Source organism: Marinobacter sp. BSs20148, assembly GCF_000283275.1.
GTDB classification, from domain to species: domain Bacteria; phylum Pseudomonadota; class Gammaproteobacteria; order Pseudomonadales; family Oleiphilaceae; genus Marinobacter; species Marinobacter psychrophilus.
Map to the genome: position 1 here is coordinate 2472475 of NC_018268.1, position 56374 is coordinate 2528848.

Sequence of the window (56374 nt, forward strand, 5' to 3'; positions counted from 1 at the left end):
CTTGCCCTGCAAGGTGTGGGTCACTTCCGGATGGAACTGCAGGCCGTAAAGATGGCGCGACAGATCTTGCATGGCTGCAATCGGCGCGCTTTCAGTAGAGGCCAGAAGTTCAAAACCGTCAGGCATGGCAACCACTTTGTCGCCGTGGCTCATCCACACGTCCAGCAGAGATTCGCCGGTTGCGGTCAGGTGGTCAGTGATGCCTTGCAGCAGAGGGCCCTTGGCGCGCACTTTTATCTGGGCGTAACCAAACTCGCGTTTTTCCGAGCTGGCCACCCGGCCGCCCAGCTGCTCTGCCATGGTTTGCATGCCGTAGCAAATACCCAATATCGGAATACCACGATCAAACAGGCCATCAGGCGCCCGCGGGCCGCCCAGATCGGTGACCGACTCAGGACCACCGGCCAGCAGAATTCCCTTGGGGTTGAACGCGTCGAGCTCTTCAGCCGTGATGTCAAAAGCGCGTACTTCGCAATAAACACCAATATCTCGAACCCGGCGGGCAATCAGCTGGGTGTACTGGGAACCGAAATCTAGAATCAGGATGCGGTGATCGTGAATGTCGTGGGCCATGGAATCCTCGGGGAAATTAGCAATGCGGCCCCAACAATGGGGCCGCATAAAAACAACCTGTAATCAGCTAACGCGGTAGTTCGGTGCTTCCTTGGTGATTGTCACGTCGTGAACGTGACTCTCGCGCATACCGGCACCGGTGATGCGCACAAACCGAGGTTTGTTGCGCATATCGGTCATGGTGGCACTGCCGGTGTAACCCATTGAGGCACGCAGGCCGCCCATCAGCTGATGAATAATATTGCGCATCGGGCCTTTGCACGCCACGCGACCTTCAATCCCTTCGGGAACCAGCTTTTCTATGCCTTTGCTGGCGTCCTGGAAATACCGATCGCTGGAGCCCTGACCCATGGCGCCGATTGAACCCATACCCCGATAAGCCTTGTAACTACGGCCCTGGAACAGTTCAATTTCACCCGGGGCTTCGTCGGTGCCGGCCAGCAGGCTGCCGATCATCACACAGTGGGCGCCGGCCGCAATGGCCTTGGCAATATCACCGGAGAAGCGCAAACCGCCGTCGGCAATCAGCGGTACGTCACTGTTTTTCAGGGCCTCAGCCACGTTGGACACCGCTGAAATCTGCGGCACACCCACACCAGCCACAATGCGGGTGGTACAAATAGAACCCGGGCCGATACCCACTTTCACCGCATCTGCGCCGGCGTCAACCAGAGCAAGGGCGGCCTCAGCTGTGGCGATATTGCCACCAATCACCTGCAGTTCGGGGTAATGTTCCTTAATCCAGCGCACACGATCGAGCACACCGCGAGAATGACCGTGGGCCGTATCCACCACAATGACATCAACACCGGCTTCCGCCAGAGCGATCACGCGGGCTTCGGTGTCGCTGCCGGTGCCGACGGCCGCGCCAACCCGCAGGCGGCCCTGATCGTCTTTACTCGCCAGCGGGTAGTCTTTAGACTTCTGGATGTCTTTTGCTGTGACCAGACCGCGCAGCTGGAAGTTATCGTTTACCACTAGGACTTTCTCAATGCGGTGGCGGTGCAGGAGTTCTTTAACCGATTCCAGATCGGCGCCTTCTTTCACCGTAACCAGCTTTTCCTTCGGCGTCATGATGTCACGCACCAGCGTGTCCATGCTGCTTACAAAACGGATATCCCGGCCCGTTACAATACCCACCAGCTCGCTGCCGTCGACTACCGGCAGGCCGGAAATATTATTGGCCATGGTAATTTCAACCAGCTCGCGTACGGTGTTCTCTGGCTTGACCGTAATCGGGTCTTTTACCACGCCGCTTTCAAACTTTTTCACCTTACGCACCGCGGCGGCCTGCTGCTCGGCGCTCATATTTTTATGCATAATGCCAATGCCGCCTTCCTGGGCCATGGCAATCGCCAGCTCTGCGTCTGTTACTGTGTCCATGGCCGCCGACACCAGCGGAATATTAAGTGTGATGGTTCGTGTCAGGCGAGTGCGAAGATCGGCTTCGTGGGGCAGAACCTCGGAGTAACCGGGCACCAACAATACGTCATCAAATGTGAGAGCTTCTTCGTCAATTCGCAGCATTGGGATCGGCCTTTTGAACGTGCTAAATTTAAACCTTGGCAAGGGCATAGCAAGTGCCGCTGCAAAGTAGAATTCTTAATCGACATATTATAAAGATCTGTTGCAGCCCAGTAAACCGCAAAGTTTCCCACCAAAGGTTGCATGCATCTGAATTTTAAGCAGTTTACATCCAATTTATTCGGCTATTGCGTATAAAAATATGGGGAGTTTTCGGTGAATGATGCCTTTCAGGACACCCGGCCGCGGGCGCTCAGCGTTAGTGAGCTGAATCATCAGGCACGTCACCTGTTGGAAACCAGCTTTATGCAGGTTTGGGTTGAAGGCGAATTGTCGGGGTTTTCACGCCCTTCTTCCGGGCACTGGTACTTTTCTCTGAAAGATCGTAGCTGCCAGATTCGCTGTGCAATGTTCCGCAGCGCTAATCAGCGGGTTCGCGCGGCGCCAAAAGAAGGCGAACTGGTGCGAATTCGCGGCAAAGTGACCTTGTACGAGAACCGCGGCGACTTCCAGATTATTGTCGAGCATCTTGAGCCAGCCGGCGCAGGCGCCCTACAGCAGGCGTTTGAAGCGTTGAAGTTAAAGCTCTTCAACGAGGGCTTGTTTAGCACCGCGCGCAAAAAACCCATACCCGCCCTGCCCCGGCATATTGGCGTGGTTACCTCCCCAACCGGTGCTGCGATTCACGACATACTCACGGTGCTGGCTCGGCGTTGCCCGGGAATCCCAGTCACACTTTACCCAACCGCGGTGCAGGGCCAGGCCGCAACCGCAGACATAGTCGCTGCCATCGGCCGGGCTGTTGCCCACAATCGCGCGGACGTGCTAATTATTGGCCGCGGCGGCGGATCATTGGAAGATTTGTGGTGCTTTAACGAAGAGGCCGTAGCCCGCGCCATTGCCGCCTGCCCGATAGCCACCGTCAGCGCCGTGGGGCACGAGGTAGACACCACCATTGCCGATTACGTAGCCGATTTGCGGGCGCCGACACCGTCGGCAGCGGCGGAAAAAATATCGCCAGATCAAAGCATCTGGTTAGGCCAATTACAGGCCATCGGCGAGCGCCTGCAGGCTGCCATGGGGCGCCAACACACGGCGCTTGAAAACAGACTACTGCAGCTTTCCACGCGATTAAAAGATCCGCGCCGCAGCCTGCAGGAAAAAGCGCAGCGCCTGGATGGGCTGGATCTTCGCCTGAGCCGCGCAATGGCGCACCTGACCCAGCGTTTGCACATGCGTACCGACTATTTGCAGCAGCGCCTGGCCATGCAATCACCTAACAGGCAACTTGCCAGCGCCAGCGAACGTGTGTTGCGGGCAACAACAGGCTTGAATCTGGCCATTCAGCAAACACTTAAAAGCCGCCATGAGCAACTGGATTACACAGCGCAAACCCTGAACCTGGTCAGCCCGCTGGCCACTCTGGGACGGGGCTACGCCATTGTGAAAGACCACCAGGGCAAGATTGTGCGGCATGCCGAGCAGCTTGAAGCTGGCCAGGCTATCAGCGCCCGAGTGGCCAGCGGCACTGTTCACGCCCGGGTCACGAGTTGCGATGAATCTTAATGCAGTGCAACACATGTTTTATGAAGCGTAGCAACGCTTAAAAACACCTCGTTTTGTCGTGTGATTGCTTTAATTCAGGCTTGCGCCAGCAAATCTACTCCCATGGTCTACTGGTTGCGTAACGGAAACGGCCTAAAGTGGTTCACAAGTGCACGAAGAATAAATACTGACACTGTGAGGTGGGACGGATGGATTACAACGCAGAATTTACACGCTCAATCAGCAGACCCGGCGACTTCTGGCGTGAAAAAGCCGCCGACATCGAATGGATTAAATTTCCGCATACCATCTGGCAGGCCAAAGACAACGGCCACGGCGACTGGTTTACTGATGGCGAGCTGAACACCAGCGACATTGCCCTGGATGCCAACCTTCGCGCCGGCCGTGGTGAACAAACCGCTCTAATTTACGATTCACCGGTGACCAACACCCAACAAAGCTACACCTACAATCAACTGACCGATGAAGTCGCGCGTTTTGCCGGCGCATTAAAGGCCCGCGGGATTGAGAAAGGCGATCGCGTCGTTATCTACATGCCGATGATCCCCCAGGCGGTTATCGCAATGCTGGGCTGCGCCCGTATTGGCGCGGTTCATTCGGTGGTATTTGGCGGCTTTGCGGCTCACGAACTGGCCCTTCGCATTGACGATGCGACGCCCAAGGCGCTCATTACCGCGTCTTGCGGTATCGAAGTCAGCAAGGTGATTGCCTACAAGCCTCTGGTGGACAAGGCTTTGGCACAAGCGAAACACAAACCCGAGCTGTGTGTTGTGTATCAGCGCGCGGAAGCAACAGCCAACCTGCAAAGCCCCAGAGATGTGGACTGGAACGAACTTGTTCGCGACGCCGAGCCAGCAGCCCCGGTCGCCGTCAAATCGACCGATCCGCTGTACATTCTTTACACCTCCGGCACCACCGGTAAACCCAAAGGTGTGGTGCGGGACAACGGCGGCCACGCCGTGGCACTGAAATACAGCATGAAGCTGGTCTACGACGCCAGCCCCGGTGATGTGTTCTGGACCGCGTCGGATGTGGGCTGGGTAGTGGGTCACAGCTATATTATTTACGCGCCACTGTTTGCCGGCTGCACCACCGTACTGTATGAAGGTAAACCGGTTCGCACTCCAGACGCAGGCGGTTTCTGGCGCGTGATCCAGGATCACAAGGTCAATATTCTGTTTACCGCCCCGACCGCTTTTCGCGCGGTGCGCAAAGAAGATCCGGAAGCAGATTTTTTAAAGAAATATGACATCCGCTCGCTGAAGCGCATCTATCTGGCCGGTGAGCGCCTGGACCCGGCCACCTACGACTGGCTGCGTGAGCACACTCATTTGCCAGTCATTGACCACTGGTGGCAAACCGAGACCGGCTGGGCCATTTGCTGTAACCCCACCGGTATCGAAATGATGACCACTAAACCCGGTTCCGCCACCATGCCGTCCCCCGGCTACGATGTTCAGATAGTTGATATACGCGGCAATCAGATGCCAGCGGGTGAACAGGGCCAAATCGCGATAAAACTGCCACTACCACCGGGCTGTTTGCAAACCGTTTGGGGCAATGATGAGCGTTTTCGTGAAAGTTATCTCGACGCTATTCCCGGCTTTTACAGCACTGGTGACGGTGGCTTTGAAGATGAAGATGGTTATATTTTCGTTATGGGTCGCACCGACGACGTCATTAACGTAGCCGGCCACCGGTTATCTACCGGTGAAATGGAAGAAGTGGTGTCGTCTCACCCGGCGGTCGCTGAATGCTGCGTGGTCGGCGCCCATGACGATATGAAAGGCCAGATTCCGATCGGGCTGGTGCTGATAAAAGATGGCGCCACCATTGACCATGACGAGCTGGAAGACGAGCTGGTAGAAATGATGCGTGACAAAATCGGCGCCATTGCCTGCTTTAAGCGGGCCATGGTGGTTGACCGCTTACCAAAAACACGTTCTGGCAAGATTCTGCGCCGGGTTATACGCCAGATTGCAGACGGCGAGGCCTACAATGTACCGAGCACCATTGATGACCCGTCCATTCTGGAAGAAATCAGCGACCAGTTCCGGCCTCGGTAAATTTTCCAAAACAGCGCCCGAAAGGGCGTTGACGGCGCCTTAGCTGTGTCTATACTGGGGTGGCAGTATCTAAAGCCCCTACGGGGGGAAATCAGAAAAGCTCCGTTCATAGGAGCTCATGTGAAATACAGGAAAGATCGATGTCTGAGACCACAACTGGCCACGTGAAGTGGTTCAACGAAGCAAAAGGCTTTGGCTTTATCGCCCAGGAAGACGGCAGTGACGTGTTCGTTCACTTCAGTGCCATCAACGCAGACGGTTTTCGCACCCTGGCTGAAGGCCAGAAAGTGCAGTTTACTGTAACCGACGGCCCTAAAGGCCCGCAGGCAGAGAACGTAACGCCTGTGTAATAAGGGCTGTCGCTGATAAAGCGTGACCAGTCAGAAAAACGGGCCGATGATTCACCGGCCCGTTTTTTTATGGCTGATTTTAAGATCAGACGCTTAACACTTCATCGACCGCTTTTGCGCCAGCGTGAACACCGGGCACAACCTGAGCCACCGCATTCAATAATGCCTGTAAGGTCGCCGACGTGGTGTCTTCCGCCAAGGCTGCTGCGCTGCACGCCTGGCCGTTGGCCTGCAAACGAATACACGCCATGGCATTGGCCGAAGTGCCTGCGCCCAGAGCGAACTCGTCATACGCCTCTACCGCCAGGGTAATGGAAAAACGCTGGGCCAGCGCCGCTGCCACGGCTTCCACCGCCCCTGAGCCATAACCTTGCAGCGTTACCGGGCTGTTTTCGTTACCGATCACCAAATCAGCACGTACCCCTTGTTCGTTGCGATGAAGATCGTAAGTGCGTAACGCCCAGTCTGCCGGCACCGCAAGATAGCGAGCTTCAAACAGGCGGTGAATGCTCACCGAATCGATCTCGCCGCCGTTGTTTTCCGCTTCACGCTGCACCACTTTGCTGAACTCAATTTGCAACCAACGTGGCAAGCTGATGTTGTAATCCCGCTCTAGCACATAAGCCACACCGCCCTTGCCAGACTGGCTGTTGATGCGCACCACCTCGTCATAGCGACGGCCCAGGTCGAACGGATCAATCGGCAGATAGGCCACATTCCAGGCATCGCCTTCTTTACGCTGAGCCAGACATTTGCGGATAGCGTCCTGATGGCTGCCAGAAAACGCGGTGAATACCAGCTCACCCGCGTAGGGGTGGCGTGGATGAGTCGAAATCTCGGTGCAGGCTTCAACCACCTCGGTAATGTCAGCCATGCCGGACAAATCCAGGGTTGGGTCAATACCCTGTGAATACAGGTTCATCGCCATGGTCACCAGATCCATATTACCGGTGCGTTCGCCGTTCCCCATCAGCGTTCCTTCCACCCGATCAGCGCCCGCCATGACCGCCAGTTCGGCCGCGGCTACGCCACAGCCCCGGTCATTGTGAGTGTGCACGCTGATGCTCAGATGTTCGCGGCGCTGAATGGTGTCGCAAATCCACTCGATCTGATCGGCAAACACGTTGGGCGTAGCCATCTCTACCGTGGCAGGCAGGTTAATAATGACCGCTTGACCCTGGTCCGGGCGCCACACTTCAGTCACTGCATCGATGACTTCAGCGGCAAAATCCAGCTCGGTACCGGTAAAGCTCTCCGGCGAATACTGAAAGGTCCATTCGGTGTTCGGGTAACCGGCGGCCAGCTCCTTCACCAAACGCGCACCCTCTACTGCAATATCACGGATGCCATCACGGTCTAACCCGAACACCTGCTCGCGCTGCACGGTAGAAGTGGAGTTATAAACGTGGACAATGGCTTTTTTGGCGCCTTCCAGCGCTTCGTAAGTGCGCTTGATCAGCGCCGGCCGGGCCTGGGTCAGCACCTGAATCTTTACATCGTCAGGAATACGCCCTTCTTCGATAAGCTTGCGGCAGAAATCAAAGTCCGGCTGGCTGGCTGCGGGGAAACCGATCTCGATTTCCTTGAAGCCCAGCTTTACCAGCAAATCAAACATCCGCTGTTTCTGGCTGACCGACATAGGTTTTACCAGAGCTTGGTTGCCATCGCGTAAATCAACCGCGCACCAGGTGGGCGCCCGCTCAATCATACGATCGGGCCAGCGCCGGTTGGTTTTAGCGATGGGCTTGAAGGCGGCGTATTTACGATGATCAAAAGCCATAAAATGGTTTCCTTTTTGCGTGTGCAGATTGCCGGTTACAGAACACAAGATTACACAAAAAGTCGACGCAGGTGATTGCTAATAGAGGCTACAAACCGGACTATAGAGCCATTAAATATCGCTAAAACCGAGGTTTGTAGCAGAAAATGCTTAATAAATTAGAAACCCTGATCGCACTGGACAAAACCGACCGGAAAATTTTGGACCATCTGCAAAAAGACGGCTCACTCAGTAACCAACAACTGGCCGACAAAGTCGGGCTATCGCCGTCGCCCTGCCTGCGCCGGGTACGTGCGCTGGAGCAAAACGGCGTGATTGTGCGCACGGCAACCATTCTTAATCACAAAAAACTCGGGCTGGCGCTCACCGCCATCATTCTGATCGGCATGGACCGCCACACACCGGAACGTTTTGCGGCGTTTGAGGATGCCGTCAGCGCCTATCCGGAGGTACTGGAGTGCTATCTGATTACCGGCCACGACGCAGACTACATGCTGAAAGTGGTGGTGCCGGATATGGACCATTACCATCATTTTCTGCTGAACCAGATAACCCGCATTGCCGGGGTGAGCGGCGTGCATTCAAGCTTTGTACTACGCCGGGTCCTGGATAACACGGCCCTGCCCTTAGGCTATTTGTCCTGACCTTGCGGGCTGTGCGCTTTTACGCCCGGGCAAACCCAACTTTACCGGGCGGGTGTCTGTACCTGTCTGTTGCGGCTCCGTACAATAGAAGCCATTATTTTTGAGGCTGCGGCCTCTCCATGAATCACTCCTGACGGAACCCAAAATGCGAGCCAGCCGTTATCTGATTGCCACCCAAAAAGAAACACCCGCCGACGCCGAGATTATCAGCCACCAGCTGATGCTGCGTGCCGGTTTGATCCGCAAACTGGCCGCCGGCCTTTATACCTGGCTGCCCATGGGCCTGCGTACCCTGCGCAAAGTTGAGCGCATTGTGCGCGAAGAAATGGACCGCAGCGGCGCGCAAGAACTGCTGATGCCGGCGGTACAGCCAGCAGAACTGTGGCGGGAATCCGGCCGCTGGGACGAATACGGCGGCGAACTGCTGCGCATGAACGATCGCCACGGCCGCGAGTTTTGCTTTGGCCCTACCCACGAAGAAGTGATTACCGACCTGATCCGCAACGAGCTGAAAAGCTATAAACAGCTGCCTGCCAACTTCTTTCAGATTCAGACAAAATTCCGTGACGAGCGTCGCCCCCGTTTCGGCGTGATGCGTGCACGGGAGTTCATCATGAAAGACGCCTATTCATTTCACATCAGTGCTGAATCACTGGACGAAACTTACCAGCTGATGCACCGCACCTACTGCGCTATATTTGATCGCCTGGGCTTGGATTACCGCCCCGTGCAGGCAGACTCCGGCGCTATTGGCGGCAGTGGCTCCCAGGAATTTCACGTATTGGCCTCCTCTGGTGAAGACGCCATCGTGTTCAGCACCGGCAGCGACTACGCGGCGAATATAGAAAAAGCCGAAGCCATGGCACCCGCCGGCGAGCGCCCCGCACCCACCCAGGCGATGACCGAAGTGGCGACACCGGGCCAACGGACAATTGCCGACATTACCGAGTTTCTGAAAGAAGACGTCACCCAAACCGTGAAAACGCTGCTGGTGAAAGCCGAAGCTGAAGCCGGTGCCGAAGAAGGCAGTGACCCGGGATTGGTGGCGCTGATTCTGCGCGGCGACCATTCCCTGAATGAGATCAAGGCTGAAAATCTGGCCGGCGTGGCCGACCCGTTGACGATGGCCACGGATGAGGAAATTCAGCGCGCCACCGGCTGCGCACCTGGCTCGATTGGGCCGGTAAGTTTGTCGGTGCCGGTGATTGTCGACCGCAGCGCCGCGCACTTGGCAAACTTTGTCTGCGGCGCCAACAAGAATGACGTGCACCTGACCGGCGTAAACTGGCTACGCGACCTGCCACTGGGACGGGTGGAAGACTTGCGCAACGTGGTGGAAGGCGACGCCAGCCCCTGTGGTCAGGGCGCCCTGGAAATTCGCCGTGGTATTGAAGTAGGCCATATATTCAAACTGGGCAACAAATACAGCAAGGCACTGAACGCCACGGTGCTGGACGAAAATGGCAAAACCGCCACGATGTCTATGGGCTGCTACGGCATTGGCGTGTCGCGGATTGTGGCAGCGTCAATCGAGCAAAATCACGATGACCGCGGCATTATATGGCCCGACGCTATCGCGCCCTTCCGGGTTGCCGTGGTACTTCTGAACGGCCACAAATCACCTGCGGTGGCCGAAGCCGGTGAAAAACTCTACCAACAGCTGCAACAGGCTGGTTACGACGTGCTGCTAGACGACCGCAACGAGCGGCCCGGGGTGAAGTTCGCAGATATGGAGCTGACCGGCATTCCCCATCGCTTTGTGGTGTCTGACCGCGGGCTGGAAGCCGGTACTCTGGAATACAAGGGCCGTCGCGATGCCGATAAACAGGACGTTGCCCTGGCGGATGCGATTTCCTTTCTGAAGAGTGTTTCGCCGCTTTAAAAACAAAAACGCGTCATTAAAAAACCCTGGTCGCCGAAACGCACCAGGGTTTTTTTATTCGTGACCGATCGGTCTGACTAATTGATGGCCGGCTGTGTGAGAGGCTCCTGCTCTAGCTCAACGCCAAAGCGTGCCTGAACAGACTCGCGAATTTCCTGAGCCAGCGCAAGCAGCTGTGCACCGCTGCCGCCGCCGTGGTTGATTAACACCAGAGCCTGGTAATTGTGCACGCCCACCCATTGGTTGCGGTAGCCTTTCCAACCACACTGTTCAATCAACCAGCCCGCCGCCAACTTCATGCCCTGACCGTGTGGCAGTGGATAAGCCACCAGGTCTGAAAAACGACTTTGTAGCTGATCAAAGACCTTTTGGCTGACCACCGGGTTTTTAAAAAAGCTGCCAGCGTTTGGCAGGCGCTGCGGATCTGGCAGTTTGCGGCGGCGAACGGCCATGACCGCCTCGGCCACATCTTCAGCGTTTAATTTTGACACCGGCGTATCGCCAAAGTAAGCCGCCAGCTCGCCGTAACCCAACTGGAAAGGCCGGTTGCGGGACAGGCGCAGATGCACGTCCAGAATCAGATACCGGTCGGGCTGCTGTTTAAACAGGCTGTCACGGTAGGCGAAATTGCACGCTTCGGCACTTAAAGTAACTGACTTTCCGCTACTGCGATCCAGAGCGGTGACGCACACCAGCGTATCTGCCAATTCCACGCCGTAAGCGCCAATATTTTGTACCGGTGCGCCGCCGCAGGTACCCGGAATCAGCGCCAGATTTTCGATCCCGCGATGGCCGCTGCGGGCAGCGTACAAGACCGCGCCATGCCAGTTTTCCCCAGCACCCAGCACCAGCGTGGCCGCCTCAATGCTAATGTCACGCCAGTGCCGCCCTGCCAGAGCCATATGCACAACCAGGCCCTCAATGTCGGCGCGAAACACCAGGTTACTGCCACCGCCGACAATCAGCACCGGCAGATTTTTTTCAGCCGCCCAAGCCAGCGTGGCGCCAACCTGTTCACGATGGGTAATGCGGGCGAAATAGCGGGCACTGGCCGCAATGGCCAGAGAGTTATAGGGCGTTAAATCTACCCTTTCCCGTATTTCTGGCAGGGTTTTCATCCCAGCTTCCCACGAATATCATTCAGCAGACCTTCACCGGCTTGGTGGATCAGTTCGAGCACATGTTGAAAGCCATCGTCTCCACCGAAATACGGATCTGGCACTTCCTGGTCGTCAAAATCAGCAAAGTTCAAGAACAGCCGGGGCACGGTGCCGCCGTTCTGATGCCAGATTTCTTTCACGTCTGCCAGATTCTGGCGGTCCATCACTAATACATAGTCAAAACTGTCCAGGTCTTCGACCTCAAACTGACGCGCTCTCAGGCCACTGATATCAATCCCGATTCGACCGGCCGCGGTCACCGCGCGCTGATCTGGGCCTTTGCCAATATGCCAATCACCGGTGCCGCAAGAATCAATACGTACCTGCTGTTCAAGGCCGGCGGCCGCTACCTGTTTGCGAAACACGCCTTCGGCGGTGGGTGAGCGACAAATGTTACCCAGACACACAAATAAAACGCTAACAGAGGCTGCCATTAATTTATCTCCTGCTTGTTCAAAAAAGCCCTTACCCGTTGCAGATCCGCTTCGGTGTCTACCCCGGCTGGCGGACTGACGGCCGCCAAGTCAACATGAATGCGAGCGCCGTTATAAAGCGCACGCAGCTGTTCCAATGCTTCCACCTGTTCGGCGGGCGCCGGTGGCCAGCGCACAAAATCGGCCAGTACGCCGGCGCGATAACCATAAATGCCGATGTGGCGAAAATAACCAAAATTGTCCGGCAGATCCCGATTTGCAGTGCGGTTTGCCCCGACTGCCGTAGCGGCGCCCCAGCCATCGCGATACCAGGGTATAGGCGCGCGGCTGAAATAATGTGCCATCCCCTGCCGGTCGAAAACCACTTTCACTACGTTGGGATTAAACACCGACTCCGCATCGTGAATGCGCTCGCACAGAGTGGCAATGGCCGCTTCGGGGTGCAAGTCCAGATTGTCTGCCACCTGATTAATCAACACGCTGGGGATCAGTGGTTCATCCCCTTGTACATTGATTACCCGGTGGTCTTCGTCCAGATTCAAGGCCTGTGCCACTTCAGCCAGACGGTCGGTACCACTGACATGGCCGGCCAAGGTCATGACAACTTCGGCACCAAAGCGCTCACAAGCTTGCTGTACCCGCGCGTCGTCGGTGGCAATCACCACTCGCCCGGCGCGGCTTTCCTGTGCTCGCTGCCACACATGCTGAATCATCGGCTGGCCGCCAATGTCTGCCAAGGGTTTGCCCGGCAAGCGGCTTGACCCGAAGCGCGCCGGAATCACGACGGTAAAGGGCGTGGTAAAGGGCATGAATGGCTCCTCGCTCAGCTTTTGTGCAGGCGCTCATCGGTGCTTAGGGTGCGAGCTTCGGTGGCCAGCATCACCGGAATACCTTCGCGCAAGGGAAACGCCATGGCGTCCAGATAGCACAACAGCTCGGTTTTTTTATCGTTGAGCTTCAGCTCGCCTTTACATACCGGGCACGCCAGCAGTGCCAGCAGTTTTTTATCCATGATGGTGGTCTCGTTCTGTTGCAACGGAAGCAGCCGCCAGCGGGCCGCTTTTATTCGGGTGCAGCTGGCGCCAACCGGCCAACTGGGTCAGCAGCCGACGGCCAAATTCGGCGGGCAACTGGGCTTCAATCATCAGAGCGTAACCGTTGTCGGGTGCAAAATCCTGGCACTTCACCGCATCTTTCGCGGTCATCACCAGCCATTCACCAGCGTCGGTTTTCAGGTCACCCGGTTTAAAACGGTGATGGTCGGCAAAAGCCCGCGGCCTTACCTCTGCGCCCAGGGCGCTGAGAGTGGCAAAAAATCGCGCCGGATTCCCGATACCCGCCACTGCCAGCAGCTTTTGTCCCGCCAGCTTTGTCAGCGGCACCTGCGCACCGCTGGCCAGGTGCAGAAGATGCATCGGGCTAAGATTCATGGTGTAGATTGCCTTATGTTGCACGCCGGCAAATTGGCTGTGGCGGCGAACGTGCGCTCCGGTAGAGCCATTAAGAATAATATAATCGACCGATTTTAGCCGTTCTGCCGGCTCCCGCAGCGGCCCCACAGGTATGCTAGCGCCATTGCCCAAGCCGCGGCTGGCGTCGAATACGGCCAGTTCTATATCACGGGGCAGAGCGTAGTGCTGAAGACCGTCGTCGCACACCAGAACATCGCCCAATCTCTGATCAATGGCGTAGTGCGCTGCACGCAGCCGTTGCGGATCTACCACCACCGGGCAGCCAGTGGCCCGTGCCAGCATAACGGGTTCATCACCGGCGATACTGGCGTTGCTATCAGCATTCACAAAAAGTGGATATTGCCTGGACTTGCCACCGTAACCGCGGCTAAGAATGACCGGATGCCAGCCTGCGTTGCGCAATTGCGTTACCAGCCAGGCCGTAAGCGGCGATTTACCGGTGCCACCGGCTGTAATATTACCCACCACCACCACCGGAGCCGTTAACGCCGGGGCCCGATCTTTCAACGCTTTGCGCCTGCGCAATGACGCAATGCGCCGGTATAGCCAGGCCAGTGGCGCCAGAAATCTCAGCGGGCGATTTTGGCTATACCACAACCGGTCTACTAGCGAACTCATACCCGCTTACCGCTGGTCATGCGTGCTCGCTAAACTGCATCTGATGCAGTTGGGCGTAGGCGCCGCCCTGGTCCAGCAACTCCTGGTGGCGGCCGGATTCCACTATGCGGCCATTGTCCATCACCAGTATGCAATCGGCGTTTTCAATGGTTGACAGGCGGTGAGCAATCACCAAGGTGGTACGGCCTTTCATCACCGTTTCCATAGCGTTCTGGATGTAGCGCTCAGATTCGGTATCCAGCGCCGATGTAGCTTCGTCCAGAATCAGAATGGGGGCGTCTTTCAGCAGCGCCCGAGCAATGGCCAAGCGCTGGCGCTGGCCCCCGGAAAGCATAACGCCATTGTCGCCAATCATGGTATTCAGGCCCTCGGGCATGCGGTCAATAAATTCCAGAGCGTGCGCTTTGTCGGCGGCGTCACGGATGGCCTCGGGGCTGCAATCGCGCAGCGCGCCGTAGGCAATGTTCGCTGCAATTGTATCGTTAAACAGCACCACGCTCTGGGTAACCAGGGCAATCTGCGCGCGCAGCGCCTGCAACGTGAAGTCTTCCAGCAAGTGGCCATCAATACGGATTTCGCCGTCGGTGTAATCGTAAAACCGCGGCAACAGGCTCACCAGCGTAGATTTGCCACTGCCACTGCGACCAACCAGAGCAACGCTCTGCCCCGCCGGAACCGTCAGCGAAATATTGTTCAACACCTTGTCAAGCTGGTCGCGATAGCTGAAGCCCACGTCACGAAATTCTATGTCGCCTTTAACCCGCTGCGGGGCAAAGATGCCGGAATCCGGCTCCGGGCGTTCGTCCAGGGTTTCAAACACATCGTAGGCTGCCGCAAGACCCTTCTGGATTTTCGAATGCACGGAAGTCACTTGGCGAATAGGCTTGGCCATCGTTGTTGCTGCAGTAATAAAGGCAACCAGTTGACCGGTGCTCATTTCGCCGCGAATCGTCGGCGACAACATGGTCCACACCAGCGCCGCAATCGCAATTGCTACCAGAACCTGAATCACAGGCACACTGATGGCCTGGGTAGATGACATCTTCAAGCTTTGCTTCAGATTGCTTTCGCTGACCTTCTGAAAACGCTTGCGTTCAAAGTCTTCACCGCCAAAGGTGCGCACCACCCGATAACCACTGATCGATTCCGACGCAACGTGGGTAATGTCGCCCATGGAGCCCTGAATGCGTTTGCTGATTTTACGGAAGCGCTTGCTGGCGTAGCTGACCACCGCTCCGATCAGCGGCCCGACCGCCAGAAAGACCAGCGTGAGTTTCCAGTTGGTATACAGCATGTAGCCCAGCAGCCCAACAATGGTAAGGCCTTCGCGAAAGGTAATGGTGATAGCGTCGGTTGCGGCTTCAGCCACTTGCTCCACGTTAAAGGTCAGCTTCGACACCAATCGGCCGGCCGCGTTGTCATCAAAGTAGCGCGACGGCAAGGTTAGCATGCGGTCAAAGACATCGGTGCGCAGGGCATTGATGACGTTACGACCCACGTAACTGATGAAATATTGGCTCATGAAGGTGCCTAGGCCGCGAAACGCAAACACCCCAACAATCAGCAGAGTTAAAATCAGCCGATTCTGATCGGTCGGATTTTCAATGGCCTTGATGACGTATTCCATGGCCGCCGCCATGCCGGTCGACGCCGCGGCGTAGATAACGTTGCCGATTATCGCCAGGGTAAACGCTATCCAAAACGGTTTCACATAGCGTAAAAGGCGCTTGTAGGTGTGCCAACTGCCCTCTGGAATCTTACTCGGGCCTTCAGACTCTGGGCCTGAGGAGATTTTGGGGATTGTCGGGCCTGGTGAACTTGCTGCACTCACTGGGGTTGGGCCTCACGTTCGGTGGTAATGCTGAGTTTCGCGAAACCCAGGCGACCGGCCGCATCCATCGCCCGCACCACAAACTCGTGGGGAGTTCGGGCATCGGCGGTAATAATGAACGGCAATGATGTGTCTGTGTTGGCCAACTCCCGAATGCCTCGCTCCAGGGTTTCGCGGCGGTTGTTCACCAGCGGTTTGTCATTCAGCAGGTATTGGCCATCGGCGCTAATCACCACATCAATCTGTTCCGCTTCTGCCGGCGGCGCCGGATTACCGCTGGCTTGCGGCAATTCCACCTGAAGATGGCTTTCCCGGGTGAACGTTGTCGATACCATAAAAAAAATCAACAACAAAAACACCACGTCGATCAGCGGTGTCAGGTCCATAGCCACATGCTGGCTGCGCTGGCGCTTGAACTTCACTGGGTTCAGGCTCCTTCTACGTCAATTTCGCGGTCGCCGTGTACCACTTCCACCAGCTTGATGGCCTCTTGCTCCATGTTGACCACCAGGGCATCTACCCGGCGGATAAAATAGCGATGGGCAATCAACGCTGGAATGGCCACACTGAGGCCAGAGGCTGTTGTTATAAGGGCCTCGGAAATACCGCCAGCCAGATTGCCAGCATTGCCGACACCGGCTAACTGAATTTCCGCAAACACTTTGATCATGCCAATGACCGTGCCCAGAAGGCCCAGCAACGGCGTTATGGTTGCAACGGTGCCCAGTGGGTTCAGAAACCGCTCGAGCTGGTGAACCACCTGGCTGGCTTCGTGCTCGATGCTTTCTTTCATTACCTCACGGCCGTGCTTGGCGTTCAGCAAACCGCTGGCAAGCACACGCCCCATGGGTGACGACGCTTGCAAGGTTTTCAGACGCCTGCCGTTCAGCTCTTTTTTCTTGATCCAACGCCACAGCTCGTTCAGTGCTTCTGGCGGCGCGATCCGGCTGTCACGCAGGCTCCAGAAACGTTCAAGGATGATGGCCAATGCCAACACAGAACAAAACAGTATGGGCACCATCAAAATGCCACCGGCTTTTAAAAGCTCGAACACGCTCGGTCTCCTGGTCAATTACAAGCCGGGCTACTTTAGCATAGCTGTCGGCATTTTTAGCATAGCGACTATTGTGTGATGTTGTGCAACCGTTCGAGACACTGCGCCCGTGCAAGACCAGGGCCACTGATCCAGAACGGCGCGTTTTGCTGCATCTGGCGGATAACCAACCCAGCAGATTTTACCGCCATAACCACCGCTCCGGCGCAGGCAGTGTTGATTTGATGGCTACCCTCTAATTGATAACGGCGGGTTACCTGCGGGTGTGGGTGGCCGTAGCGATGGCGGTAGCCAGCGGTGTAGATGACAGTATCGGGCGAAAGAGCCTGAACCAGAGCGTCAGAAGACGAGCTTTTACTGCCATGGTGGGGCGCCAACAACACCCGGGTAATGGCATTACGCGCCTTTTGCACCGGTTGATCGTTAAAATAACTCAAGTATTCGGCTTCTTCCCTGACGGTAATATCACCGGTTAGTAGCCACTCGGTCGCCGAGTCCGGGTCACGAATGCGCAGGACGCAGGAAGCACCGTTACCCTCTTTGGCGCGATCTGAGCGCCAGAAATTCAGTTCCAGTCGCCCCAACATCAGAGTTTGCCGCCCGCAGTCTGTCACGTTTCTGACCAGCCCGGCCTGCGCCAGGCGATCGGCTGTTTCAGCCGCTTCACCGCCGATCAAGCGCGCTGGCGGCAATTCGGTAACAAGCTGCTCCAGGCCACCGCTGTGGTCGCCATCGGCATGGCTCACCACCAGCGTATCCAGGCGCTGCACCCCCAACGCCCGCAGGTTGGGCAGTATCACCGACTCTACCGCCGAGAACACACCGGGAATGGATGGGCCAGTGTCATACAGCAATGCTTGCTGCTGATGGCGTACCAGAACCGAAAGGCCCTGGCCAACATCCCATACAATCACCTGTGGCAGAGGTACGAGGCGATTACCAACCGGCACCTGAAGCCACCCGTGCGACATTGACCAAAGCCCCAGTGACAACACCAGCGTCAGGCGAAAGCCCCGTTGCGGATACCACAAAGCCAACAGTACAACCGCCGCCAACCCGATGGCAGCGGCAACACCCAGCTGAATTGTCGGGCTGCCCCAGCCCCCCAGCCACTGCAATCCTTGCCATAAAACCCCCAATACGGTGTCCAGAAGCAGCGTCACCCACACGCTACTGGCGGGTACAAGCGCCACTAGCAAAGCGCCGCACAACAGCAGCGGCATAACCACCATCGACACCCACGGAATGGCAAAAAGATTGGCCACAAACCCCGCCAGCGGCTGGTTCTGGCCCATTAACAGTAGCCCTGGCCATAATCCGGCGAACATGGCAGTCTGCGCCAGCACCAGCGCGAGCACGCCCTGAACCATGCCAAGGCGCCCGGAGAACACCAGTATCAACACCGCCACCGCACAAAACGACAGCCAGAAGCCGGCGTCCAGCGGCGAAAATGGATCAGCAATCAACACCACTGTCAGCGCCAGCAGCAGGCTGCGCCAGGGCGATATATGCCAGCCTTGCAGCAGCGCCCAGCCCAGCACAGCGATCATTAGTAGCGCGCGCCGGGTGGGCACCGTAAAGCCGGACATCAACGCGTAGGCCAGGCAGCCAATCATCACTACGCCAAACATCAGGCGCCGCCTGGCACGTTCAGACAAAATGGATTCGGGTACTCGCACTGCACACCGGCGCGCCACACCTCCGATGCCCAAAGCCACCAGGCCCAGATGCAAGCCCGAAATCGCCACCAAGTGAATGGTGCCGGTGGCTTTCAGAGTGTCCCAGTGGGCGGGGGTCATGGCGCCGCGATAGCCAATCAGCAAAGACGCCAACAACGGAAAGTGCCTGGCTTCGCCAAACTTCGCCGTCACCCAGTCCAGCAGGCGGCGGTGCTGGTAGCGGTAACGGCAGTGCAGGCCGCATTCAATACTGGCATCTGACACGACCGAGCGCACACTTCCGGTGGCGCGGTAACCGTGACGGAACAGCCAGTCTTCATAGCGAAAACCGGTCAGGTTCAAGCCACCGTGGGGGCGTTTAAGCACAACCGTTATAGTCAGGGTGTGACCGGGTAACTGGTCCGGATGGTCGCCGTACCAGGCCAGACGCAAGCGGGAGGGTAAAGCGTGCGCCGGCAGTGGCGCTTGCGCGTTATGCTGGTAAGCGTTTTCCACTAGGCAGAAATCGAACTTTAAACTGTCAAAACTGCCCCGAGCGGGAAGACTACAAACATAACCGGACACCTCCAGCGGCACCTTTTCCCATGCCGCCGGCAGGCGCTCATGCAGGCGCTGACTGGAGTGCCATGAAGCCCAGGCGGTGCCCGCTAGCAACGCCGCAAACAGAATAAACGCCGTGCGACCCCAGCGCTGAGGGAGCAACAACGCCAGCACGCTGCAACCTGCCATCGCCGCAAACAACCATTGCCACGCTGGCAACACCGACAACCGATACAGTAAGATAACGCCGCAACAGAACGCGATTAGCAAAGGCCCGACCATAAAGCCTCGCGGGTTGCGAGACAGCGGGCGGTTTGAGCCGCCACTGAAAAAATCGCCGGACATTCCTTGTCCTCCTGAGTTATTGCACCGGCGTTGTCCCTAACACCGGTCGTTTAAACGTCTATAGGCAGAACAACTTCTTATGCCAAAGAGGTTCATGAAACGCTATTTGCCGTCTCCGGAAAAGGTGAGGCAAATGAAATCGCTGAATTTTCTGGGCGACATCGTACAGGAACCCAATCTGTGGCATATCAACCGCCACAGTGTGGCCCGTGCGTTTCTGATAGGCGTGTGGTTCTGCTTTATTCCGATGCCTTTCCAGATGCTTGCATCGGCGCTGTTCGCGATCTGGTTCAACGCCAACCTGCCGCTGGCGGTGGTGCTGGTGTGGATCAGCAACCCGGTTACCATGCCCCCGATTTTCTACTTCAACTACAAACTGGGGGCCTGGATGCTGAGCAGGCCACTACTGGATTTTGAATTCTCGCCGTCACTGGGATGGATCAGCGAACGCCTGCTGGATATTGGCATACCGCTTTACCTGGGCTCGCTGGTTGTGGCTACGGTGTCTGCCTGCTTCGCTTATTTGATCATTCAGTTGTTATGGCGCAGAAGAGTTCGCGCCAACTGGCGTCTGCGCCGGGGGCAACGCCGCCACTAACCCTCGTGTACCAAACGCCCCTGCTCCAGCCGCATCACCCGCCCCAGACTTCTCGCCATCGACATATCGTGAGTGACCATCACAAACGCCATACCAAATTGATCGCGCAGCGATTCGATCAGCGCGCGCACACCGGCACCGGTGTGCTCATCAAGATTACCGGTGGGTTCGTCCATCAAAACACAGTCGGGCTCGTTCACCAGGGCCCGGGCTATGGCCACGCGCTGACGCTCACCGCCAGACAGCTCGCCCGGCTTGTGCGCCAGGCGTGCGCCCAAGCCCACACTGTTCAGCAGAAAAGCGGCCTTCTTACGCGCTGCCGCCACGCTGATATCACCCAGCACGCACGGCATCATCACGTTTTCAAGCGCGGAGAACTCCGGCAGCAAATGGTGAAACTGGTACACAAACCCAAGATGCTTGTTGCGAAAGCGTGCCCGCGCGGCTTCCGACAGCTTGTAAATTTCCTGACCGCAAATTTTGATATCGCCCGTTGACGGTCGGTCTAGCCCGCCTAGCAAATTCAGCAGCGTGGTTTTTCCGGAGCCGCTGCTACCGACAATGGCGATGGTTTCACCGGCGGTGACTTGCAGCGAGATGTCGGAAAAAATCGTCAGCTTTTCCGGGCCCTGGTTATAGGTACGGGTCACTTGATTGCAATCAATAACCCAGTTCGCGGTGTTGGTCGTTACGTCTTTTATGCTTTTGCTCATAGGTTGGCTCTATTCATATCTAAGCGCGTCTGCCGGGTCGATACGAGACGCACGCCAGGCCGGGTAAATGGTGGCCAGCAGGCTCATGGCCAAACCACTACCGCTGATGATCATGACGTCTTCCCATAGCAACTGGGACGGCAAGTAACTGATGAAATACACGTCGGCACTGAGGAACTGATGGCCCAGTGCGACCTCCAGCCAGCTGATGAACGCGCTGATATTGAGTGCACCCAGAATGCCTAGCACCGTGCCCACCAGCGTTCCGAAAATGCCGATAACCGCGCCCTGCACCATGAAAATGCGCATGATGCGCGCGGGTGTCGCGCCCATGGTGCGTAAAATGGCAATGTCTGCGGTTTTGTCGGTGACCACCATGACAAGAGTGGACACAATATTGAATGCCGCCACCGCCACAATGAACATCAGCAACAGACCAATCATGGTTTTTTCCATTCGTATGGCCTGGAACAGGTTGCCGTGGGTGCGGGTCCAATCGGATATGTAATAGCGCCCTGAAAGCAGTTGCGCCGCTTGCTCGGCTACCCGCGGTGCGGCGAAGAGGTCATCGACCAGCAAACGGATGCCTTGGGCTTTGCCGTCTGTGCGCATCAGCTTGGCGGCGTCGTCCATGTGTATCAGCGTGTAGCTGCCGTCTAACTCAGCGCCCACGCTAAACACGCCTTTGACAGTAAAACGTTTCAATCGCGGCAATACGCCAGCCGGCGTTACCGACGCTTCAGGCAGCACCACGGTTATTTTATCACCCAACTGCAGGCGCAGGCTGGACGCCAAAAAGCGCCCAATAATAATGCCGAACTCGCCCGACTTCAGATCGTCCAGGCTGCCCTGTTCCATGTGGTCTTCAATAATCGATACGGTTCGCTCCTGGTCTGGCAAAATGCCGTTCAACAGCACGCCGCGCACCGCTCCGCCGCCGGTGACCATGCCCTGGCCCTTAATAAATGGGGCCGCAGCCAACACTCGCGGGTGTTTCTCGACGGCTGCGTCTACCGCTTCCCAGTTTTCAATCGTGCCGGAACCCTCGATAATAGCGTGGGGCACCATTCCCAGAATTCGCTGCTTCAGCTCGCGATCGAAACCGTTCATGACTGACAGCACAATAATCAGCACCGCAACGCCCAGCATCAAGCCGATCATAGAGGTAAGTGAAATAAACGAGATAAAGTGATTACGGCGTTTGGCAGCGATATAGCGCAAGCCGATATAAAATGATAAAGGTTTAAACATAAAGCCTTGCCTGCTGCTGGCTGCGACTAATTCGTGATTGATTGAACCCAGTCGTGTTAATGCCGCGCCGGGAACTGCTAAACTTCACCCTACAAACGAACATCCGTATCGGAGTCCCAATGACCCAGCGCAACGATGACAGCGCCAATGCGAAGAAACAACGCGAACGGCGGAATTACTTCAGAATAAACGATCGGATTGGGTTGGAGGTGCACAAACTACCTCCCAGTACCCAAGACGATTTCAGCGCCTTCGAAAATACCCCGTTCACCAGCTTACAGGCAGAATTCAAACGCCTTGACCAAGACATCAGAACCCAACTTGCCGGCTTAAGCGAGCGCGACCGGGCATTGCAAAGCCTGTTAAAAGCGTTTAACTCCAAGCTGGATATTCTGGCGCGTATTATGGCCTTTGAGCAAAATCCGTTGCAACCAGAGCATTGGCACCAAGCCACGCTCAGCGAGGGTGGTGTTGCCTTTTTTAGCAACGATGAAAGTTTGCAGGTGGGTGACCATATTGCCATGCGCCTGACTCTGCCGCCGGAACTGTTTCAGCCCCGGGCCATTGGCGAAGTCGTAGGCGTTAACACCGAAGACCGCGACGGCACATGGATTCACACCCGCTTTGTGCGTTTAGAAGACAGTGATCGCCAACAGCTGGCGCGCCACATCATGCGCTGGCAAATTCGCCAGCGCCAGCAACCAAACACCGAAACTGTCGGGGCAAATGTCCAAAGCGCAAACTAAATTACGTTTTATCCATTTCTCCTCCGGAGTCACCCTGACCATGAAGACCCATCGCTTTTGGCGCCCATTGTTGCGAGCCGGCCTGTTGTCTGCCGCTCTGGCGACGACCTTGTCGGTGATGCCTGCCAGCACTCAGGAGCTGTTCATTCCGCTCGGCCAACAGGGCAACCGCGATGCCATATCACTGCCACAGACCGGTATGAAAGCCGAACACGTGCGCGTGCGCTGGGGCTCACCCGAGTCTACCCGCGGCCCGGTAGGCCAGCCGCCCATCAGCCAGTGGCACTACCCGGCTTTTGTGGTGTATTTTGAGAGCGAGCGGGTTATTCGCGCGGTTGTAAAGCGCACGCCCTGACACAGATACAGAAAAGGCCGCAAAGTTTTGCCAGTAGATCCTGACGTGTCGGCGCCTGTCCGTTAGACTGGTTTTTTTTCAATAGGGAAAAGGTACTGGCCCAGTGAAATCGAAGCCGTTATTGCCCGCAGAGTGGGCGCCGCAGAGTGCGGTGATGCTGACCTGGCCCCATCAGAACACCGCCTGGGCCAGCCATCTGGCACAGACAGAGCCGGTATTTATGGCGATTGCGCGCGCGGTTTTGCGCTTCGAAGCGGTATTGATCAGCTGCGAAGACCCAGAGCAGGCGCAGCAACTGCAGGAACAACTAAACCATTATGTAGAAACCGCTGGCGTGGCATTCCGCGCACGGGTCCTGGTTGCGCCGTCAGACCACAGCTGGGCGCGCGACCACGGTCCTTTAACAGTGCTCACTTACCGCGACTCCAGGCTGGTCGATTTCAGTTTTAACGCCTGGGGCAATAAGTTTCCGTGGGGCAAAGACAACGCCCTGAGCAACAAGCTGCTCACGGCCGGTGCGTTTGACGGCAGCACACTGAAAAGCGTCGAATTCATTCTGGAGGGCGGCGCCATCGACACCGATGGCGAAGGCACTCTGCTGACCACCAGCCAATGCCTGCTAACCCCCAACCGCAATCCCGACTACAGCCGCAGCGCCATGGAGAGACTTTTTGGCCAGTTACTGGGCATTCGCCGGGTGCTCTGGCTGAATCACGGTTACCTGGCCGGCGACGATACTGACAGCCATATAGACACTCTGGCGCGGTTTTGCGCACCCGACCACATTTGTTATGTCGCCTGCCCTGATGAAAGCGACGAGCACTATGGCGCTCTTAGCGCCATGGCAGAGGGCCTGCGCGAATTCCGTCAAGCCAACGGTGAGCCTTACCGTCTGACGGCCCTGCCCTGGCCAGACGCTATCCATGATGAAAAAGGCCGGCGCCTGCCGGCCACTTACGCCAACTTTCTGATCATCAACGGCGCGGTATTACTGCCAGTATACGATGTACCCCAAGATACCGCAGCGATCGCCACAGTGCAGAATTTGTTCCCAGACCGTGAAATAATCGCCATACCCTGTCGCCCGTTGCTGCGGCAAGGCGGCAGCCTGCACTGCGTAACAATGCAATTGCCTGCGGGCGTTGCGACCGAATAGCGCCGCACCTGCTCTTTCCCCGGCAGCCGGCGTGTTGCCTTGTACTCAGACATTTCAGATGGGCAGGAGATTGATCAGACTATGGACAAAGCGATAAATCAGATCGTCGACCAACTCAATGGCATTCTGCTGGGCAAAGACCATCAGGTGCGCCTGGCGCTTTGCAGCCTGTTCGCAGGCGGACATCTGCTGATTGAAGACATTCCTGGCATGGGTAAAACCACACTTGCCCACGCTCTGGCACACATAATGGGCCTGCGCTATCAACGCATCCAATTTACCAACGATTTGTTGCCGGCAGACGTGTTGGGCTATTCGATTTACGACAAGGCTGCCGGCAGTCTTGTTTTTCATCCGGGGCCGATTTTTGCCCAGTTGATTCTAGCCGACGAAATAAATCGCGCATCGCCGCGAACCCAAAGCGCTCTGTTGGAAGCAATGGAAGAACGGCAGGTGTCGATTGAGGGCGAAACCCGGCCCCTTCCCCAACCGTTTTTTGTGATTGCCACCCAAAACCCCATCGAGCAAGGTGGCACGTTTGCGCTGCCAGAAAGTCAGCTTGACCGGTTTCTGATGCGCCTGCATCTGGGCTACCCTGATTCCCGGGCAGAACGCCAATTACTGGAGGGCGAAGACCGCCGCAGCATGACCCAGCGCCTACCCACCCTGTTAGCTGAAGAGCAATTAACGCGCATTCAACAAACGGTGCTGCAGGTCAGCACCAGCCCCGCGCTGCTCGACTACGTACAGCGCTTGCTGGAAGCAAGCCGTAACATTCCGGGCCTGCTTTACGGCCTGTCTCCGCGCGCCGGTCTGGGCCTGCTGCGCGCAGCGAAAGCCTGGGCGCTGATGCAGGGCCGAGATCACGTGCTGCCAGACGACGTACAAGCGGTGTTTGCGGCGGTGGCAGAGCATCGCCTGGAACAGGGCGAAAGCGGCAAAAGCCAGGAGCGGGTGCAACGCTTGCTGGCTGGCGTATCGGTGCTTGGCGACTGAGTCTGTTGGCTGCCTGGCGGCTGAACCCATAGAGCAGGCGTATCAGCAGAATTGGCCAAAACAACTGGCAAGCGTACCGGCTATTCATGATAGCCTTCGTACCTTCCTATTGAACTTTTCAAACTTTCTAAACATCTTAAACTCTTTAAAATCCGTGCCGCCGCCATAACGAGCTGCGGGCACAGTGACCACACTCGTATTAAGTGAGAACAGCATGAGCACCAGCACACATTCCCGCCTGATTATTCTAGGCTCCGGCCCTGCCGGCTATACCGCTGCCGTTTACGCGGCCCGCGCCAACCTGAAGCCAACATTGATCACCGGTATTGAAGTGGGTGGCCAGCTGACCACAACCACAGACGTCGACAACTGGCCCGGTGACAACGACGGCGTGCAAGGGCCAGAATTAATGCAACGGATGTTGAAACATGCGGAACGTTTTGAAACGAAGATCATTTACGACACGGTTAACGAAGTCGATTTGAACCAGCGTCCGTTTCGCCTCAAGGGTGACAGCGGCGAGCACACCTGCGATGCACTGATCATTTCTACCGGCGCCTCGGCCATGTACCTGGGGCTTGAGTCGGAAGAGAAATTCAAAGGCCAGGGCGTGTCGGCCTGTGCAACCTGTGACGGCTTTTTTTATCGCAACCAAAAGGTAGCGGTTATCGGCGGCGGCAACACCGCCGTAGAAGAAGCCCTGTACCTGTCCAACATTGCGGCCGAAGTGACGCTGGTGCACCGCCGCGACAGCCTGCGTGCAGAGAAAATTCTGCAGGACAAATTGTTTGAAAAAGCCGCCAACGGCAATGTGCGAATCATTTGGGATCACACCCTGGACGAAGTGCTGGGTGACGGCACCGGCGTAACCGGTATGCGCATCCGCAGCATGAAAGACGACTCCAAGCAGGACATGGAGCTTTCCGGTGTGTTTATCGCCATTGGCCATAAACCCAACACCAGCCTGTTCGAAGGCCAGCTTGAAATGACAAACGGCTACCTGCACATCCGCTCCGGCTTGGACGGAATGGCGACCCAAACAACCGTGCCCGGCGTGTTTGCCGCCGGTGATGTTGCCGATCACGTGTATCGCCAAGCAGTGACGTCGTCCGGTTTTGGTTGTATGGCAGCGCTGGACGCCGAGCGCTATCTGGACCAACAAAGCTAAACTGAAGCCACAACGTTGAGCTGAAAAGCGAACACACTATGACGTCTTTGCCCTGGTTACCTGAACATGCGCTGTGGTTCCCCTCGCCCGAGAGCGCGCTGGAGGAACCCGACGGCCTGTTGGCTGCCGGCGGCGATTTGAGCAGCAAGCGCCTGGTGCTGGCCTATGAAAACGGTATTTTTCCCTGGTACAGCGACGACCAGCCCATACTTTGGTGGTCACCCGATCCGCGATGCGTCATTTTTCCGGAAAATATCCACATTTCCCGCAGCCTGCGCCGCAGCCTCAACAAAGACTATTTCTCGGTAACCGCAGACCAAGCCTTCAGCCGGATTATGCGCCTGTGTGGATCTACCCGTGCTGAGGGAACCTGGATTACCGAAAACATGCTTCAGGCCTACAACAAGCTGCACAGGGAGGGCATTGCCCACTCTATTGAAGTCTGGAACCCGCACGGCGAATTGGCGGGCGGCATGTACGGCGTAGCGCTGGGCAGCTGTTTTTTTGGCGAGTCTATGTTCTCGCTGGAAACCAACGCGTCCAAGGTATTAATGGTGCACCTTGCCAACCAGCTGCGGCAGTGGGGATACCGGATTATTGACTGTCAGGTAGCCAGCGATCATCTGTTGAGCATGGGCGCACAAACCATACCGCGAACGGAGTTTCTGGCCATGCTCGGCCGCTATACAAAACAATCACCGGCAGTGGCAGACTGGCAGCTTCAATGGCGCTGGCCGAGCCCGGAGGGTGAATGAGCAATTTGAGAGCACTGGTGTTCTTCGCAACACCCGCTCACGACTGCAGCTATCTGCCAGGTCGCCAGTCCACCACCATGTTTGTAGATCCTAAAACAGAAATTAATCGCACGCTTTACAGCGAGCTGACAGCGCTTGGCTTTCGCCGCAGCGGCTCGCACTATTATCGCCCCCACTGTGAAAACTGCCAGGCTTGCATTCCCGTCAGGGTACCCGTCGCGGAGTTTAGCCCCGACCGTAACCAACGCCGGGTGTGGAAGAAGAATGCTGATCTGGCCTGCGCGCTGGTGCCGGCCGCCTATTCGGAACAACGATACCGGCTTTACGCCCGCTACATCGAACTGCGCCACAAAGACGGCGACATGTACCCACCATCACGAGAGCAGTTCATGGCGTTTCTGGTGGAAGGCCAGACCGATTCCTGGTTTCTGGAAATGACCCTGCACGGTGAGCTTATCGGGTTGGCGGCGGTTGACCGTCTGGACGACGGCCTATCGGCCATTTATACCGTGTTCGAACCAGACCTGGATTATCGCAGCCTGGGCACCTTCGCGGTACTCTGGCAAATTGAAGAGGCCCGGCGCCAGCAGCTCAGCCATGTGTATCTGGGGTACTGGATTCTGAAATGTCGCAAAATGAACTACAAAAGCAACTTTAAACCCATCGAGCAGTTCACGGATAACCGCTGGCAAGCACTCGGTAGCAACTGACTTTTGCTAAACGGCTCAAAATAAGGCAGAATTGCGCAATTTAAAATTACGGAAAGTATTCCAAAACGAGGTTTTTACTGAATGGCGAAGACAGATGTCATTGAAATGGAAGGCGTTATTATTGATACGCTACCAAACACCATGTTCCGTGTAGAGCTGAGCAACGGCCACGTTGTGACCGCACACATCTCCGGAAAGATGCGCAAGAACTACATCCGCATCCTGACCGGCGATAAAGTCAAAGTGGAACTGACGCCATACGACCTAAGCAAAGGCCGCATAGTTTACCGCGCGCGTTAATGTCTAGCGAACAAGCCGCCAGCTTTTTGTAAATAGTATCGTCGTAACCCGCGTATCTTTAAATGTCATAAAAGAAGAGCTCGCCTTAGCGAGCTCTTCTTTTTACAATTTTCGAAGATAGCGTACAGCCGTGTTCTATTATTCTACCAAGGGCCATCTATTTGGATGGGTTTTACATGTCTGCTGTTAAGTTTCATAGACACAGCGTGCTCCGCATACACTGTCTATGATTCAGTTTGTTCTGGAAAATCGCTGATTGTCGTAGCCGGCTAGCGCCGTTTGTAGCCTGTAAACATTGAGCGGATAAGGTTTTCCTGGTGGTGAAAGCTCTCATAGATCGCCGCACTCACGTGCAGTGCAATTGCGATAAGAGTCATGTTTACCGATATCTCGTGCACTTCTTCGAGCACCCCGCTGCCCCAACCCCAATCGGTGGTAAGCAGCCAGCCGCTAAAGCCAATCACACCGTTCGCCAACAACAAAAACAGGATCATTATCGCCGCTGCCGGATTATGACCGAGGTAACGCGGCTCCTGCCCCTTTAGCGCAAGACGTACATAATCAATCAGACGCCTAGGCCTCGGTACAAAATCACTAAAGCGCGCATAACGACAGCCGAGCACGCCCCAAACCAAACGGCAAGCTATCAACCCCACCACCACATAGCCCGACCACTCGTGGATATTCCGGTAGTCGTCGGCGGTGAAATAAGCCACACAAAACGCCGCCACCAGACCCCAATGAAAGATTCGCACCGCCGGGTCCCATACCTTGACGCGGCCACCCTGGCTCACAGTGCTCGCTTTCAGAGTATCAGTCATCGCGTTCTTCCTTGATCACCTCACCGTTAACCGGGTTGAAATAGATCTCGACCTTAACGCCGCCCTTATCCATGCCGTAGATCTCATAGCAGTTACCACTGGTCACCTTGAACTTTTTGATCGTGTAACCTTGATCGTCGAGGTTCTGCTTCATGGTGTCCTGAGACATCCATTCGGACTGCGGGGCGTCCGTGCATTGCGGGCCGGCGACAGCGGCCCCGGTGAACAACAGAGCGGCGGTAGCGACGGCAATATAACGAATCTTCATGCAGATTTCCTTGTCGTGTTCAGGTGATATGCCGGCTTGGCATAACATGCATCAAAACACGCCAACCTGACAGGAACCTTAACGCTCGAAATCGAAGACCAATTAATGCAGTAAGAAAGGGAGGAGGGGAAATATCAAAATGACTTCTGCTCAGCCTGGTCAAACCGGACCAGACTGAGCAGACAGGTTAAACCGCTTCTGCGGGTTCCGATTCGTATTCGAACACCAGTTCGTCGTTTTCGAGACGCACAAACACTTCACCACCCTTCTCAGCCAATCGACCAAACAGGATCTGCTCAGCCAGTGGCCGCTTGATCTTGTCCTGAATCAGCCTCGACATCGGCCTTGCACCCATGGACACGTCGTAGCCTTTGTCGGCTAACCACAGCTTTGAAGGCTCGTCTACGTGCAATACCACGTGCTTGTCGTCCAGCTGCGCCTGCAGTTCGGTGAGGAACTTATCCACCACGTGAGTGATGGTCTGGCGCTCCAGATCCGCGAACTGAATGATGCCATCCAAACGGTTGCGGAATTCCGGCGTGAAGGTCTTGCTGATGATTTCCATGCCATCGCTGCGGTGGTTTTGCTCACTGAAGCCCATGGAACGACGGGCCATGCTTTCGGCACCGGCGTTAGTAGTCATCACCAGGATTACATGGCGGAAGTCGGCTTTACGACCGTTGTTGTCCGTCAGCGTGCCGTGGTCCATTACCTGCAGCAGCAGGTTAAACACCTCTGGATGAGCCTTCTCAATCTCATCCAGCAGCAGAACGCAGTGCGGATGCTTGTTCACCGATTCGGTTAGCAGACCACCTTGGTCAAAACCGACATAGCCCGGCGGTGCACCAATCAGGCGCGACACAGTATGGCGCTCCATATACTCAGACATATCAAACCGCACCAGCTCGATACCCAACACCTTGGCCAACTGCTTGGTGACTTCGGTTTTACCCACACCGGTGGGGCCGGCAAACAGGAACGCACCTTCCGGTTTTTCCGGTGATTTCAGCCCGGCGCGAGCCAGCTTAATGGCCGTAGACAGGGATTCGATGGCCGGGTCTTGCCCGAACACCACCATTTTAAGATCCCGCTCCATCGTCCGCAGCAGGTCTTTGTCACTGGTGGACACGCTCTTGGGTGGAATACGTGCAATATTGGCCACGACTTCCTCAATTTCTGCGACATCGATCACTTTCTTGCGTTTGTCTTCACTCATCAAGCGCTGATGGGCACCCGCTTCGTCGATCACGTCTATGGCCTTGTCAGGCAGATGCCTGTCATTGATGTAGCGTTCAGACAGTTCAGCAGCCACCCGCAGGGCCTGATCGGTGTAGGTTAAATCGTGATGTTTCTCAAAATTCGGCTTCAGACCTTTCAGGATCAGATACGTGTCTTCGACACTGGGTTCGTTGACATCAATTTTCTGGAACCTGCGAGCCAGAGCGGCATCTTTCTCGAATATACCGCGAAATTCTTGATAGGTGGTCGAGCCAATGCAACGCAGCTCACCCGAGCCGAGCATCGGTTTGAGTAGATTCGACGCGTCCATCACGCCACCGGATGCCGAACCGGCGCCAATAATGGTGTGAATCTCATCGATAAATAAAATAGCGTGTTCCTGCTTTTTCAGATCCGACAGCAGACCTTTCAGACGCTTTTCAAAATCACCGCGGTACTTGGTACCCGCCAGCAGCGCTCCCAAGTCGAGCGAATAGACCACTGCATTGGCGATCACTTGCGGCACCTGGGAATCGACAATGCGCTTGGCCAGACCTTCAGCGATGGCGGTTTTACCAACGCCGGCTTCACCGACCAACAATGGATTGTTTTTGCGGCGACGCACCAGAATCTGCACCACACGCTCCACTTCGTGCTCACGCCCGATCAGCGGATCAATACGGCCTTGGCGCGCTTGCTCATTCAAGTTGGTGGTGTAATTGTCCAACGGTGTAGATTGCGCGGCTTCTTCGCCGTTCTCTTCCTGAGCAGCCTCGCGGCCTTCTTGATCCTCGGCACCTTGCACTCGGGAAATGCCGTGAGACACAAAATTGACCACATCAATACGCGCTACATTCTGCTTTTTCAGCAGATAAACCGCTTGGCTTTCCTGCTCGCTAAAGATCGCCACCAGGACGTTGGCGCCGGTTACCTCTTTTTTGCCGGAAGACTGTACGTGGAAAACCGCACGCTGCAGCACGCGCTGAAAGCCCAGGGTTGGCTGGGTTTCGCGATCGCCGTCAGAATCCGGAATGAGTGGCGTTGTGGAATCAACAAATTCACGCAGTTCCTGTTCCAGCGGGCCCAACTCTGCGCCACACGCTTTCAGAACTCCCACCGCCGAATCGTTGTCCAAAAGGGCCAACAGTAAATGCTCAACTGTCATGAATTCGTGACGCTTGTCACGGGCATTCTTGAAGGCCGAATTCAATGTAAGTTCAAGATCTTTGCTCAGCATGGGCTACTCCAACAGCTATCAATCTGCACGTTCAATTTCGCACAACAGCGGGTGATCACATTCTGACGAATGGTGATTCACCTGGGCTGCTTTGGTTTCTGCGATATCCCGGGAATACACACCACATACGGCTTTGCCTTGCGTATGGACGAGAAGCATTACCTGTGTTGCCTTTTCTTCATTCATTCCGAAGAAAGTCGTTAACACTTCCACCACAAAATCCATAGGAGTGTAGTCGTCGTTTAAAAGAATCACCCTGAACTGCGCAGGCCGCTTCAGGGCTGGCTTTTCCGGCGCCACGCTGACCTGGTCATGACGACCTGGCTCACGTTCGTCTCCCTGATTCCATATTAGTTGAGAATTTTCAATCATTCGCATCATTCTTTCCGAAGTTACCGGTGCCTACTAGTAATGTGGGTGTGGGTCACCGCTTTTTCAAGCAGGCCTTCTTTTATATAGGTACGCACATGATACCGGTTCCGGACTGCCTTCAACCACTCAAAACCTCTACGGCGAGCAGTTGACTGCAACTCAGTATTGAACCAAAGTTCATAGCGATGTAAAAAAAATGTTGCTCAACTCCAGAATTCAACAATAATAATCATGTGACAGCTCAGGTACAGGGGAGTTCAACATGCCCAGCGGCAAAGTAAAATGGTTCAACAACGCTAAGGGTTACGGTTTTATCATTGAAGACGGCTACAATGACGACCTTTTTGCTCATTTTTCGGCCATTCAAATGGATGGCTATAAAACTCTGAAAGCCGGACAGGCGGTCAGTTTCGAGAAAAAGCCGGTGGATGACGGTGTTCACGCCATCAACATCATGCCGCTGCTGCAACCAAATCACAGTGTCCCGTCTGGCTGAACGATAAACCAGCCAAATTTCTGTGGATCCACGGCTACTGGCGGTTGCGAAATACTGTATCTGGGGTAGTCTCTGCGGCTAGCCCTAACAGCAACACAGACTACCTATGTCCGAATTAATCCTGTTCAACAAGCCGTTTCAGGTACTCAGCCAGTTTACAGATGAACGGCAACCTGGCGACAAGCCCCGGAGAGCTACCCTGGCCGACTGGATCAACCAGCCCGGCATATACCCTGCCGGCCGCCTTGATTACGATTCCGAAGGCCTGCTATTACTGACCTCAGACGGCCCGCTACAGCATCGCATAGCCTCGCCCCAGGGTAAGATGGAAAAAACCTACTGGGTCCAGGTTGAAGGCACAATGAACCCTCAATCTCTGCGCCAGCTGGAGCAAGGTGTACCGCTAAAAGACGGCCTGACGCGCCCAGCCCTTGCTCGGGCCATGGAAGAACCTGTCATTTGGCTACGCAACCCCCCTGTGCGCTTCCGCCAGAACATTCCCACTAGCTGGCTGGAGCTGACCATCTGTGAAGGCCGTAATCGCCAGGTAAGGCGGATGACCGCGGCGCTGGGTTTTCCGACACTGCGGCTGATCCGCTATCGCATTGGTGACTGGAGCCTTGGCTTACTAGAACCCGGTCAGTATAGCTCAACGACCCTAAACATGACCGCGACCCCAGCGCCGCGTCGCAAACCCACTGGCAGCCGTCCATCACCAAAAGCAAACCGCGGCCACCGCCCTCACCGGAGTCAAACATTGTCATGACTTGGACGCCCCACGCAACCGTCGCCGCCATTGTTGAAGATGACCAAGGCCGCCTGTTAATGGTTGAAGAGTCCAGCGACGGCAAAATTGTGTTCAACCAGCCTGCCGGGCACATTGAAGAAAACGAAACCTTGCTCGATGCGGTGCGCCGGGAAACCCTGGAAGAAACCGGCTGGGAGGTAGAACCAGAGTATCTACTGGGCATTTACGTTTACAAAGCGCCGACCAACGGCGTTACCTACTACCGCTTCTGTTACAGCGCCCGCGCAGTGCGCAAAGTGTCAGAGCAGCTTGATAGCGACATTATCGCCGCTCACTGGCTCACACCGGAACACATAGCCGGCCTGGGTGACAAGCTGCGCAGCCCGCTGGTACTTCAGTGTATAGAAGATTTTCAAAGTGGCCGGCGTCTGCCGCTGGATCTGATTCACGACCCACAGACGTGACGACCGCAAGCTGATAAAATACTCCGCTTTTACTGACACAGAGCCGTTATGACCGAGTTCCATACAGCCGCAAATACCACCCCGGGTACCGTCCCTGGCACTAGCTCAAACATGAGCTGCGTTATCGTCGGCATGTCCGGCGGTGTCGACTCCTCCGTTGCCGCCTGGCTGCTAAAAGAACAGGGTTATCAGGTAGAAGGCCTGTTCATGAAGAACTGGGATGAAGACGACGGCACCGAATATTGCACCGCCATGACCGACCTGGCCGACGCTCAGGCGGTGGCCGACCACATCGGTATAAAGCTGCATACCGCCAGCTTTGCGGCGGAATACTGGGACCGGGTATTCGAGCATTTTCTCAGCGAATACAAAGCCGGCCGCACCCCAAATCCAGACATTCTGTGCAACAAGGAAGTGAAATTTCGCGCTTTTCTGGATTACGCGATAACACTGGGCGCCGATTACATTGCCACCGGGCACTACACTCGCCAATGCCCGCTTGATGACGGTTCCGGCAAGGTTCAGCTACTCAAAGGTCTCGACGGCAACAAAGATCAAAGCTATTTCCTGCACGCGGTATCCGGCGATCGCATCGCCCGCACTCTGTTCCCGGTAGGCGAACTTGAGAAGCCAGAGGTACGCCGCATTGCCGAAGCGCAAGGGTTTGTTACCCACGATAAAAAAGATTCTACCGGCATCTGCTTTATTGGCGAGCGCAAGTTCACTGACTTCCTGAAGCAGTACCTGCCGGCCCAGCCCGGCACCATTGAAACACCGGAAGGCGACATTGTTGGCCGCCATCAGGGCCTGATGTACCACACCATTGGCCAGCGCCAAGGCCTTGGTATTGGCGGATTGAACGGTTACAGCGATGAACCCTGGTACGTAGCGGAAAAAGACCTGGCACGTAACGTGTTGATTGCAGCTCAGGGTAAAAACCACCCACTGCTGTTTTCCCGCGGCCTGGTCTCTGGCCCCGTCGATTGGGTTGCCGCTGAGGCTCCGAGCGCAAAGTTCCGCTGCATGGCCAAAACCCGCTATCGCCAGCCTGATCAACTGTGCGAGGTAACAGCCATCGACGGTGGCGTAAAAGTGGTGTTCGATGACGCCCAGCGCGCAGTGACGCCTGGTCAATCGGTGGTATTTTACGACGGCGAGATTTGCTTGGGCGGCGGCGTCATTGAACACACTTGGCGCGATGGCGAACCACTGCCAGCGCGCCTGACCGCTGAACCAACTGACGGAGTGCCGTTATGAGCCGCACACTTCACGACCAAACCCTGGCCCTGGCCGGCGTTTTTCAGGCTGCGAATCTGGTTACCCAGATTGCCCATGACGGTGTTTGCGACGCAACCGACCTGGAAACCTGCCTACGTTCACTGTTCGCCACTGACCCGGCCACCACGTTGGATGTGTACGGCGGAGAACTGCGCGACTTGAGCCTGGGGCTAAATACGATGGTTCGCGTGCTCGGCGAGCAACGCAAGCCCACCGACATCGAAACACTGCGCTACGTGCTCAACCTGCTCCAACTGGAGTCCAAACTCAATCGCAGTAAAGACATGATGTCGGTGCTGGGCAGCCGGATTGAGCAGGCACGGCACACTGCCAGTCATTTCGGTTATATACACAGCAATCTGATTAGCAATCTGGCGTCAGTGTATGCCGACACCATCAGCACCTACCGCCAGCGCATTCAAGTCGGCGGCACGCCGGCTATTCTGCAGCAGGAAGAAAACGCCGCTAAAATACGGGCGTTGCTGTTGGCCGGCATTCGCTCGGCAGTGCTCTGGCGGCAGACCGGCGGGCGCCGCTGGCAACTTATCTTTACCCGCAAAAACGTGATTGCCCACGCCCGCGAATTGCTGAAAAACGGATAGTGCCCGGTTTGCCTAATTCGCCAGCCTGCTGAGCTGATTCCGACCGGCCGCTGGTGTATTATATCGTCCTGACTTTTACCGCCCCCGCTTCAAACATTTTTGAGAGGTTTTCGATGGAACTCACCGCCCTGACCGCCATTTCCCCAGTGGACGGACGCTACGGCAGCAAAGTTAGCGTTTTCCGCGATATTTTCAGTGAATATGGCCTGATCAGAAACCGCGTAACCGTCGAAATCCGCTGGCTGCAAAAACTGGCTGCTCATCCGCAAATTCATGAAGTTCCGGTATTTTCTACTGAAGCAGACGCCGCCCTGAACACCTTGGTGAGTAAATTCAGTGTGACCGATGCCCAGCGCATAAAAGATATTGAACGCACCACCAATCACGATGTAAAAGCGGTGGAATACTTTATTAAAGAAAAAATCGCTGACAACGCCGAACTTCACGCGGTCACCGAATTTGTTCACTTTGCCTGCACCTCAGAAGACATCAACAACCTGTCCCACGCGTTGATGCTGCGCGAAGGCCTGGACATCGGCATGCTGCCGGTGATGACAAAAGTCATAGACCAGATAGCCAAGCTGGCACACGACCACGCTGCCCAGCCCATGCTGTCGCGCACACACGGCCAAACCGCGTCGCCCACTACCGTGGGTAAAGAGCTGGCCAACGCGGTACACCGCCTGCGGCGCCAGCTGGCGCAGATCCAAAACGTGGAGTTGCTGGGTAAAATCAACGGCGCCGTGGGCAATTATAACGCTCACCTATCCGCTTATCCGGACATCGACTGGGCCGCAACCGCCGAAACGTTTATTGAAGGCCTGGGGCTGAATTTCAACCCCTACACCACCCAGATTGAACCTCACGATTACATCGCCGAACTGTACGACGCGGTTGCCCGCTTCAACACCATTTTGATCGATTTGGACCGCGATATCTGGGGTTATATTTCGCTGGGCTATTTCACGCAGAAAACAGTCGAAGGCGAAGTCGGTTCGTCCACCATGCCGCACAAAGTTAACCCCATTGACTTCGAAAACTCCGAAGGCAACCTGGGCATTGCGAACGCCTTGCTAAACCATTTGTCAGCCAAGCTGCCAATCTCGCGCTGGCAGCGTGATCTGACCGACTCTACCGTGCTGCGCAACCTGGGAGTGGGGTTTGCCCACAGCCTTATCGCCTATGAATCTACCCTCAAAGGCCTGAGCAAGTTGGAACTGAACGCAGCGCGCCTAGACGCCGACCTAAACCAGGCTTGGGAAGTTTTAGCGGAACCGATTCAAACCGTGATGCGCCGTTACAATATTGAAAAGCCATACGAAAAGCTAAAAGCCTTAACCCGCGGCAAAGCCATGAGCGCCGAGGTTATCCAAAGCTTTGTCAGCAGCCTGGACATTCCCGAACAGGCTAAGGCCGAACTCATGGCGATGACACCCGGCAGCTACATTGGCAACGCCATAAACCAAGCCCGCAACATCTGAACACCGGAGTAACACCATGGACATGCTTGGCGGAATAACCTCTGCAGAGTTTTTACGAGACTACTGGCAGAAAAAGCCTCTGGTTATCCGCCAGGCGCTTCCCGGCTTTGAAAGCCCCGTAACGGCCGACGAGCTGGCTGGGTTGGCCTGCGAAGAAACCGTAGAGTCGCGCATCGTGATTGAAGATGATGCCGGGAAACCCTGGCAAGTACATAACGGCCCGTTCACCGAAGAGCGTTTCAGCAAGCTTCCAGAGCAAAACTGGACCCTGCTGGTGCAGGGCCTTGACCACTGGGTGCCGGAAGTCGCCGATTTACTGGAGCAATTCCGCTTTGTACCCAACTGGCGGTTGGACGACATTATGGCCAGCTACGCGCCTAAAGGCGGCAGCGTAGGTCCCCATTACGATCAGTATGACGTGTTCCTGCTGCAGGCCCGGGGCAACCGGCGCTGGACGTTTGGCGGTGAATGCAGCTCTAAGTCGCCGCGCCTGGAAGGCACACCTCTGCGTATTCTAAGTGACTGGCAGGGCGAGGAAACCGTAGTTTTAGAGCCGGGCGACATGCTGTACCTGCCGCCTGCCATCGGCCATCACGGTGTAGCCGAAGGCGACTGTATTACTCTGTCAGTGGGCTTTCGCGCGCCCACAGTCGACGATTTGCTCACCGGCTTTACCGACTTCCTGTGCAACCAGCCCAATGCGGCCGAACACATGAACGACCCGGATCTAGTGGTGCAGGACAATCCCGGCACCATCGCACCGGTGGTCATTGACCGCCTGGAAGCCCTGATACAGGAAAAAATAGGCGACCGGCGCAATCTCTCACTGTGGTTTGGCCAATTTGCCACCGCTCCAAAGAGCGCTGAAACGGTGGTACCCGCCGATGAGCCTGCCGCCAGCGAAGACCTTCAAGCCGCAATACAGGCCGGTGAACAGGTTCGCTGGAACGAAGGGTCTCGCTTTGCCTTTCATGAACTGGACAACGAAACCGCACTGTTTGTAGACGGCGAGCAATACCTGTTGCGAGGCGATGCTCGCCCGTTTGCGCCGCTGTTGTGCGCTGGCGTGCGGGTTGACACAAAGGCTTTGGCAGAATTTGCCGAAGACGACGCGATACTTGGGCTGCTCACCAATCTGTACAATCAGGGCTCGGTCTATTTCGAATAAACGGCCGCACGGGGCTTTGATGAATTTGCGCATTCGGAAATACAACTGGAACAGCGCGCCGCCGCAAATCCGAGGCATCCGCCAGCGGGTATTTGTTGAGGAGCAGAACGTGCCACCGGAGCTGGAATGGGACGCCACCGACCAAAGCGGCGAACACTTTCTGGTGGTGGTGGATGGCAATAAAGCCGCCGCCACGGCGCGCCTGTATGGCATTCCGGGTGCCACTGGCTTCATCGGACGTATGGCGGTGTTGCCGCCATACCGCGGCCAACGGATTGGCCAGGCACTGTTGCAGCATCTGATCTGCCAAGGCGCGGCACACTACTCTCAGCTGCAACTGTCGGCGCAGCAGCACGCTGTCGAATTTTATCGGCGTGCCGGTTTCCACCTCTGTTCAGACCAATATGACGATGCCGGCATAGCGCATTTTGATATGCGCTGCCTGGCGCCTTCGGTGCTGGCCGAAGACCTGGCGGCGGAACCGGTCGAGAAACGGCCTGGAATTCGCAAATACCCAATGAACCTTGGCGACGATTCGCGCAGCTGGCTGTTCGAGCAGCCACGGCAACTGGTAGAGCTGATGCACAGCTTAGCGGGACAGGCGCGGCAGCGATTATGGCTGTACGACAACTCGCTGGACTTTGACCTTTACGGCCAGCCGCGCTTTTGCGAGTTGGTGTCGCAAATAGCCAGGCGCCATAGGCTTAGCGATGTGCGCCTACTGATTGAAGATGACAAAGCCCTGACTCAACGCCAGCACGGGCTGGTTGAGTTAATGCGACGGTTGCCCAGCCACATCGAACTTCGGCTGGTAAGCGATGCAAACCCACCCGAAAAAGAACCCTTTTTGCTGGCCGACCGCCAAGGTGTGCTTTATCGACATGGAGTTGGCGGCAGCCAGGGTTTCGCCAACTTTTCCGACCGCGGGCGGGTAAAACGCCTGGAAGAGCGCTTCTTGCAAATGTGGAACACCAGCCAGCAGTCGACAGAATTACGGGTGCTTTCTCTCTAGCATTCAACGTAGCCGCCGGCGCTCTAGCATTTAACGTGACCGCAGGTGCGCCATCTTTTGAATCAGCCGCGTTCGAAGGGTGTGCCGAACTCGGCAAACTCTGCGTCTACTTCTTCAGCCACCTCGGCGATCAGCCGGCGCAACCATTGGTGGTCGGCGTTGTGTTGCAGCAGCGGGCTCCAGGCCATTTTCAAATCGAACGGCGGAATATCGAAGGGCGGCACTTTGAACACCAGGTGCGGGTTGTCGCGCTGGAGCCAGGCCGCCCGTGATGGCAGCGTGGCAATCAGATCGTGTTGCTCGGCCAAGAGCATGGCCACTTGATAGTGGCGGGTAAACACTGAAATCTGCCGTTTATGGCCAATCTTGGCCAGGGCTTCATCAACCCAGCCCAGGCGCTGCACGTCTTTTGGGTTCACCCCTACCCCCACGCCAAACCCGGTCTTACTGACCCAGATGTGACTGGCCTGAAGATAACTTTCCAGGACAAAAGATTGTTTCAAAATCGGGTTTTCAGCATTCATCAAACAAGCAAAATATTCGCTCCACAGGGTTTTCTGGTGAAACGACTGGGGAATCTTGTCGAAGCGGTTGATGGCCATATCCAGCCGGCCCTGCTCCACATCCAGAAAACTGACGTCGCTGGGGGTTAGTACATCCAGAGTTACCTGCGGAGCTTCCTGACGTATCCGCCGCAGTACTCGCGGCATCAGGCAGGACTCAGCGTAGTCACTGGCCATAATACGAAACACACGCTGGCTGTTAATCGCGGAAAACGGGGTTTTATCCTGCATCACCTGCTCGATGCTGGACACAATCGAACGCACCACTGGCTGCAACTCCCGGGCTCTTTCAGTGGCGGTCATGCCTTCGCTGGTGCGCACCAGCAGGGGGTCACCAAACAACTGGCGCAACCGTCTCAAGCCGTTACTCATGGCGGGCTGGGTAATGCCCAGATGGTTGGCTGCCTTGGTTACATTGCACTCTCGCAACAGCACGTCCAGGTATACCAGCAGATTCAGGTCAACGCGGGAAATATCCAAGGCCTGCTCTCCTTCACATTTAAAAACATTCTTAGGAAGCTATTTCTGATACCCTTTTTTTACTATTAAACCTGCGCTAGCTTGCCTATGGAGTCGCGTCGTACGTCATGAAACCTTCAACACTTGTTCTGCTATTAATAGCCGTGGTTGCCATTGCGATTACGGTGGTTACCATCAGCCACCTGCGTGAAAAAGCCCGCATTCAGCGCGTTCGCCACATTGCCATGCTGGAAAAGAACTACAAACTCGCCAATCGGCTGCTATCGGAACTGCCGGGCCAGTATCTGAGCAGTGATTTGAAGCTGATCCTTATCAAACAAATGGAACACAGTTGCAATAGCCTCGCAACCCTGAACACAGCCCTACCCATTGATCAACGGCGCGATGCGCTGGTCCTGCTGAAGCAACAGATACGCGACGGTGCAGACAAAACAGTGCAGATGCCCATAGATTTACCGCAAAAAGCGACCGCCGTCAAAGACCTACTGCAAAGCCTGTTCGCCATGTTAGAGGCGATGCACGAGGCCGGCCGACTAGACGCCGCCACAGCGCAGAAGAACCTGAAATACGTGCTGTTTTTGGTACACAAAACCCAGACTGATCTGCTTGTTTTTCAGGCTCGGGATTGTATGCGCCAGAACGAAATACGTAAAGCCATTCACGCATACCATCTGGCCAGCACCGAAATGGGCAAATCTGCGGATAATCCCGTGGCCATAGAAGCCGTGAAAAGCTTCCGCATCCGCATCAAAGAACTGGAAGCGCTGACCGGCACAGAAACCGACAGCGCAAGCCTTGAGGCGCACCGCAAGCAGGATAAAGAGTGGGATACCCTTCTGGAAAACGACAACTGGAAGAAAAAAACCAACTACGACGATTAAGAGGGGTACTAACCCAGCGCCTTTACGATGTCAGCACGAATATCGGCAGGCTTAGTGGTGGGTGGGTAGCGCTTGAGCACTGTGCCGTCGCGATTCACCAGAAACTTGGTAAAATTCCACTTTACTTGCTCGGACCCCAGCAGCCCCGAGGCCTCATGCTTCAGATAGCGGTAGAGCGGATGTGTGTTATCGCCGTTTACCTCAACTTTCGCAAACATCGGAAAGCTGACTCCGTAGTTCAGTGAACAAAACTGTCCGATGCTGTCGTGGCTGCCCGGATCCTGATTCATGAACTGATTGCAGGGAAAACCCAGCACTTCCAGGCCCCGATCAGCCAGGTCGCTGTAAAGCGACTGCAGACCCTCAAACTGTGGCGTGAAACCGCATTTGCTGGCGGTGTTCACAATCAGCAAGACTTTGTCTTGGTAAACCGCCATGCTCTGGGCGTTACCGCGAATGTCTGCTACTTCAAAATCGTATATGCCGGCCATCGCGTTGTTCCTTCTGTCTGAAATACGGTGAAATACTGGGGCACCGAGTTTAGCACTCGTTGCCAGCCTGCGGGCAGATTACTATTTCACAAGCAACCGCGGAATCTGCCGTAACCCAGCGTCCCGTCTGGCGAATAGCCAGACGGGACGCTGGCACTATTCATCATAATTCAACTGTTGTTCAGGGCTCCCGCTCCATTAGAATAGACCGCGACATCCTGATTTTTTATTCGCCGCAACACACGCTAAAGAAAGGATAGACTGGGCATGCAGAATTATCACAAATCCGCCAAACTGGACAATGTGTGCTACGACATACGCGGCGTGGTTCTGCGTGAAGCGCGGCGCCTGGAAGAAGAAGGCCATCGCGTACTGAAGCTGAATATCGGCAACCCGGCCAGCTTTGAGCTTGATGTACCTGAAGAAATTCAGCAAGACGTCATCTACAACATGCACCTGGCCCAGGGCTATGTGGAATCCAAAGGCCTGTTTTCCGCACGCAAAGCGGTCATGCACTATTGCCAGCAGCGCGGCATCGACAAAGTCGACATTGATGACATTTACCTGGGTAACGGGGTCAGCGAACTGATCGTGATGTCTATGCAAGCCATGCTCAATACCGGCGACGAAGTGTTGATTCCGGCCCCTGACTACCCGCTGTGGACCGCCGCGGTAGCGCTTTCCAGCGGCAAGCCCGTGCACTATCACTGCGATGAACAGCAAGGCTGGTTTCCAGACATTGATGACATCCGCCGCAAAATCACCAAACGCACCCGGGCGATTGTGCTGATTAACCCCAACAACCCTACCGGCGCGGTCTATTCCACCGAGCTGTTGCACCAGGTGATTGAACTGGCGCGGGCCCACAACCTGATCGTTTTGTCTGACGAGATTTACGACAAAATTCTTTACGATGACGTGAAGCACGTTTCTACCGCGTCCCTCGCCGATGACGTGCTATTTTTCACCTACAACGGCCTGTCGAAAAATTATCGTGCTGCAGGCTATCGATCCGGCTGGATGATCATCAGCGGCGCCAAACACAAAGCCACCGACCTGGTTGAGGGCATCGAAATGCTCTCGAACATGCGCCTGTGCGCCAACGTGCCAGCCCAGCTGGCCATCCAGACAGCTTTGGGTGGCTACCAATCCATCAACGATCTGGTGATTCCTGGCGGCCGCCTGTTCGAGCAGCGCCAGGCGGCGTGGGAATTGCTCAACGACATTCCCGGCGTTAGTTGCGTAAAGCCTCAGGGTGCACTCTACTTGTTCCCCAGACTGGATCCCAAGCGCTACCCCATCGTCAACGATGAGAAACTGGTACTGGACCTGCTGATTCAGGAAAAGATACTGCTGGTGCAGGGTTCCGCTTTTAATGTAAAAGACAGACAGCATCTGCGGGTTGTTTTCCTTCCGCGCAAAGACACTCTGGCCGATGCCGTGGGCCGCCTGGGGCGATTCCTGGAACAATACAAGCAGTAAGGCTGTCACCTCTTTTGGCCGGCCTGATTCACAGGCTTTTTTATGGGCACATTCGCAGGCGCGGGTTCATTTACAAGAGAAGGAAGCTATGAGAATACTGCTGTTTCTGGCCACCAACCTAGCGGTAATCCTGGTAGCCAGTTTCACTTTGAGATTACTAGGCGTAGACAACTATCTGGCCGAGAACGGAATTGATTACGGCTCTCTGCTGGTGTTTGCGGCCATATTTGGCTTTGCCGGCTCTCTTATATCGCTATTGATTTCAAAACCAATGGCGAAATGGAGCACCAAAGCCCGGGTGATCGACACACCGCGCACACCGGTGGAGCGATGGATACTCGAAACCGTGGCGGAGCTGGCCAAAAACGCCGGTATTGGCATGCCTGAGGTGGCCATTTTTCCCGCCAGTCAGTCCAACGCTTTTGCCACCGGCTGGAACAAAAACAAAGCGTTGGTGGCGGTCAGTGAGGGCCTGCTCAGCCGGTTCAGCAAAGACGAGGTTCGCGCTGTGATGGGCCATGAAATCGGCCACGTAGCCAATGGCGACATGGTGACCCTGGCGTTGATTCAAGGCGTGGTAAACACCTTTGTTATTTTCGCAGCGCGGGTTATTGGCTCCTTTGTCGACCGCGTGGTGTTCAAGAATCAAAGCGGCCACGGTATGGGCTTCTTTATTGTCAGCATGGTGGCTGAGCTTGTTTTAGGCATTCTGGCCAGCACCATTGTGTTCTGGTTCTCTCGCCGCCGGGAATTTCGCGCCGACATCGCCGGCGCTCAACTGGCCGGCCGCGCAGCCATGATCAGTGCCCTGGGACGACTAAAACAAGAAAGCCAGGTACCAGACCAGATGCCCGATACCCTGCAAGCGTTTGCCATCAACCGGGGCCATCGGAGTGGCCTGAGTGCTTTGTTCATGACCCACCCGCCGCTAGAACGGCGCATCGAGGCATTACAGCAGGCCAAGCTTTAAAAAAATATCGTGTACTGCCAATGCTGATAGACGTGGAAGACATTCTCAGGCGTTTGATGCGTACCAAAACCTGACCCTTACCGCGGAGGCAACTCTGAACAATCTGAATCTTCGCCATCTGCATTATTTTTGGGTGATTTCCCGCCTGGGTTCTGTGGTAGCCGCAGCCGATCATCTTGAGCTGACACCGCAAACGCTCAGCGGCCAACTGTCAAGCCTGGAGGCACAGCTAGGCGGTGCTCTGTTCCACCGCGCCAACCGGGCTTTGCAACTCACCGATTTTGGACATACCGTGTTCAGCTACGCCGACGAAATGTTCAAGACTGCACAGGCACTGTCTGATCTGGTGATCAAGCCTGCCGAGGATCGCCCGCTGCGGCTGGCCGTGGGTATCTGCGCCTCGATTCATAAGTTGATCGCCTATCGTTTGCTGAAACCGGCGCTGGAATTGCCGCGTACTGTAAAGCTGCGCTGCCAGACCGGTGACCTCTCACAACTTTTGAAATGTCTGCACCAGCGCTCTCTTAACGTCATACTCAGCGACCGCCCGCCTGCGGATAAAGACGCGCCCCAGGTGCGCTGCTACGCATTAGGTCGCTCCTCCATGTCGCTGTTTGCGGTACCCGAGCTGGCCCAACGTCTGGCCAGTGATTTTCCCCAAAGCCTGAATCATCAGCCGTTTTTGGCCACCTCTCTGGATGCACCTTACATCACTGAGCTGAAAAACTGGTTTGCCAGTCGCAACATCGCGGTCAATGTCGTGGCAGAAGTTGACGACAGCGCCCTGATCAAAGTCTTCGGCCACCAGGGTGTAGGCTATTTCGCTGCACCTACGGTGATCTGCGACGAAGTATGCCGGCAATATCAGGTTGCCCACATTGCCACCATTAACGAGGTTCAGGACACGCTGTTCGCTATCACCCGCGATCACGGCAGCCACGATGCCGCGGTGCAGGCTATTATTGAAGGACCTATGGCCATCGTGAATAGCATCGGAAATTCCGATGTATAAAGCCGAAGAAACTTTATTTTTTTCGAGCCGTAATTAATGGATGATCAAGTCTTACACCATGCAACGTGCACCACACCAGGAGTGGCGATCATGAAAACGATCCATAAGTTTCGGCTTGAAGGCGGTAAGGTTATCAACACCCTGAAATTGCGAGAAGGCTACAGAGCGGTGCGCTGCGAATACGTAGTGCCCGACAAGTGCGTATACCTGTGGGTTGAACAGCCGTTGAGTGTTGACATTGCAACGGTGGTGCGACAATTCGTTGTGACGTTTTCAGGAGAACCGGTACCCATTCACTACAACTATGTAGACACCGCCATCGACACTCTGGGCGCCGAGGCTTATCACGTGTTCGAAGTGTCAGGGGCGGCTACCGGCGAGATGCTGACCAAGGGAGAAGTGCACGCCGAACCTTTGGCTGCTGCGCGCTAAGGCGCTTCTTTTAAACAGCGGCCGTCGGGATTGGCCTGCAGGATTCGACTTTCACAAAACCAGAACAGGACTTAATGGGCCTGTTTTGGTTGTGCGCGGTATAGCGGACGTCAGATATTGACTTTGAACCCCAGAGAGCGGAACTGCTCTCCCATGGATTTACTGCTGCCTTTAAGCTGGATTTTCAAACTGGAACATTCACGGCGCACCGGATATTCCTTGCGAAGCCGATCAAAGGCTTGGGCGCGCTGCTGCTCGTCGCCCGCCATGCTCAGCCGTAAACGGGCGTCGTCACGGCGCGGATCGTAGCAGTTATGCAAAGCCTGCTGTATCGCATCATCGCCGGCGTTGCTGGTGAATGCCAGCTTACTTAAGGGCGGCTGGGGCAAATACTGGCCTGCCTGTTTGCGCACGGGCAAGCCAAGAAAGCGAGACAGCGCCCGGTATATGGTTTCGGTGCCATGCACTTTGCCTTCAAGGCTGTAACCGGCAATGTGCGGCGTGCCCAACCAAACCTGCTGCAGCAGCTGCGGGTCTATGTTGGGTTCATTTTCCCACACGTCCAGCACCACCGTGGGCGCATCGGGTTGCTGCAGACGGGCAAGCAAATCGGCGTTGTTGATCACTTCACCACGCCCGCTGTTGATCAATAGCTGATCGGGCCTGAGTATCGCAAGCTCTTGCGCCCCCAACAGGTGATAGGTTGGGTACTCTCCCTCGCGGGTTAGCGGAGTGTGCAGCGTTACCATGTCACACTCAAGCGCCTGCTCAAGGCTGGAAAACTCGGTCGCGCTTGACTCGTCCAACCCGTCGAACTGGGCCTGCTGCCTGGGCGGATCGCACAGAACAACGGTAAAGCCCAAGCGTTCCAGCCTTTGCGCCAGTAACCCGCCAACGTTGCCAGCCCCCACAATACCAACACTCTGGCGCGCCCAGTTGCTGAGCCCGCGCCTAGAGGCGTGCAACGAAGCCACAGCCAGAACGTACTCCACCACGCTGTTGGCATTGCAGCCGGGGGCGGCGCAAAAATGGATACCCTGAGATTCTAACCAGAACTGATCAACATGGTCGGTACCAATGGTGGTGGTACCCACAAAACGCACCCGGCTGCCTTCCAGCAAGTCGCGATTTACCCGGGTAACCGAACGCACCAGCAACACATCGGCGTCGCGCACCTGGTCTGGGCTGAGCTCTCGGCCGCTGACCCGGCGGATGTCACCAAAATCGGAAAAAAACGAGTCCAGTAACGGAATGTTTTCGTCTGCAACAATCAACATGCCGGTCGTCCGCCTTTTTATCTAAACTGGTATGGGTCTAAACCGTTGTATTTCAAACCTTGTGTCTTAAACGTTATCTCTGAGCTTTTGTGCCCAGCGTCTCTATCAGAGCTGTGATCAGGTCTTTCTATAAGTGCGCCTGAATCAGCTTCTGCGCGGCCGGCTATTGCCACTGCGGTTGCCACTGCTACGGTTACCGGTCGGGCGCGTGCCCTGTGGCCGACGACCGCGTTTACGGGCGATCGGAGCGTTGTCCATCGGCACCATCAACGCTTCGTCTGGAACCTCGTTAGCAAGCTTCTGGCCGATGTACTTTTCAATCGCCGGCAGGGCGAAAGAGTCGTCTTCGCCGGCAAAGCTGATAGACACGCCGGTGCTGCCGGCACGACCGGTGCGGCCGATACGGTGTACGTAATCTTCGGCGTTGTCTGGCAGATTATAGTTGAACACATGGGTTACGCCATTAACGTGGATACCACGGCCTGCGACGTCTGTAGCCACCAGCACCTGAATGCTGCCGGCCTTGAACTGCTCAAGGGTTTTCAGGCGTTTGGCTTGGGCAATCTCGCCAGACATCAGCGAAACAGAGACCCCCTGATTGCGCAGGTCTTCTTCTAAATCACGGCACTGGTCACGGCGATTGGCGAACACCAGCGCCTTGTCCACTTCCGGGCGCTTCAGATAATTCACCAGCACCCTCAGTTTTTCATCATCGCCGACCAAGTATACGGTCTGTTCAACCCGCTCGGCGGTTTTCTGTTCCGGCTCAATTTCCACAAACTCGGCGCTTTGGGTCCACATAGAGGCAAGATTCAGTACATCTTGGTTAAACGTCGCGCTGAACAGCAGCGTTTGACGATCTTCCTTTGGCGTACACTTGCGAATGATGCGCTTAACATCCGGAATAAAGCCCATATCGAGCATGCGGTCGGCTTCGTCAAGAATCAGAATATCGATTTGGTCAAGAAACACGTCCTGAGACCCCAGAAAATCGATTAGCCGGCCCGGCGTTGCCACCAGAATATCCACGACTTCGTTCTGTAACTGATCACGCTGCTTGTCGTAGTGCATACCACCCACCACGGTCACGACTTTATGGCCGGTATGGGCACACAACTGCTCGGCGTCTTTGGCGATTTGCATCGCCAATTCACGGGTGGGCGCCAGCGCCAGAACCCGCGGCTCCGAGGCAAAACGCTTGCTGTCTTCAATCGGGGTTTCCAGCATGGTCTGGATCGCGGTAATCAGAAACGCGGCGGTTTTGCCGGTGCCGGTCTGAGCCTGGCCGATCAGGTCCTGGCAGGCCAGGGTCCAAGGCAGGGTTTCAGCCTGTATCGGAGTGCAGTACTCAAAGCCTATGGCGGCAATGGCCTGCTGCAGGCGATGATCCAGATTCAAGTCGCTAAAACGCAAATCAGAGGTATGACTGCGATCAACAGTAGGACTGTCAATAACGGGACTGTCACTAGCACTGGAGATGTTGTTGTCAGCAGCAGACGTCGGGTTGCTGTCGGTAGGATTATTATCAATGGTCATACGGTTTCGGTGTCCTTGGTATTCCGGGAGTCAGAACCGACAGCCGCCCATAATGGCGCAACTCGCCGTGCATCTTTTTGCAAGGCCTCTGTAAGCGAGCCCTCGGTTCCATAAAAACGCATTAGCGCGTGTAAAAAATTCGCTGCACGGCAGGGTATGCTGCTGTTAAAGCCGCTCAGGGGTCTATTCTCAAATCCACTCACACCGGCATCAGCAGCATCAGCAGCATCCGGTGCAAGATACGCTATCGCCTGGTAAGCAACCCGGCTGGCAAACAGTTGCTGGTCGGCCGCGCCCTGCCCCGCCAGATTGTCAACGCTGATATGAAAGCGCCCGTCACAGGCCAAAGCAAACAGCCATTCCAAAGCCTGGGGTTTTACCTCAACCTGTTCGAAAGCGAACTGCTGCTCACGGCTACGACCGTCAGGGCAATACCAGTAGCCGTAATCTTGCAGTGTGCGGCGGTATTCACCGGCAATGCACCAATGACTGATTTCGTGCAAGGCGCTGGAAAAATAGCCATGGGCAAAGATCACCTGTGCCGGGCCCGGGCCAGCAGGCAAATATTCCGGTTCGTTGTCGCCACGCACCAGAACAGTCTGGCAAGGCTGACCGAACAAACCATTAAATAGCATGATAATATCGTTTGCACAGTGCATCATTGGGCCACTATTGTGCGGCTTTAACAGCCCCAATGCCAGCGTGATCTTGAGCCTGCGTCAAGGTACAAAATGCTGTACCGGCAAACACCCGGGGAACTTGGCGTAACATTTACCCTCTACACCGCTGTTGGTTTTCACTCATTCGTTTGCAATAAAGGCTCAACATGATTGTTACTGCTACAGTCCGGCAACGCCCTCGGGCTTTTTGCCAGCTAAGCGCACTTGTCGCATTGATGGTTTTTTTGCTGGCGCACAACACCGCGTCCGCGCAACAGGATGCCACCTTCTCAAGCTTTTTTGGCGGCAGTTCCGCTGGCCAAGGTGACTTTCTTCCTGTCGATCAGGCGTTGCCTTTTAGTTACCGCACCGACGGTGACGCGCTCATACTAGAATGGGACATTGCCCCGGAACACTATCTTTATAAGAGCCGAATTGCCGTAACCCCGGTCAGCGCGGGCATTAACCTCGGGGAGCTTGAGTTTGAACGCCCGGGCGTTATCACCAACGACGAGTTTTTTGGTGAAATGGCGGTGTTTTACGACCCTATCCAGGCTCGGCAACCCATCCGGTTGCTCGCCGGGGTCACCGAAGCCGAGCTTCAGGTCAGCTATCAAGGCTGCGCCAGTGCCGGCTTGTGCTACCCGCCGCAAACCCGCGACCTGCTATTTTACGCCAACAGTGATGGCTTAAGCAGCGCTGCGCCAGGCGAGGCAATCAATTCCAATGCCACCTCTGACGCCAGCAACAGCCGCCCCAACCCGGCGAACGCTGTGTCTGATACTCGCAGTGCCAGTGGGCTTGCCGGCTTCATGAGCCAGCAGCCAAACTGGCTGATCGTTGGCGTATTTTTCCTGTTGGGCCTGGGGCTGACGTTTACTCCCTGCGTGCTGCCCATGATACCCATTATTGCCTCACTGGTGTCTGGCCAGAATACCCGCTCCAGCGCCCATGCTCTGGTGCTTGCCTCTAGTTACGTGTTGGGCATGGCGCTGACCTACGCCGCAGCCGGCGTGCTGACCGGTTTGCTGGGGGCCAGCTTTAACCTGCAAGCACAACTCCAGTCGCCCGTGGTATTAAGCGTTTTTGCCGCGCTGTTTATTGTGTTTGCGCTGGCCATGTTTGACGTTTTTGAATTACAGCTACCGGCGTTTATTCGCAATCCGCTCAGCAATGCCAGCCAAAACCTGTCCGGCGGGCGCATTGCCAGCCTGTTTGGCATAGGCGCGCTGTCGGCGCTGGTGGTATCGCCTTGCGTGTCGGCCCCGTTGGCGGGCGGCCTTTTGTACATTTCTGCAACCCAAGACGCGGTCATCGGCGGTCTGGCGCTGCTGGCCTTGGGCCTGGGCATGGGCGCGCCGTTGATTGCTGTGGCGGTGGGTGGGCGCAAAATTCTGCCGACATCGGGCGTATGGATGAAAACGGTCAAGCACGGTTACGGCATTATGCTGCTAGCCGTTGCTATCTGGCTGCTGGAACGGATGCTTGCGCCCTCGCTTACTCTGACTCTGTGGAGCTTGCTGATTGCCTTGGTGGGCGTTCAACTGGGCGCCTTCGACGCCGCCAAAGCGGGCTGGCAGCGCACCCGAAAAGGGCTTGGACTGGTGGTATTTGCCTGGGGTATGGCTCTGTTGGCAGGTGCACTGGCAGGTGCCAACGATCCGCTGCAGCCGCTGGCGCCGTTCACAGCTGGCAACCCCGGTAGCGGTGCCGGCAGTGCGGCTAGCCACGCCAACTTTCAGCGCACCAGCGAACCGCAGCAGATACGCCAACTTTTGCAACAAGCACAAGCCGCTGGCAAACCCGCACTGCTGGATTTCTACGCCGACTGGTGCATTGCCTGCAAGGTGATGGAACGCAACGTGTTCAGCGACGCCGAGGTTGTTCAAGCCCTGGCGCCTTACAGTCTGATACAGCTTGATATGACGGCTAACACGCCGCAGCAGCAGGCCCTACTGGACGAGCTAGGCCTGTTCGGGCCGCCGGGCATCCTGTTTTACAACATCGGTGGTCAGGAAATCGGTCACCAACGTATTTTGGGTGAGATGAACCGTGGCGAATTTCTGCAACACCTAAACGGCGTTGATACTCGCGGCTAAACGTCTTAAACATCAGCCGCCGCGGCGAATCATAAAATGGAACTCACCATCAGGTTGGTCCTGAGCCAGAAGTTCGTGGCCGAGAAACTGACAAAACCGGGGAATGTCCCGCACAGTGGAAGGGTCGGTTGCCGTTACCCGAAGAATGCCGCCCGCCGGCACGTCTAAAATACGACTGTGCAGCATCATTACAGGTTCCGGGCAGTACAGGCCCCGAGCATCGAGTTCTGCGTCAAATTCTGGGTTTTCCACGGTTTAGCTCCTGAGAATGGGTCGATTCAACCTTTAAATCTGTTAACTTAATGGGTATTGGACACCAGAATTCGAACCACAACAACCGAGGCTCGCCATGATCCGAGTATTAATTGAACGGCACATTGCCGAATCCCTGGAAGTCGCTTACGAAACACGCTCGCGCAAGGTTTTGCAAAATGCGGTTGCTGCCCCGGGCTTTATATCCGGCGAAGCCCTAAGCAATCGAAACGATCCAAACAACCGCTTTATACTTTCGAATTGGAGCTCGGTCAGTCACTGGGACCGATGGTACCGATCTAAAGAACGCAAAGAACTGATGGCAGAACTGATACCGATGATGGATCGCGAGGAAATAATCACCATACTCGAACAGAACGGATCCTGATTACCCGATAAGAGTCAGCGTTCAGCGATGATTCTGTCTGCGAATTGCCGAGTCAATTGCGCCGCCTGGCGAATTAAATCGTTCTGGATTTCTGGCTGGCGCGCCAAGGGTTGAAAGTCGTGATTGCCACCCTCCAGCCAACGCAATTCCCCGTTAGCCAGAGCGGCGCTTTGAGCTTCAAGCTCTGCCGGTTTGCCAAACGGGTCACGAGTGCCCTGAACAATCAGCAGCGGGCAGGTAATGTGCGCCAAGTGCTCAGTACGCCAGCGATCAAGCTTACCCGGCGGATGAAATGGGTAGCCGTAACAGACCACTGCGTCTATTAGACTGCTCTTTAGCAGGTTGCTATTAAAACTCGGGTCAGAACCTTTCCTTATATTGGCCGGTTGAGCCAGTAAGCTGGCCATACGCCCGCCCATGGATTTTCCGCCAGCCATCACAAAGCAATCCGGCGGCAACTCCTCTTTTGCTCGTTCAAGAGCCAAAGCGAAGCTGTCCAGTAAGCCCGGCTGCCGGTCGGGCGGGCGTTTGCGTCCGTCAAAGCGGCGTTGTTGCATGTAGGGAAACTCGAACCTGATGCTAGAAATACCTACGTCATTCAACGCCATTACCAGTTGTTCCATATAGTCAGAATCCGCCGGCGACCCGGCACCGTGAGCAACCACCATAGCGATCGTGGGAGCATCGTAGAAACCAACGCTGGGCAACCATGTATTTTTGTTCATATTTCTTTCCGAAGAGTCACGTTAAGTGGCGTAGGTACAATGGTAAAATAGTCAATCCAGATTACCACCTAATTACTTAACTCCTTGCCGCACATCTATTTCCGCCATTTTTTATGCGTGTCAGGAGTTGACCTGAATCATTGCAAAGGCCTAATGCTTTCCTCATAATTACGTCCGCATAAACCCCTTTCTAACCCAATGGTAAGGCTATGAGCACGTTGAATCCGAACCTGACATACAACTATAAGGTGGTAAGGCAGTTCGCCATCATGACGGTCGTGTGGGGAATTGTTGGCATGGCTCTGGGTGTGCTAATTGCAGCACAGCTGGTTTGGCCGGCCCTCAATTTCGACCTACCGTTTACCCACTTCGGCCGTCTACGGCCGCTGCATACCAACGCCGTTATTTTCGGCTTTGGTGGAAGTGCGTTGTTTGCAACGTCGTACTATGTCGTTCAGCGCACCTGCCAGGCGCGCTTGATTTCTGACAAGCTTGCAGCCTTCACCTTTTGGGGTTGGACTGCGATTATCGTCTCAGCGGCTATCACTCTGCCAATGGGCTTTACGTCCTCTAAAGAGTACGCCGAGCTGGAATGGCCGATCGACATCGCCATCACCATCGTTTGGGTGGTATACGCTCTGGTATTTTTTGGCACAATTACCAAACGCAGCACACCGCATATCTATGTGGCTAACTGGTTCTACGGTGCCTTCATACTGACCATCGCTGTTCTGCACATTGGTAACAACCTGGCTATGCCGGTCAGCGCGTTTAAGTCTTACTCGGCCTATGCCGGTGTTACCGATGCCATGATGCAATGGTGGTATGGTCACAACGCCGTCGGTTTCTTCCTGACCGCAGGCTTCCTGGGCATGATGTACTACTTCGTTCCCAAACAGGCTGGTCGTCCGGTTTACTCCTATCGCTTGTCCATCGTTCACTTCTGGGCGCTGATTGCGACTTACGTATGGGCCGGCGGTCACCACCTGCACTACTCTGCCCTGCCAGACTGGGCCCAGACCGCCAGCATGGTTATGTCTCTGATTCTGCTTGCGCCGTCCTGGGGCGGTATGATCAACGGCATGATGACGCTGTCCGGCGCATGGCACAAACTGCGTACCGATCCTATCCTCCGCTTCCTGGTGGTATCCTTGTCGTTCTACGGCATGTCTACCTTCGAAGGCCCGATGATGTCGATCAAGACGGTTAACGCCTTGTCACACAACACAGACTGGACCATTGGTCACGTGCACTCCGGTGCTCTGGGCTGGGTTGCCATGATCAGTATTGGCGCTATGTATCACCTGGTTCCAAAACTCTGGGGCGTGAAAGAGATGCACAGCACGAACCTGATCAACGTTCACTTCTGGCTGGCCACGGTAGGCACCGTTCTGTACATCGTCTCTATGTGGGTCAACGGCATTATGCAGGGCCTGATGTGGCGCGCGGTTAACGAAGACGGCAGCCTGACCTACAGCTTTGTAGAAGCTCTGGAAGCCTCTTACCCGGGTTACTTCGTCCGTTTCCTGGGCGGTGTAATCTTCCTGAGCGGCATGCTGTTTATGGCCTACAACGTCTACATGACTGTCCGTCAGAAAGACGCCGTTGCCGAGAATAACGCCGCAACCCAGGCAGCGTAACGGAGAGATATTAGATGAAACATGAAATAGTTGAAAAAAACCTTGGCCTGATGATTGTCTTGATCCTGCTGACTATCAGTGGTGGCTTTCTAGCCGAAGTGCTTCCGTTGTTCTTCCTGAAGAGCGTTAACGAACCCATCGATGGCCTGGAACCTCTGGCAGCGCTGGAACTGGAAGGTCGTGACATCTACATTCGCGAAGGCTGCCATGTATGCCACACCCAACAGATCCGCCCGTTCCGTGCGGAAACAGAGCGCTATGGCCACTACTCCGTTGCGGGCGAGTTCGTTTACGACCGTCCGTTCCTGTGGGGCTCCAAGCGTACCGGTCCTGACCTGGCCCGCGTTGGCGGTCGTTATTCCGATGCTTGGCAGCGCCAGCACCTGTATAACCCGCGCAGTGTGGTTCCCGAATCGAACATGCCAGCATTCCCTTGGCTGTTCGAAGATCTTGTCAACCACGAAGGTACTGCTGCCAAGCTAATGGGGCTGCAAACCTTGGGGGTTCCCTACACCGACGAACAAATCGCATCAGCCGCCGCCTCAGTAGAGGGCAAGTTTGAAATCGAAGCTTTGCTTGCATACCTGCAGCAGCTTGGCACCGTGCTTCCAAACAAACGGTGATCTAATGGACGTTAACGACTTACGCGGCATTCATACCCTGATCATAATGGCGATGTTTATCGGCATCATCTGGTGGGCGTTCAGCGCCCACCGCAAGAAGGCGAACGAAGAGGCATCGCACCTTCCATTTGATGACGACGAAGTCGAACAGCGTACTCTTGAGCGGGAAAAAATGGAGAAAAAACAATGAGTACCTTTTGGAGCATTTGGGTCACGGTCATCGTGCTTGGTACTATTTTCGGGTGTACCTGGCTGTTGCTTTCGACTCGCAAAAGCCAGACCTCCGATGTGGAAACCGACCGTACTATGGGTCATTCCTTCGATGGCATCGAAGAATATGACAATCCGCTGCCGAAGTGGTGGTTCTATCTGTTCCTGTCCACCATTGTGTTCGCGCTGGGCTATCTGGCGCTCTATCCGGGCCTTGGTAACTACAAGGGCCTGCTGGGCTGGACTTCTGTCAACCAGTGGGAAGCAGAAGTTGCCGAAGCAGACGCGCTTTACGGCCCGATCTACGCACAGTATGGCCAAACAGCGGTACCCGAGCTGGCCAAAATAGACGACGCCATGAAGCTTGGCCAACGTCTGTTCGCCAACAACTGCGCAGTGTGCCACGGTTCTGCGGCGCGCGGCCAAGTAGGCTTTCCTAACCTGACCGACACTGATTGGCTGTACGGTGGCTCACCGGAAGCCATTCTGCATACCCTGAACAACGGTCGCATGGGCGCTATGCCGGCCAAAGGCGTAATGCCCAACATGACCGACACCCAAGTCGATCAGGTGGTCAACTACGTGTTGAGCTTCAGTGGCCGCGCCAAAGATCCAGCGTCTGTTGAAGCTGGCAAGGCAGTGTTCATGCAGGCCTGCACGGCGTGTCACGGTGTCGACGGTAAGGGTATGCAAGCCCTGGGTTCGCCCAACCTGACTGACAACGTGTGGCTGTACGGCTCTACCTTCGACTGGATCCGTCAAACGGTAGTCTACGGTCGGCAAAACCAAATGCCCTCGCAGAGTGGTCGTTTATCTCAAGATCAGATTCAGATACTCGCCGCCTACGTTTACAGCATGTCGGACTGAAAAGACCAAGCCGGAGCTCGCTCCGGCTTGGTCTTTTCAACTCTGTGTCTGCCGCTGGCGGGCACAGACTTGAAGTGATCAAACAAGTAATCCACCTGAGACAAATCAAGCATTCACTCCCAGGACCCCTCGCGCCCTGCTCCCCGCTTACCTTCATCCCTTCATCGGAGAAATCGATGAGCACTAAGATTCCGGTACAACAAATTGACCCGGCGAACGAGTCTTCCAGCAAGAAGGGGTCTGAATCTGTTGACCTTTACGCAAGTCGCAACAAGATTTATGTCAAAGAAATAAAAGGCTTTTTCCAGCGTATCCGCACATTCAGCCTACTGGCGTTGATGGGTATGTATTTTTTG

59 protein-coding genes (2 of these 59 running past the window's edge) are annotated in these 56374 nt (G+C 55.6%); 34 read left to right on the forward strand and 25 right to left on the reverse strand.

Going from position 1 to position 56374, the window contains the following annotated elements:
• On the reverse strand, positions 1-573 hold the beginning of the coding sequence (gene guaA / locus MRBBS_RS11190; RefSeq protein WP_014871629.1) for a glutamine-hydrolyzing GMP synthase. It extends 1005 nt beyond the left edge of the window; the window shows 573 of its 1578 coding nt (coding positions 1-573); the start codon lies at positions 571-573; its stop codon lies beyond the left edge, outside the window.
• 63 nt (positions 574-636) lie between these two features.
• Complete coding sequence (gene guaB, locus MRBBS_RS11195) at positions 637-2100, reverse strand: IMP dehydrogenase (protein WP_014871630.1); 1464 nt, start codon at positions 2098-2100, stop codon at positions 637-639.
• Positions 2101-2313: 213 nt separating this feature from the next.
• Here guaB and xseA point away from each other — a divergent pair, with 213 nt between their 5' ends.
• From xseA to MRBBS_RS11210, 3 genes are all read left to right on the forward strand, one after another.
• Positions 2314-3663 (forward strand): exodeoxyribonuclease VII large subunit, encoded by a 1350-nt coding sequence (gene xseA, locus MRBBS_RS11200; protein ID WP_014871631.1) that lies wholly within the window; start codon positions 2314-2316, stop codon positions 3661-3663.
• Between the two features lie 188 nt (positions 3664-3851).
• The gene (locus tag MRBBS_RS11205) at positions 3852-5729 is read left to right on the forward strand and encodes a propionyl-CoA synthetase (RefSeq protein ID WP_014871632.1); all 1878 of its coding nucleotides are present in this window, start codon (positions 3852-3854) and stop codon (positions 5727-5729) included.
• A gap of 140 nt (positions 5730-5869) precedes the next feature.
• Positions 5870-6079 carry a cold-shock protein gene (locus MRBBS_RS11210; protein WP_007352080.1) on the forward strand — a complete coding sequence of 70 codons (210 nt, stop codon included), beginning with the start codon at positions 5870-5872 and terminating at the stop codon, positions 6077-6079.
• An 85-nt stretch (positions 6080-6164) separates the two neighbouring features.
• On the opposite strand, the gene leuA is transcribed toward MRBBS_RS11210, so the two are convergent.
• Complete coding sequence (gene leuA / locus MRBBS_RS11215; protein ID WP_014871633.1) at positions 6165-7859, reverse strand: 2-isopropylmalate synthase; 1695 nt, start codon at positions 7857-7859, stop codon at positions 6165-6167.
• Positions 7860-8005: 146 nt separating this feature from the next.
• On the opposite strand from leuA, the gene MRBBS_RS11220 reads away from it, so the two are divergent.
• Positions 8006-8503 (forward strand): Lrp/AsnC family transcriptional regulator, encoded by a 498-nt coding sequence (locus tag MRBBS_RS11220; protein WP_014871634.1) that lies wholly within the window; start codon positions 8006-8008, stop codon positions 8501-8503.
• Positions 8504-8648: 145 nt separating this feature from the next.
• Complete coding sequence (locus tag MRBBS_RS11225) at positions 8649-10385, forward strand: proline--tRNA ligase (protein ID WP_014871635.1); 1737 nt, start codon at positions 8649-8651, stop codon at positions 10383-10385.
• A gap of 77 nt (positions 10386-10462) precedes the next feature.
• Here the strand turns inward: MRBBS_RS11225 and murB are convergent, their stop codons facing one another.
• From murB to MRBBS_RS11270, 9 genes are all read right to left on the reverse strand, one after another.
• Positions 10463-11503, reverse strand: a complete 1041-nt coding sequence (murB, locus tag MRBBS_RS11230; RefSeq protein WP_014871636.1) for a UDP-N-acetylmuramate dehydrogenase — start codon at positions 11501-11503, stop codon at positions 10463-10465.
• On the reverse strand, positions 11500-11979 hold the full coding sequence (locus MRBBS_RS11235; protein WP_014871637.1) for a low molecular weight protein-tyrosine-phosphatase: 480 nt from the start codon (positions 11977-11979) through the stop codon (positions 11500-11502). Before MRBBS_RS11235 ends, murB begins: the two co-directional genes overlap by 4 nt.
• Complete coding sequence (gene kdsB, locus MRBBS_RS11240; RefSeq protein WP_014871638.1) at positions 11979-12788, reverse strand: 3-deoxy-manno-octulosonate cytidylyltransferase; 810 nt, start codon at positions 12786-12788, stop codon at positions 11979-11981. Before kdsB ends, MRBBS_RS11235 begins: the two co-directional genes overlap by 1 nt.
• 14 nt (positions 12789-12802) lie before the next feature.
• Entirely contained in the window at positions 12803-12991 is a 189-nt protein-coding gene (locus MRBBS_RS11245; protein WP_014871639.1) for a Trm112 family protein, read from the reverse strand.
• Positions 12984-14069, reverse strand: a complete 1086-nt coding sequence (lpxK, locus tag MRBBS_RS11250) for a tetraacyldisaccharide 4'-kinase (RefSeq protein ID WP_014871640.1) — start codon at positions 14067-14069, stop codon at positions 12984-12986. The genes MRBBS_RS11245 and lpxK overlap by 8 nt, the downstream gene beginning before the upstream one ends.
• 16 nt (positions 14070-14085) lie before the next feature.
• Complete coding sequence (gene msbA, locus MRBBS_RS11255) at positions 14086-15825, reverse strand: lipid A export permease/ATP-binding protein MsbA (RefSeq protein ID WP_187290807.1); 1740 nt, start codon at positions 15823-15825, stop codon at positions 14086-14088.
• Positions 15826-15896: 71 nt separating this feature from the next.
• Entirely contained in the window at positions 15897-16322 is a 426-nt protein-coding gene (locus tag MRBBS_RS11260; protein ID WP_014871642.1) for an ExbD/TolR family protein, read from the reverse strand.
• Positions 16323-16327: 5 nt separating this feature from the next.
• Entirely contained in the window at positions 16328-16954 is a 627-nt protein-coding gene (locus MRBBS_RS11265; protein ID WP_014871643.1) for a MotA/TolQ/ExbB proton channel family protein, read from the reverse strand.
• A gap of 68 nt (positions 16955-17022) precedes the next feature.
• On the reverse strand, positions 17023-19518 hold the full coding sequence (locus MRBBS_RS11270) for a DNA internalization-related competence protein ComEC/Rec2 (RefSeq protein WP_014871644.1): 2496 nt from the start codon (positions 19516-19518) through the stop codon (positions 17023-17025).
• 79 nt (positions 19519-19597) lie between these two features.
• Here MRBBS_RS11270 and MRBBS_RS11275 point away from each other — a divergent pair, with 79 nt between their 5' ends.
• Positions 19598-20116 (forward strand): DUF2062 domain-containing protein, encoded by a 519-nt coding sequence (locus MRBBS_RS11275; RefSeq protein ID WP_041635264.1) that lies wholly within the window; start codon positions 19598-19600, stop codon positions 20114-20116.
• On the opposite strand, the gene MRBBS_RS11280 is transcribed toward MRBBS_RS11275, so the two are convergent.
• Positions 20113-20829, reverse strand: coding sequence for an ABC transporter ATP-binding protein (locus MRBBS_RS11280; RefSeq protein WP_014871646.1), 717 nt, complete (start codon positions 20827-20829; stop codon positions 20113-20115). The genes MRBBS_RS11275 and MRBBS_RS11280 overlap by 4 nt on opposite strands.
• A gap of 9 nt (positions 20830-20838) precedes the next feature.
• Positions 20839-22080, reverse strand: a complete 1242-nt coding sequence (locus tag MRBBS_RS11285; RefSeq protein ID WP_014871647.1) for a lipoprotein-releasing ABC transporter permease subunit — start codon at positions 22078-22080, stop codon at positions 20839-20841.
• Between the two features lie 119 nt (positions 22081-22199).
• Here MRBBS_RS11285 and MRBBS_RS11290 point away from each other — a divergent pair, with 119 nt between their 5' ends.
• The 8 genes from MRBBS_RS11290 to infA all read left to right on the forward strand — a co-directional run bounded on the left by MRBBS_RS11290 (position 22200) and on the right by infA (position 28266).
• Complete coding sequence (locus MRBBS_RS11290) at positions 22200-22826, forward strand: PilZ domain-containing protein (protein ID WP_014871648.1); 627 nt, start codon at positions 22200-22202, stop codon at positions 22824-22826.
• Positions 22827-22866: 40 nt separating this feature from the next.
• Positions 22867-23181, forward strand: coding sequence for a hypothetical protein (locus MRBBS_RS11295; protein ID WP_014871649.1), 315 nt, complete (start codon positions 22867-22869; stop codon positions 23179-23181).
• Between the two features lie 103 nt (positions 23182-23284).
• Positions 23285-24337 carry an agmatine/peptidylarginine deiminase gene (locus tag MRBBS_RS11300; protein WP_014871650.1) on the forward strand — a complete coding sequence of 351 codons (1053 nt, stop codon included), beginning with the start codon at positions 23285-23287 and terminating at the stop codon, positions 24335-24337.
• Between the two features lie 81 nt (positions 24338-24418).
• Positions 24419-25333, forward strand: coding sequence for an AAA family ATPase (locus MRBBS_RS11305; protein WP_014871651.1), 915 nt, complete (start codon positions 24419-24421; stop codon positions 25331-25333).
• 214 nt (positions 25334-25547) lie between these two features.
• A complete protein-coding gene (gene trxB / locus MRBBS_RS11310) occupies positions 25548-26501 on the forward strand; it encodes a thioredoxin-disulfide reductase (protein WP_014871653.1) in 954 nt (317 codons plus the stop codon).
• A gap of 38 nt (positions 26502-26539) precedes the next feature.
• Entirely contained in the window at positions 26540-27256 is a 717-nt protein-coding gene (gene aat / locus MRBBS_RS11315) for a leucyl/phenylalanyl-tRNA--protein transferase (protein ID WP_014871654.1), read from the forward strand.
• A complete protein-coding gene (locus MRBBS_RS11320) occupies positions 27253-27966 on the forward strand; it encodes an arginyltransferase (RefSeq protein WP_014871655.1) in 714 nt (237 codons plus the stop codon). The genes aat and MRBBS_RS11320 overlap by 4 nt, the downstream gene beginning before the upstream one ends.
• An 81-nt stretch (positions 27967-28047) precedes the next feature.
• Entirely contained in the window at positions 28048-28266 is a 219-nt protein-coding gene (gene infA / locus MRBBS_RS11325; RefSeq protein WP_007350942.1) for a translation initiation factor IF-1, read from the forward strand.
• Between the two features lie 269 nt (positions 28267-28535).
• Here the strand turns inward: infA and MRBBS_RS11330 are convergent, their stop codons facing one another.
• The 4 genes from MRBBS_RS11330 to clpS all read right to left on the reverse strand — a co-directional run bounded on the left by MRBBS_RS11330 (position 28536) and on the right by clpS (position 32188).
• Positions 28536-29087: a cytochrome b/b6 domain-containing protein gene (locus tag MRBBS_RS11330; protein ID WP_014871656.1), complete on the reverse strand. Its 552-nt coding sequence runs from the start codon at positions 29085-29087 to the stop codon at positions 28536-28538.
• Complete coding sequence (locus tag MRBBS_RS11335; protein WP_014871657.1) at positions 29080-29355, reverse strand: PepSY domain-containing protein; 276 nt, start codon at positions 29353-29355, stop codon at positions 29080-29082. Before MRBBS_RS11335 ends, MRBBS_RS11330 begins: the two co-directional genes overlap by 8 nt.
• A 187-nt stretch (positions 29356-29542) precedes the next feature.
• Positions 29543-31810 (reverse strand): ATP-dependent Clp protease ATP-binding subunit ClpA, encoded by a 2268-nt coding sequence (clpA, locus tag MRBBS_RS11340; RefSeq protein ID WP_014871658.1) that lies wholly within the window; start codon positions 31808-31810, stop codon positions 29543-29545.
• 18 nt (positions 31811-31828) lie between these two features.
• Positions 31829-32188 carry an ATP-dependent Clp protease adapter ClpS gene (gene clpS, locus MRBBS_RS11345; protein ID WP_041635265.1) on the reverse strand — a complete coding sequence of 120 codons (360 nt, stop codon included), beginning with the start codon at positions 32186-32188 and terminating at the stop codon, positions 31829-31831.
• Between the two features lie 256 nt (positions 32189-32444).
• On the opposite strand from clpS, the gene MRBBS_RS11350 reads away from it, so the two are divergent.
• From MRBBS_RS11350 to MRBBS_RS11385, 8 genes are all read left to right on the forward strand, one after another.
• Positions 32445-32678, forward strand: a complete 234-nt coding sequence (locus tag MRBBS_RS11350) for a cold shock domain-containing protein (protein ID WP_014871660.1) — start codon at positions 32445-32447, stop codon at positions 32676-32678.
• 106 nt (positions 32679-32784) lie between these two features.
• Entirely contained in the window at positions 32785-33444 is a 660-nt protein-coding gene (locus tag MRBBS_RS11355; protein WP_014871661.1) for a pseudouridine synthase, read from the forward strand.
• Positions 33441-33890: an NUDIX hydrolase gene (locus MRBBS_RS11360; RefSeq protein WP_014871662.1), complete on the forward strand. Its 450-nt coding sequence runs from the start codon at positions 33441-33443 to the stop codon at positions 33888-33890. Before MRBBS_RS11355 ends, MRBBS_RS11360 begins: the two co-directional genes overlap by 4 nt.
• A 111-nt stretch (positions 33891-34001) precedes the next feature.
• Complete coding sequence (gene mnmA / locus MRBBS_RS11365) at positions 34002-35147, forward strand: tRNA 2-thiouridine(34) synthase MnmA (protein WP_014871663.1); 1146 nt, start codon at positions 34002-34004, stop codon at positions 35145-35147.
• A complete protein-coding gene (hflD, locus tag MRBBS_RS11370; protein WP_014871664.1) occupies positions 35144-35770 on the forward strand; it encodes a high frequency lysogenization protein HflD in 627 nt (208 codons plus the stop codon). The genes mnmA and hflD overlap by 4 nt, the downstream gene beginning before the upstream one ends.
• Before the next feature lie 113 nt (positions 35771-35883).
• Positions 35884-37251: an adenylosuccinate lyase gene (gene purB / locus MRBBS_RS11375; RefSeq protein WP_014871665.1), complete on the forward strand. Its 1368-nt coding sequence runs from the start codon at positions 35884-35886 to the stop codon at positions 37249-37251.
• A gap of 16 nt (positions 37252-37267) precedes the next feature.
• Positions 37268-38419, forward strand: a complete 1152-nt coding sequence (locus MRBBS_RS11380; protein ID WP_014871666.1) for a cupin domain-containing protein — start codon at positions 37268-37270, stop codon at positions 38417-38419.
• A 19-nt stretch (positions 38420-38438) separates the two neighbouring features.
• On the forward strand, positions 38439-39431 hold the full coding sequence (locus MRBBS_RS11385; protein ID WP_014871667.1) for a GNAT family N-acetyltransferase: 993 nt from the start codon (positions 38439-38441) through the stop codon (positions 39429-39431).
• A gap of 62 nt (positions 39432-39493) precedes the next feature.
• On the opposite strand, the gene MRBBS_RS11390 is transcribed toward MRBBS_RS11385, so the two are convergent.
• Positions 39494-40474 (reverse strand): LysR family transcriptional regulator, encoded by a 981-nt coding sequence (locus MRBBS_RS11390; protein WP_014871668.1) that lies wholly within the window; start codon positions 40472-40474, stop codon positions 39494-39496.
• A gap of 107 nt (positions 40475-40581) precedes the next feature.
• Here MRBBS_RS11390 and MRBBS_RS11395 point away from each other — a divergent pair, with 107 nt between their 5' ends.
• A complete protein-coding gene (locus tag MRBBS_RS11395) occupies positions 40582-41355 on the forward strand; it encodes a hypothetical protein (RefSeq protein ID WP_014871669.1) in 774 nt (257 codons plus the stop codon).
• Between the two features lie 8 nt (positions 41356-41363).
• Here MRBBS_RS11395 and MRBBS_RS11400 read toward each other — a convergent pair whose 3' ends face one another.
• Positions 41364-41846: a glutathione peroxidase gene (locus MRBBS_RS11400; RefSeq protein ID WP_014871670.1), complete on the reverse strand. Its 483-nt coding sequence runs from the start codon at positions 41844-41846 to the stop codon at positions 41364-41366.
• A 267-nt stretch (positions 41847-42113) separates the two neighbouring features.
• Here MRBBS_RS11400 and MRBBS_RS11405 point away from each other — a divergent pair, with 267 nt between their 5' ends.
• The 4 genes from MRBBS_RS11405 to MRBBS_RS11420 all read left to right on the forward strand — a co-directional run bounded on the left by MRBBS_RS11405 (position 42114) and on the right by MRBBS_RS11420 (position 45742).
• Positions 42114-43328 (forward strand): pyridoxal phosphate-dependent aminotransferase, encoded by a 1215-nt coding sequence (locus tag MRBBS_RS11405; RefSeq protein WP_014871671.1) that lies wholly within the window; start codon positions 42114-42116, stop codon positions 43326-43328.
• Positions 43329-43416: 88 nt separating this feature from the next.
• Positions 43417-44298: a protease HtpX gene (gene htpX, locus MRBBS_RS11410; RefSeq protein ID WP_014871672.1), complete on the forward strand. Its 882-nt coding sequence runs from the start codon at positions 43417-43419 to the stop codon at positions 44296-44298.
• Between the two features lie 118 nt (positions 44299-44416).
• Entirely contained in the window at positions 44417-45310 is an 894-nt protein-coding gene (locus MRBBS_RS11415) for a LysR family transcriptional regulator (protein ID WP_227497662.1), read from the forward strand.
• Positions 45311-45400: 90 nt separating this feature from the next.
• Positions 45401-45742 (forward strand): hypothetical protein, encoded by a 342-nt coding sequence (locus tag MRBBS_RS11420; RefSeq protein ID WP_014871674.1) that lies wholly within the window; start codon positions 45401-45403, stop codon positions 45740-45742.
• A gap of 110 nt (positions 45743-45852) precedes the next feature.
• On the opposite strand, the gene pdxB is transcribed toward MRBBS_RS11420, so the two are convergent.
• From pdxB to MRBBS_RS11435, 3 genes are all read right to left on the reverse strand, one after another.
• Positions 45853-47019: a 4-phosphoerythronate dehydrogenase PdxB gene (gene pdxB / locus MRBBS_RS11425; RefSeq protein WP_014871675.1), complete on the reverse strand. Its 1167-nt coding sequence runs from the start codon at positions 47017-47019 to the stop codon at positions 45853-45855.
• A gap of 144 nt (positions 47020-47163) precedes the next feature.
• Positions 47164-48555: a DEAD/DEAH box helicase gene (locus tag MRBBS_RS11430; RefSeq protein ID WP_014871676.1), complete on the reverse strand. Its 1392-nt coding sequence runs from the start codon at positions 48553-48555 to the stop codon at positions 47164-47166.
• On the reverse strand, positions 48552-49190 hold the full coding sequence (locus tag MRBBS_RS11435) for an elongation factor P hydroxylase (protein WP_014871677.1): 639 nt from the start codon (positions 49188-49190) through the stop codon (positions 48552-48554). Before MRBBS_RS11435 ends, MRBBS_RS11430 begins: the two co-directional genes overlap by 4 nt.
• Before the next feature lie 191 nt (positions 49191-49381).
• Here MRBBS_RS11435 and dsbD point away from each other — a divergent pair, with 191 nt between their 5' ends.
• Positions 49382-51313 (forward strand): protein-disulfide reductase DsbD, encoded by a 1932-nt coding sequence (gene dsbD / locus MRBBS_RS11440; RefSeq protein WP_014871678.1) that lies wholly within the window; start codon positions 49382-49384, stop codon positions 51311-51313.
• Positions 51314-51325: 12 nt separating this feature from the next.
• Here dsbD and tusA read toward each other — a convergent pair whose 3' ends face one another.
• Positions 51326-51565 carry a sulfurtransferase TusA gene (tusA, locus tag MRBBS_RS11445; RefSeq protein ID WP_014871679.1) on the reverse strand — a complete coding sequence of 80 codons (240 nt, stop codon included), beginning with the start codon at positions 51563-51565 and terminating at the stop codon, positions 51326-51328.
• Positions 51566-51662: 97 nt separating this feature from the next.
• Here tusA and MRBBS_RS11450 point away from each other — a divergent pair, with 97 nt between their 5' ends.
• Entirely contained in the window at positions 51663-51953 is a 291-nt protein-coding gene (locus tag MRBBS_RS11450) for an antibiotic biosynthesis monooxygenase family protein (protein ID WP_014871680.1), read from the forward strand.
• A 14-nt stretch (positions 51954-51967) separates the two neighbouring features.
• Here the strand turns inward: MRBBS_RS11450 and MRBBS_RS11455 are convergent, their stop codons facing one another.
• Positions 51968-52678 (reverse strand): alpha/beta family hydrolase, encoded by a 711-nt coding sequence (locus tag MRBBS_RS11455; RefSeq protein WP_014871681.1) that lies wholly within the window; start codon positions 52676-52678, stop codon positions 51968-51970.
• Between the two features lie 209 nt (positions 52679-52887).
• Between MRBBS_RS11455 and ccoN the strand changes: the two genes are divergently transcribed.
• The 5 genes from ccoN to ccoG all read left to right on the forward strand — a co-directional run.
• Entirely contained in the window at positions 52888-54318 is a 1431-nt protein-coding gene (gene ccoN / locus MRBBS_RS11460) for a cytochrome-c oxidase, cbb3-type subunit I (RefSeq protein ID WP_041635267.1), read from the forward strand.
• 14 nt (positions 54319-54332) lie between these two features.
• The gene (gene ccoO / locus MRBBS_RS11465; protein WP_014871683.1) at positions 54333-54941 is read left to right on the forward strand and encodes a cytochrome-c oxidase, cbb3-type subunit II; all 609 of its coding nucleotides are present in this window, start codon (positions 54333-54335) and stop codon (positions 54939-54941) included.
• A gap of 4 nt (positions 54942-54945) precedes the next feature.
• Positions 54946-55131 (forward strand): cbb3-type cytochrome oxidase subunit 3, encoded by a 186-nt coding sequence (locus MRBBS_RS11470; RefSeq protein WP_014871684.1) that lies wholly within the window; start codon positions 54946-54948, stop codon positions 55129-55131.
• Positions 55128-56018, forward strand: coding sequence for a cytochrome-c oxidase, cbb3-type subunit III (gene ccoP / locus MRBBS_RS11475; protein ID WP_041635268.1), 891 nt, complete (start codon positions 55128-55130; stop codon positions 56016-56018). Before MRBBS_RS11470 ends, ccoP begins: the two co-directional genes overlap by 4 nt.
• A 176-nt stretch (positions 56019-56194) precedes the next feature.
• A protein-coding gene (gene ccoG, locus MRBBS_RS11480) for a cytochrome c oxidase accessory protein CcoG (RefSeq protein WP_014871687.1) crosses the window boundary here: on the forward strand, positions 56195-56374 show its start. 1248 nt of this gene lie beyond the right edge of the window; only the first 180 of its 1428 coding nucleotides appear in the window; the start codon lies at positions 56195-56197; its stop codon lies off the right edge, out of view.

Excerpts from the sequence above, each read along its gene's own strand:
- MRBBS_RS11395 (WP_014871669.1), top strand. The coding sequence starts at position 40,582 with ATGAAACCTTCAACACTTGTTCTGCTATTAATAGCCGTGGTTGCCATT.
- MRBBS_RS11405 (WP_014871671.1), top strand. The coding sequence starts at position 42,114 with ATGCAGAATTATCACAAATCCGCCAAACTGGACAATGTGTGCTACGAC.
- dsbD (WP_014871678.1), top strand. The coding sequence starts at position 49,382 with ATGATTGTTACTGCTACAGTCCGGCAACGCCCTCGGGCTTTTTGCCAG.
- MRBBS_RS11270 (WP_014871644.1), bottom strand. The coding sequence starts at position 19,518 with ATGTCCGGCGATTTTTTCAGTGGCGGCTCAAACCGCCCGCTGTCTCGC.
- MRBBS_RS11235 (WP_014871637.1), bottom strand. The coding sequence starts at position 11,979 with ATGGCAGCCTCTGTTAGCGTTTTATTTGTGTGTCTGGGTAACATTTGT.
- purB (WP_014871665.1), top strand. The coding sequence starts at position 35,884 with ATGGAACTCACCGCCCTGACCGCCATTTCCCCAGTGGACGGACGCTAC.
- ccoN (WP_041635267.1), top strand. The coding sequence starts at position 52,888 with ATGAGCACGTTGAATCCGAACCTGACATACAACTATAAGGTGGTAAGG.
- MRBBS_RS11400 (WP_014871670.1), bottom strand. The coding sequence starts at position 41,846 with ATGGCCGGCATATACGATTTTGAAGTAGCAGACATTCGCGGTAACGCC.
- MRBBS_RS11305 (WP_014871651.1), top strand. The coding sequence starts at position 24,419 with ATGGACAAAGCGATAAATCAGATCGTCGACCAACTCAATGGCATTCTG.
- guaB (WP_014871630.1), bottom strand. The coding sequence starts at position 2,100 with ATGCTGCGAATTGACGAAGAAGCTCTCACATTTGATGACGTATTGTTG.
- MRBBS_RS11330 (WP_014871656.1), bottom strand. The coding sequence starts at position 29,087 with ATGACTGATACTCTGAAAGCGAGCACTGTGAGCCAGGGTGGCCGCGTC.
- MRBBS_RS11245 (WP_014871639.1), bottom strand. The coding sequence starts at position 12,991 with ATGGATAAAAAACTGCTGGCACTGCTGGCGTGCCCGGTATGTAAAGGC.
- leuA (WP_014871633.1), bottom strand. The coding sequence starts at position 7,859 with ATGGCTTTTGATCATCGTAAATACGCCGCCTTCAAGCCCATCGCTAAA.
- hflD (WP_014871664.1), top strand. The coding sequence starts at position 35,144 with ATGAGCCGCACACTTCACGACCAAACCCTGGCCCTGGCCGGCGTTTTT.
- lpxK (WP_014871640.1), bottom strand. The coding sequence starts at position 14,069 with ATGAGTTCGCTAGTAGACCGGTTGTGGTATAGCCAAAATCGCCCGCTG.
- MRBBS_RS11435 (WP_014871677.1), bottom strand. The coding sequence starts at position 49,190 with ATGCTATTTAATGGTTTGTTCGGTCAGCCTTGCCAGACTGTTCTGGTG.
- MRBBS_RS11380 (WP_014871666.1), top strand. The coding sequence starts at position 37,268 with ATGGACATGCTTGGCGGAATAACCTCTGCAGAGTTTTTACGAGACTAC.
- clpS (WP_041635265.1), bottom strand. The coding sequence starts at position 32,188 with ATGCGAATGATTGAAAATTCTCAACTAATATGGAATCAGGGAGACGAA.
- mnmA (WP_014871663.1), top strand. The coding sequence starts at position 34,002 with ATGAGCTGCGTTATCGTCGGCATGTCCGGCGGTGTCGACTCCTCCGTT.
- MRBBS_RS11420 (WP_014871674.1), top strand. The coding sequence starts at position 45,401 with ATGAAAACGATCCATAAGTTTCGGCTTGAAGGCGGTAAGGTTATCAAC.
- kdsB (WP_014871638.1), bottom strand. The coding sequence starts at position 12,788 with ATGCCCTTTACCACGCCCTTTACCGTCGTGATTCCGGCGCGCTTCGGG.
- MRBBS_RS11450 (WP_014871680.1), top strand. The coding sequence starts at position 51,663 with ATGATCCGAGTATTAATTGAACGGCACATTGCCGAATCCCTGGAAGTC.
- MRBBS_RS11285 (WP_014871647.1), bottom strand. The coding sequence starts at position 22,080 with ATGTTTAAACCTTTATCATTTTATATCGGCTTGCGCTATATCGCTGCC.
- aat (WP_014871654.1), top strand. The coding sequence starts at position 26,540 with ATGACGTCTTTGCCCTGGTTACCTGAACATGCGCTGTGGTTCCCCTCG.
- MRBBS_RS11225 (WP_014871635.1), top strand. The coding sequence starts at position 8,649 with ATGCGAGCCAGCCGTTATCTGATTGCCACCCAAAAAGAAACACCCGCC.
- ccoO (WP_014871683.1), top strand. The coding sequence starts at position 54,333 with ATGAAACATGAAATAGTTGAAAAAAACCTTGGCCTGATGATTGTCTTG.
- MRBBS_RS11205 (WP_014871632.1), top strand. The coding sequence starts at position 3,852 with ATGGATTACAACGCAGAATTTACACGCTCAATCAGCAGACCCGGCGAC.
- MRBBS_RS11210 (WP_007352080.1), top strand. The coding sequence starts at position 5,870 with ATGTCTGAGACCACAACTGGCCACGTGAAGTGGTTCAACGAAGCAAAA.
- pdxB (WP_014871675.1), bottom strand. The coding sequence starts at position 47,019 with ATGTTGATTGTTGCAGACGAAAACATTCCGTTACTGGACTCGTTTTTT.
- MRBBS_RS11320 (WP_014871655.1), top strand. The coding sequence starts at position 27,253 with ATGAGCAATTTGAGAGCACTGGTGTTCTTCGCAACACCCGCTCACGAC.
- MRBBS_RS11350 (WP_014871660.1), top strand. The coding sequence starts at position 32,445 with ATGCCCAGCGGCAAAGTAAAATGGTTCAACAACGCTAAGGGTTACGGT.
- MRBBS_RS11275 (WP_041635264.1), top strand. The coding sequence starts at position 19,598 with ATGCCAAAGAGGTTCATGAAACGCTATTTGCCGTCTCCGGAAAAGGTG.
- MRBBS_RS11355 (WP_014871661.1), top strand. The coding sequence starts at position 32,785 with ATGTCCGAATTAATCCTGTTCAACAAGCCGTTTCAGGTACTCAGCCAG.
- MRBBS_RS11455 (WP_014871681.1), bottom strand. The coding sequence starts at position 52,678 with ATGAACAAAAATACATGGTTGCCCAGCGTTGGTTTCTACGATGCTCCC.
- MRBBS_RS11220 (WP_014871634.1), top strand. The coding sequence starts at position 8,006 with ATGCTTAATAAATTAGAAACCCTGATCGCACTGGACAAAACCGACCGG.
- MRBBS_RS11385 (WP_014871667.1), top strand. The coding sequence starts at position 38,439 with ATGAATTTGCGCATTCGGAAATACAACTGGAACAGCGCGCCGCCGCAA.
- ccoP (WP_041635268.1), top strand. The coding sequence starts at position 55,128 with ATGAGTACCTTTTGGAGCATTTGGGTCACGGTCATCGTGCTTGGTACT.
- infA (WP_007350942.1), top strand. The coding sequence starts at position 28,048 with ATGGCGAAGACAGATGTCATTGAAATGGAAGGCGTTATTATTGATACG.
- MRBBS_RS11280 (WP_014871646.1), bottom strand. The coding sequence starts at position 20,829 with ATGAGCAAAAGCATAAAAGACGTAACGACCAACACCGCGAACTGGGTT.
- MRBBS_RS11335 (WP_014871657.1), bottom strand. The coding sequence starts at position 29,355 with ATGAAGATTCGTTATATTGCCGTCGCTACCGCCGCTCTGTTGTTCACC.
- MRBBS_RS11295 (WP_014871649.1), top strand. The coding sequence starts at position 22,867 with ATGAAGACCCATCGCTTTTGGCGCCCATTGTTGCGAGCCGGCCTGTTG.
- clpA (WP_014871658.1), bottom strand. The coding sequence starts at position 31,810 with ATGCTGAGCAAAGATCTTGAACTTACATTGAATTCGGCCTTCAAGAAT.
- MRBBS_RS11290 (WP_014871648.1), top strand. The coding sequence starts at position 22,200 with ATGACCCAGCGCAACGATGACAGCGCCAATGCGAAGAAACAACGCGAA.
- MRBBS_RS11360 (WP_014871662.1), top strand. The coding sequence starts at position 33,441 with ATGACTTGGACGCCCCACGCAACCGTCGCCGCCATTGTTGAAGATGAC.
- MRBBS_RS11430 (WP_014871676.1), bottom strand. The coding sequence starts at position 48,555 with ATGACCATTGATAATAATCCTACCGACAGCAACCCGACGTCTGCTGCT.
- trxB (WP_014871653.1), top strand. The coding sequence starts at position 25,548 with ATGAGCACCAGCACACATTCCCGCCTGATTATTCTAGGCTCCGGCCCT.
- MRBBS_RS11470 (WP_014871684.1), top strand. The coding sequence starts at position 54,946 with ATGGACGTTAACGACTTACGCGGCATTCATACCCTGATCATAATGGCG.
- murB (WP_014871636.1), bottom strand. The coding sequence starts at position 11,503 with ATGAAAACCCTGCCAGAAATACGGGAAAGGGTAGATTTAACGCCCTAT.
- htpX (WP_014871672.1), top strand. The coding sequence starts at position 43,417 with ATGAGAATACTGCTGTTTCTGGCCACCAACCTAGCGGTAATCCTGGTA.